This is a genomic window from Aquicoccus sp. SU-CL01552, assembly GCF_040365005.1.
Lineage (GTDB): Bacteria > Pseudomonadota > Alphaproteobacteria > Rhodobacterales > Rhodobacteraceae > Antarcticimicrobium.
On record NZ_BAABWV010000006.1, the window covers coordinates 1 to 57,671 of the forward strand.

The window sequence follows — 57,671 nt, forward strand, 5'->3', positions numbered from 1 at the left end:
GATCTCCTCCGGATCCACCCGAAGCGCGCCCACTCCCTTCTGAGCGGCCACGCGAACGACACGCTCGAGAAAGCCTCCGAGGATCATATGCACCACTGAAATGGCCTGCACCCTGGCCTTCTCCGCAGCCTTCGAGATCGGGACCAAGGCGTCATCGGCACCATCCACCTCGACCGCCTTTGCATGAAGCCTGCCGACCAGCCCGGCAAGATCTTCACGATCAACGGCTTTCTGGGTGCGCCCGCGCACGCCCGGCCTCCCGTAGTAGATGGGAGTGAGCACGCGATCGGCAAAAAGAAAATCCACCAAGGGACGGGCACAATTCAGAGCGTCCGGGACGGAATTGACATGCACGACCCGCTTTACGCGCTTCGCCACCCCCCTGCCCTGCTCTGCCGGGAAAGCAAAATGCGCGGGGGCGTTGTCAGGAACGATCCCCGCTGCGACCAGCACGCCGCGGAGGGTTCTTGAATCGAGGTCTTGTTCTTTGGCCAGCGACGCGACCGTGTGCAGTTTCCGCTCCGTGAGATCGGCACCGAGCACCTCGGACCCGGCCGGCAGCGCGATGTTCGCGACGATCGTCTCTCGAAGGATGCGAACGATATCGCCGGGATCCTTGAGCGACTTTGAGTGTGCCATGGCGTTGTAGAAGCTCCCGAAAATCTTGCGGGCGCCGGGCGTGCCGGTGGCATCGTCGTATTTCCGAAACTGCGCCTCAAATGCCTCCCGAATACCGCTCTCACCCCGAGACGTGAATTCGTAGCCGACACGACTGGCATGATCCCAATCATCCGACGTGAGCTCCGGCAGTCTCTGCGCCGCCCCGAATGCGACCAGCACACCGAGGAGTTCCGTTGCGCGGGTGGCCTGATCCAGGGTTTGTGCGTCCAGCCATTCGGGACCAGCTTTCCCATCGAGACGGCGCATGACGTAGCCCTGGAGAGGAGACACCGAGCGGCGCGTGGCTTGCGAAACCAACGCGTCGAGCCTTTCGCCGCGCTCGGGCACACGACGATCAAGCTCGTGGAGTTTGTCATCCCATGCGCCCTGCGCCTGCCGCAGAAGCGGGATCTCATGATGCGGGCATGTGCGCACAACCGACAGCGCCCACTCCCACCGCCCGCGGCGCAGGCCAGTCCGGTCATCCTCCGCCAAACAGGCCGGGCAGAAGACCGTGTACGGGTTTGCAAGGAACTCTGCGGTGACCAGCTCACCACGAAGGTCGTAAGTGCGTTTCCCGACCCGGACAGCAGCATTGGCACGCAGGACTTCGACAGCGACGCCGGAAACCTCGGCCAGACGTGTCAGCGCAGTTTCATCGTTAACCGCCATTTGCTCCGGTTTGATCCCGAAGTCCCGGAGAAAGGAAACCAGGCGATCCCCGGTGTGGAGCTGTGCAAGGCGCGCTGCGAAAGACAGCGGGCTCTCTTCAGCGTCGAAAGGAATATGGGGCGCAAGCATCATTGCCCCCTCACCCGAAGACATGGGTTTCACCCAGATCGATCTTGGCCCAATGCCGCGCGAGAAAAACATTCTGGCCCAAGCCACAGCCCTCCTGCATACCCCAACTTTCGGCGAAATGGTTGATCGTCACCTGTTCGGCGTCATCCAGCGCAGCCGCTTCGAGTGCCGCGAGAATGTTCTCGATGCAGCGACCAAAACGGTTGCGGCTGGCATGTACGAGCCGGTCCACCAAGTCCTCGTCCGCGGGCGGTCGCATGCCAGCAGCATCGCAGAAACTGGCAATGACACCTGTCAGTGCCTTGCGATCCGAATGCGGCGAGACATCCGCCAACGGCAGCCGCCAATACCGGCGCGTGACCTGGGCGTCGCAAGATGCGATCTGCCAGAGGCTTTCGATGCCGCTCAACACGACGCTGACCGCGCCGTCCCCCTGCATGAGATTGCGGACGGTCTTCAGGAACACATCGACCTTGAACTTGCTGCCCGCTCCGAACAGATCGTGCGCCTCGTCGATCCAGAGGATCGCGGTCCCCCGCAGTTTGAAATGGTGCCGAACCTTGCGCATGATGTCGTCCTCGGTCTGGGACCGGGAGACGGAAGCGTACCCGCTGGCGTTGAGTATCTCGATCGCGAGACTCTTGGCGGTGGGCGGGCTCGGGACCCGGACCCCGACCCAAGGCTGATGCGCCGCATCGCGCGGTTGCAGGGCCGGATGGGTCTTGAGGCCATGAAGGACCAGCGAGGTTTTGCCTCCGCCGGCGGGCTCCACGACCGCGATGCCGCGTGTATCGCCGGCCTTGTTGAAAAGGCGGGGCTTCGGAAGCAGGTTGCCCTGATCATCGCGCTGCAGCAGCCGGTCCAGGTAGCTCCGGAACTGAGCGTCCCGCGGGGTCGCGAGATACTTGTCTCGCAGCCGGTCCACGGCTGCGAGTTTCGCGTTGATCTTGAGATCTGATGCACTCATGGTCATTCGTCCTCCAGGGTCCAGTCGTCGCCGTCATCAGCCACATCAGCGTCATCGCCGGGCTGATGATCGGGAAATTGAAGCGGGCTGGCACTACCGGAAAAAGATTCTTCCCCCTCAGGCGGGTTTTCAGCGCTGGGTGTGCTCATCGGCGCAGTACCGGCCGTGGGAAGGCCGGTCCCCCACTCGCCCCGCTCCCCGTCATAGGGATTCTCGGGCTCCGTCTCCGAGGTCTTGAAGCCGATGAACAGGCGGTCTTCCTCGTAGTCCATGCGCTTCTCGGACCAGTCCTCCATGATGAGGCCGACCCGGGTCATGGCGGCGCTGTTGGTGCCCTTTATGTAGTCAAGCGCCTGGCGGACGACCGCGAAGTTGATCTCGGCGTTGCGGGCGTTCTGCGCCCGGATTTCCGCCGCAGCGTTCGGCCATTCCTGGGCAGAAACACCACGATACCGATCGAACACGGCGGGGATCTCGAACCAACGTCCGTTCAGCTCGGCCCAGATGGCGCCGATATCCTCAGGATACCACCGGATCGCCACCTTGCACTCGTGCGACCTTGTCATGAAGCGAGCCAGCGTTTCTGAGTGATACCGAACCCCCAGAATGGTGACGCCCTGCCTGGTCACGGTGCGTTCCCGCTCATGGCCGAAGATCAGGCGCCGACGGCTGAGATCAGGCGGGGGCTGAACACCGAATTTCTCAACGAGCCGATTCCAGCAGTCCAGTGGCGTCTCGCCGTTCAGCCCACTGTGCGGGGTGCGGTGGTAAACGTCGACGATGTAGCGAACCAGCACCGAGCAGAACTCCTCGGGGTTGAGCGCAGCACGTTTCACCGAGTCGTAGTCGCCGCGCTCAACGATGTTGCTGAAGGTCCGCCCGCTCAACCGAGGCATGAGCTGGGTCGCGAAAGTACCGAAAACGCGCTCGATTGTTCCTTTCGCCTCAGGGTTTGCAGCCGCGCAGTACTGCAACGTAATGCCGAGGTCGGACACGCGGGCCTGCACCAGGCTCGAGATGTTGTAGGCCGCGCAGTCGGTCACGATGACCGACGGCCAACCGAACTGGTTCCAGGGCGTCAGACCACCGCAGGCATCCCCCCAGACCCCCTTGTCGCGCATCATCATCTCGATGACCCGAAGCGCGCTCTGGGAGTTCGGCTGCCGGGAGATGACCATCCCGACGATGCAACGGGTCGCGCAGCAGATTGCTACCGTGACCCACCACCGCGCCTTTTTCTTGTCGAGCCCGAGCTTCTTTTTCTCTTCCTCGGTCAGATGTGCGAGCATCCCCCCTTCCGCCATCAAGGACATAACGTCGGCCTCCCATTCATCGAATTCGACACGTTGCATCGGCCGCGTGACGTCCAGCCCCATGCCGACCGGGGCGAACTGTCGGTTTGCAGCCTCGCGGCCCTTCCGGGTCAGCGTGATGCCGAAGGGGTTGAGCTTTCGGATCGCTTGCCGCACCGTCTCACGTGACGGGCAGACGATTTCCGGCTCGCCTGCTGCCCTGCGCCGTGCGTTCTCGTCAGCGAAGGCAATCCTCACCTCATTGAAGATGATGGCCTGTGACGGCTGCTGGATGTTGAGATACTTGCCCACGACCTTGCCCATGATCATGAGTTCATCGGCCGTCATCCGGCGGTTACGATTGCCGCGCTTGGAGGTCTTGTCATAAAGACCTGCCAACCCGAAACGCCGCTCCTTGCGTTCCCATTCGAGCACAGTCTTTGCGCCCAGCTCATCCGGTACAGGCAGAGGTTTGCCACGATCTTCGGGCGTTCCTTCACGCTGGATTTCCCCGGCACGCAGCTTGATGGCCCCGATATGAGGCCGTACCGACTTATCGGTCCGTGAGACCTTCTTGGAGTCGTCGTTCAGCAACTCGCGGAACGCACGGACCACGGCCAGTCGCATTGCCGCCTTTTCATGGTCTTCCGTGTTCCTCAGTGAAAGCATATCACCATCCGGCAGGACGCGCGCACGCAGATGCTCAGGCTGGTGTTCGTTCGGAGTGCATTCGAAATTGCCGACCGCCAGGTAGCGACTGATCTCGGCGTTAGTCATGACCTGGGGGACGCCCTCGCCTTTCGCCGCGACGAAAATGTGGCCATCTTCGCGCGTCTCGAAATAGCGGAAAGGCCGCCCGCCGATCACAATGCCATCGTACTCGGAGAAGGAAAACTTGGGTTGGACAGGGCTGGGTTTGGTCGCGATCATTTGGAGATCCTCCGGCGGACATAGGTTTCGTGCGTGATGCGCATGTTGAGTGTGAGTTCGAGTTCGTGAGAGCGGAGCAGGCGAACCACGGCCCGAAAACCGCGCGGGCCGAGGCCGATTGCATCGACCAGATCCTGGATCCGGACAGCCCCGACGATCTCGCCCAGGAGCCTCCGTGCGGCGGCATCTGCATCGGGATCGGGACGACGCATCTCGTGCATCATCTCGGCATTGAAGTATTCCACGGGGTCGATGTCGCGCTCGGTCATCACCACGACCTGATCCGCGAAACTCCGAGGAACCCGAGCCGCGACTTCCGCAAGCTCGGCCTGTACCTTGGGCTGGTTGCGGCGATATTCCGACTTCACCATGATCGCGACGCGTGTGCCGTCGGCCATCAGAATGCGGAAGTCGAAAAAGTGGTTGGCGATTTCCCCGTCGGCCTTGACCCACTTGAAATGCACCTGGCTTTCGATCCAGGCCACACCCGGACGGGCGAGAAGGACAAGCTTCCACTTCATTTCGGTGTTGCTGTCGTAGCCCACGGTATACCCCTCATCGGGGCCGGAAGTTATCTGTCCGGTTTGGTGCTCACGGGCACCGACAGCCGTATTCCGTGCAAGTTGCACACACTCTGGCATCGTGATCCCGCCATCTGGCATCTTCATCATGCTCAAATTCCTTTCGGCATAGGAGTACCGCTCGCCGGAATGCGCTCCGACGCTGCCCGAAGGCGGCGATACTTTTCCTTGGTTTCGTTAGGGGAGCCCCAGTGTATTCAGGCGGCTCCGGGTGCAGGCCTCATGATTGATCGGCCCACGATTTCTGGTGGTCTACCTTGGAGAAGTGACCATAGGTGTTCGTCTCCTCTGCTCGTCCTCTCAACCGTATGCCGGGTTCCGGCGCTGTCGATCGAAAGGTTGGCTGACTGCCTGTTTCACGAAGAAGAAACCGCGGCACGAGGTGTGGGATCCGCTGCTCAGCCTTCGCTTGAGCCCGAGAAACTACCCATACCGGTCCCTCCGACAACAGCTGATTTTGGCCGAAAAAAATTTTCGGATTCGATTTCCGTCGAGATCAGAACGAACCCAGAGAGTTCGCGTCAACACTTTAATATACTGTTTTTATTGTATTTTTTCAAACACCAGATCACCACTCCGGCAGATCCGCTCATGAATTTTTTTTCGCGGAGACGAAACGGGGCCTCAATCCAGGTCGAACCGGAATTGCCGACGCAACATTCTTGCAACACCGCGCACGGAAGTGTTTCGGAGGACGAAGGTTTGAATCCCTAACGACAAGACGCCGGCGATTCGGTTCGCGACGAACCGACCGCTTTTCCGAAGGGCGGTGAAGGTACGAGCGTATTCCCATGTGCCGTTCTCGGCTTCTTGGCCGCGACCGCGGGCACCCTCACGTCCCCTTTCGCCATTCCGAGGGGGGCATGCCGGCGCGGCGGCGGAATGCGGCGACGAAAGCACTGGGATTGGAATATCCCAACCGGGCCGCGAGGGCGGTGCTGCTCATCCCCTCTTGCAGTCCCTCGAGCGCCAGCATGAAGCGCATCCGGTCCCGCCACTCCTGCCAGCTCAGGCCGGTTTCCGTCCGGAACAACCGACTGAGGCTTCGCTCGCTCGTGCCGATCCGGTCCGCCAGCCGCGCAAGGCTGCGCGCCTCCTGCGGACGCGCCAACAGATGCGTCACAGCCGCCGTCACTCTTGGATCGCGGCCACCGGGAAGGCGTAGGTCGGACCGCTCCAGCCTCGCCATCTCATCCAGCGCCACCCAGGCCAGCCGGCGTCGCTCGGGCCGGCTCAATGCATCGACGGCGCTCGGGGCCAAGCGGCGGGCGATCCCGCGCATCAGCGGCGTTGCCCGCACCACTGTCGGCTGTTTCGGCATGGAGGCAAGGATGGCCTGCCGCGGGTGGATATAGAACGCCTGAAGCTCGATCGGACTGACCGTGAGGAGCAGATGCCGGTCCCCCGGCGTGATCCAGATGCCGTGCCGGTCGGGTATGAACCAGTGGTCCTCCCCAATCTCGACCCGCATCATCCCGTCGAAACTGAAGGCGAGCAGCGCCCGGTCCAGCGTGCGAGGCTCGATCTGAACATCGCGGTCGAGATGCGCAGCCCAGACCAGAAGCGGCTGGCGCGGGTCGCCACAGGCGCCGAGCATCTCGTGAGGGGTCGAGGAGACAAGCGGAACTGGCGGGAAATCGATATCAATTGGCATATTGTCGTTCTCGCACACCCCACCTTCTGCGGCTACCTCGAACAGGACGTACAAACATCGGGAGAGATCGGCATGTCTCGTTTCAAGGAAATCATCGTGATCCTGGCGGTGCTGCTCGGCCTGTGGAGCGCTCTGTCCCTGCCGATCGGAATGACGGCCGAGCAGGCGGCGATCTTCGGCATGGTGCTGGTCACGCTGAGCCTCTGGGCCACCGGGCTGACCCCGGGCTATGTCGCCTCGGCGTTCTTTTTCACCGCGCTTCTGCTGGGCAATCTCAGTACGCCGGATGTGGTCTTTTCCGGGTTTACCTCCACGGCGATGTGGCTGGTCGTAGCCGGCTTCGTCATTGGAGCGGCGATCACCACCTCGGGTCTTGGCGCGCGGATCGGCGGGCTGACTCATCGACACCTGTCGCGGTCCTACCCGATGCTGATCGGCGGGCTGATGGTGGTGTCCATGGTGCTCGGCTTCGTGATGCCCGCCTCCACCGGGCGCGCGGCGGTGATGGTGCCGATCGGAATGGCGCTGGCCGATGCGCTGGGCCTCAAGCCGGGGACCAAGGGGCGTACCGGCGTGGCGATCGTGATCGCGATCGGAACCAACATGCCCAGCTTCGCGATCCTGCCCTCGAATATCCCCAACGTGCTGATGTCCGGCCTCGCCGACCAGCTGTTCGACATCCAGTTGAGCTACCTGGACTACCTGCTGCTGCACTACCCGGTGCTGGGTCTCGCCAAATCGGCGGCGATCGTCGGGCTCGTGCTGACCTTCTTCCCCGCCCGGCTGGACACTGAGATCCGCCCGGCGAAAACGGTCGCGTCGGCATCGGGCCGGAAACAGGGGGCGCTGTTGGTCATCCTTCTGATCACGCTGGTCCTGTGGTCGACCGACCAGATCCACGGGATCAACCCGGCCTGGGTCGGGCTGGCGACGGCCGTCGTTCTGATGATCCCAAACGTCGGGTTCCTCTCGCCGCCCGCCTTCAAATCCGCGATCGATTTCGGAACACTTCTGTTCATCGCGGGCGCACTGGCGCTGGGGGTCGTGGTCAACCGGAGCGGCCTCGGCGACATCATCGCGCATGAGGCCCTGACCCGGCTGCCGATCCAACCCGGCCAGGATTTCCTGAATTTCATGTCGCTGTCGTTGCTCGGCGCCGGCACCTCGATCTTCACGACGATGCCGGGTGTTCCGGCGGTCCTTACGCCGCTGGCCTCCGAACTGGCAACCCTAACCGGGTTTTCCACCGAGGCTGTTCTGATGACGCAGGTGATCGGCTTTTCGACGGTCCTCTTTCCCTACCAGGTCGGCCCACTCATCGTCGCGATGGGGCTGGCCGGGGAATCCACCCGCCCACTGTTGAAGGTGACGGTCGCCCTGTTCCTGCTCACGGCCCTGATCCTGATCCCCGCGGACTACCTGTGGTGGAAACTGCTCGGCGTGATCTGAGCAGAGGACAGCACCGCTGGGAAAGCTGCCTTGAAACGCACACCCCGCTCGGCCGATGCCGCGCCACGGTTGAATGCTTTCCATGCGTCCCATTCCGACTTCGGGCAGGAGCACAAGCAGTTCTTCAACGACAAAAGGAATCTAAAAGGATCTCGCACTCCGTACATATGAAATTGGGGCTTCACGTTCTCGACACCGCGACCGTATGGTTGGTTTTGATCACGGGGTCGATCAATCTTCACCATTGTGGCAATTGACAGCTCACCACGGTCTGGTTACCAATCCCCTCAGCAGGCAGCAAGCAACGGCCGTTAACCCCGCCCCCAAAAGGTGAGGCTGGATTAAGAGGCCATACCGCCAGTCATCTTGCATAGATGCTCGGAAATCCGGGCAAAATCTCAGATGGGCACATTCGCCCAAAGCAAGAGGACGACCACGTCATGACCTCGATGATCTCCATCGATGCATCCGCGTTGAGCGGATACAACTCGCTGACCTTTTTCGACGATTACTTCGACGATTTTGTCGGCGCCAGCATGAGCTTTTATGGCGGCGCTGCGGATTCCGCCTATGGCGCCACCTACTACATGAATGGCTCCCAAGTCCTGGCGACACTCGAAACCGCCGGCGAGACCGAGGACGAGAACATAGAGACCGATTATGTCGTGCTCTTGGAGGGCGCCGACCTGGCTTATGATTTCATCCACTACGGTGCCAGCTACGGCCACGGCATAAGCGGCACGATCAATTCCATCACCTTCGGCACGTGGGTTGACGGCCAGACCACCGGTGATCAGGCAGCCGGTGAAGACGGCGAAATCTCGGAACTCGAGGAATTCCTCGTGATCGACGGCCTCGATTTGGACGCAGAGGCCGGAACGGCATACGGCACTGGCACCAACCTCGTCTACAACATGTACAAGGCAGTGCAAAACGCCGATGCCGCCTCGGTCGAGGACTTGCTGTCGGACTACGGTTTCGACATGACGGGCTCGGCCAGCGAAGACTACTTGGTCGGAACCGGCAACGACGATGTTCTGGCTGGTCGGCTCGGTCGTGATACCTTGGTTGGCAAGGGCGGCGACGACCTCCTCAAAGGCAACTGGAACGATGACCACCTCAAGGGGCAGGCCGGCGATGACACGCTTCGCGGTGGAAAGGGCGATGACCTGGTCAAGGGCGGGTCCGGTGACGACATGCTTTATGGTGGTGCCGGCGACGACACGCTTCATGGCGGAAAGGGCGATGACGTGCTTAAGGGCCGCTCCGGCGACGACACGCTTCGTGGCGGAAAGGGCGATGACCTGATCAAGGGGGGCATCGGTAACGACACGGTTTATGGTGGCGCCGGAGAGGACCGTTTCGTCTTCGGAAAAACTGCCGGTTCTGACGTGATCGCCGACTTCACCCCGGGCGAAGACATCATCAAGGTCACTGCCCTTGATATATCCGGTCTTGACAATTTCGCCATCTCCGATGGGGAGACCGGTGTTGTATTGACCTCCGGTTCCGTCTCCATCGAGCTGACGAACGTGGCCGAGGAAGATCTCTCAGCGGACATGTTCCTGTTCTGAGGAGCAGTCCCATGACGACGACAACCTTCATCGCCAGCTCCTGCGGAGTCGTCTACGGCCTCGCCGTGACTGCCTTGGCTTATGGCACACCGGTCTCGGCCGAGGAAACCGATGACGAGATCGAACTCGACGCCATCGTCGTCACCGCGAGCGAAGAAAGCGGCACGGCCGGGGTTTCCCATACCGGGGCGAGCCAGACGCAATACAATGCGAAAGTGCTGGAGAGAGAGTTTTCCGGCGCCCCGCTTTCCACGGTGCTCAACAGCATGGCCGGCGTGACCAGCGCGTTCACCGCTGGCGATCCGGCTATCGCGGTGAATATCCGTGGGTTGCAAGATGACGGGCGCGTTGGCGTGACCATCGACGGCGCGCGGCAGAACTTCGGTCGCAGCGGCCACACATCCAACAGCACCTTCTATGCCGATACGGAGATGCTTCGATCGGTGGAGATCGTGCGCGGCCCGGCCGGAACGGATGCCGCTGCGGGGGCGATCGGAGGCACGCTGAAACTGCGGACGGTCGAGGCCGACGATCTGATCGCGCCGGGCAACACCCAGGGCGGGGAGGCGCGGCTGCGCTTTGGCACGCTGCTGGACCGGCCGACCGTCCACAGTTCCTGGGCGACGCGGATCAATGAGAACAACGATCTCCTGCTATCCGCGACGACATCAAAGAAGGCCGATTACACCGCGCCTGGCGGAACCGAGGTCATGGCGCATGAGGAAAACCTCTCGATCCTCGGAAAATACGGGCACACCTTCGCCGGCGGTCAGCACTTGACCTTCGGCATTTCCGATCTCGGATCGGATTACGAGACCGGTCTCGGGTCCATCCCGCGAAAGAACCGGATGGACACGACATCCGGCACCATCGTTTTCGAGGGGTTCGCCGGAAACTGGCATACCTTGGACGCCACGCTCTTTCATACCGACACAAGGTTGTCCCAATGGCTGCTCGACGATGACGGCAACATCATCAGCAACAGGCGCCGATACGGGACCAAGACGACCGGGTTGCGCGCAGAGGCCGGGCGGGATCTCTACCTCGGCGATGTCCGGCACCGGCTGACCCTTGCCCTCGACGGTTACAGTGATGTCGTGACGGTAGACGATCCTGACTCCACCGTGGACGGGCTGACCGCCCCCGGTGAACGCTACGTCTGGTCGCTGATGGCCGAGGATGCGATCGAGATCGGGCTGAACACCGAGGTCGTTCCCGGCCTGCGCTTTGACACCTACCGTCTCGACAGCGACGAAGGCTCGTCGGTCGGCAGCCAGGTCTCGCCCTCGCTGGTGGTTCGCCACACTCTCGGGCCGGTGACGCTGCACGCGACCATGGCCCAAGCCTACCGACCGCCGACCCTGTCGGAGGCGCTGGTCAACGGGATGCACCCGGAACCGGCGGATTTCCTGATCCTGCCCAATCCAGATCTCGACCCGGAGAGCGCGACCACCTTCGAATTGGCCGCCACCGCCGGTTTCAACGACCTGATCGTGGATGCGGACCGGTTGGACGGGCGGCTCGCCATCTATCGCAGCGAGGTGGATGACTATATCGGGCTGGAGGAGATGGGCACGCTTTTCGACCGCTACTACCAATACCAAAATATCGACCATGTTCGACTCGAGGGCATCGAGCTTGAGCTTGGCTATGATGCCGGGCGCTATTTCGGGCGCTTCACCGGCCAGATGACCCGGGGCATCAACACCGAGACCGACGCGGATATCTCCGGGGTCGCGCCAAACCGGTTTTCGATGACGGCCGGTTGGCGCAATCCTGACCAGTCGCTGGAACTTGGCGTGCGATACACCAACGTGATGTCGCGCAACGACGGAAGCCTTTCCAGCGAGGCCTGGGATACCTGGGACCTGTTCCTCAACAAGAATATCGGGGAACGCGGCAAGCTCAATCTGCAACTCAACAACATCACCGACGAGACATACACCGCCTATCTGACCACCGAGGCAGCACCGGGTATCAACGCCCAGGTATCGCTGACCTGGCAATTCTGAGCGGCCCAAAGAGAGGATAAGAACATGCTTACCGTCCAACTCTTCGCTAACGAGACGACCGGCGCCGGCGTTGATTTCGAGGCCGATTTCGCCGCCTTCTTCGCGGATTTTGAACCCTATTCGATGCCGCTCTTCCTGGCCGAGGGTGCGGACGAGACCACGCAGATCGTGCACCTCGAAGCCCCGACGGCCGGGAAGGAGAGTACGGCACGCGCGGTGCTCGTGGAGGGGCAGGACTTCTACTACACCTTCTCCAACCACTCCGTCAGCGGCACGATCGAGACTATCCGGCTCACCCGGCTGGGCGACGCCTATGATGCCGACACAGGAGAGTTGAACTACAATGACGACGGGTTGGTTGATACGGCGTCCGAGATCATCACCATCTCCGGGCTGAGTATCTACAACGAGGCCGGCGTGATGGGGGACGTGCACGAGGTCATCAAGGGCTTCATGGGCGGCGGCCTGGAAGGCACCGCGATCGACGCCGCCGCCTTTTCGGAATTTGTCTGGGCAGAGGGACACGAGGTCATAGGTTCCACCGGAAACGATACCTACGCCGGCACAAAATACGCCGATATCGTACGGGGCGGCAAAGGTGCCGACGATCTCAAGGGCGGGAACGGGGCCGATATCCTTTCCGGCGGGAATGGGAGCGATACCCTCTCGGGCGGCAAGGGAGCCGACAGGCTCTCAGGTGGCAACGGGACAGACACGCTCTCGGGCGGCAACGGCACCGATACTCTCTTGGGCGGTAACGGCGCCGATACCCTCTCCGGCGGCAAGGGGGCCGATACGCTCTCAGGTGGCAAGGGGACAGACGCGCTCTCGGGCGGCAACGGCACCGATACTCTCTCGGGCGGTAACGGCGCCGATACCCTCTCGGGCGGCAACGGCGCCGATACCCTATCCGGCGGCAACGGCGCCGATACCCTATCCGGCGGCAAGGGGACAGACACGCTCTCGGGCGGCAATGGCGCTGATACGTTCGAGTTCAACACCAAGGCAGAAGCCAATGGGGACGTGATCACCGATTTCACGAGTACCGACATGATCGACCTGAGCGACATAGACGCCGACAGCACGACCGGCGGCAATCAGGCATTCACTTTCATTGCCGAAAGCAGTTTCAGCGGCGTGGCAGGCGAACTGCGGATCATCGAGAAATCCTCGAAGACCGTCGTTGCCGGCGACATTGACGGCGATGGCAGCGCCGATTTCCGGATCACGCTGCTGGATGCGAGCGGACTGGATTCAGGAGATTTCCTCCTCTGACAAAGCGCCGATTGCACGGAATCAATTTACTTGATTAAAATACTCGGATAATTGCTGATCACAACATACACCCCAGAACAAACCGCAAGGAGAAGACGTGGCTGGCGAGACCCGAGACCCCGCGCCGTCAGTGGCAACCGAGGCGCCGAATGCACCGCCATTGGCCAACGAGGTGGCCACCGGCACAGGACCGTCGATTTCCGGACCGGGGATGGAGACGCCCCCGTCCCCCGACGTCGTACCGGTACCGCCTGCCGATACCTCCGCGGCGGAAATGCCAGCCGGATCTGACGACATCCTGGGCATGGCGACCGACCTTTCCGGACCGGCGCTGGAATTCCTTCGGGACGGCGGCTACACGATCTGGGCCATCGCGGCGCTCTCGGTTATCACGGTCGCCCTGGTCCTTTGGAAGATATGGCGATTGGCGCTGATCGGTGCCTGGTCCCGCGGGCGCGCCCGGTTAGCGGTGGAGCAATTCGAGGCAGGCCGGGAGGCCGAGGCCAAGGCGATCGTTGCCGGGCGCCGAGGACTGCGGTCCAAGGTGATCCACGCCGCGCTGCATGCGCGCGAAACCTTTACCGAGGACGCCGCCCGGGAGGAAACCACCCGCGTTGCCAAGCGTGAGATCGGCTCGGCAAGCCGGGGCCTGCGCCCGCTGGAACTGATTGCCACCATCGCTCCGCTGCTCGGCCTTCTGGGTACGGTTCTCGGCATGATCGCCGCCTTCCAGGCGCTGCAGGACGCCGGAGCCAAGGCCGACCCGGCGGCGCTCGCCGGAGGGATCTGGGAGGCCCTCTTGACCACCGCCGCCGGCATGGCCGTGGCGATCCCTGCCTCTGCCGCGCTTGCTTGGTTCGAGGGGATCATCGACAGCATGGCCGCAGATGTCCAAGACGGCGTGACGCGCATTTTCCTCGCCGACCAGCAGCTTCCGGAGCCCGAACCCACAGCGGCCGCCCTCGCTGCGGAATAGCGCCATGGACTGCCTTCGCCCACAACGACAACGCCGCCGTCCGTCGCTCACGCCGATGATCGACGTCGTGTTCCTTTTGCTGGTGTTCTTCATGCTCGCCTCCCGCTTCGGAACCGACTTGGCCCTGCCGTTGCCTCTTGCCAGCGCCGGACAGGGGTATTCCGGTCCGCCGCGCCTGATCGAGGTCACCCCCGAGACGGTCCGGCTCAATGGGATCGTCACGGCGCTGGCCGATGTGCCGGAACAACTCTCCCGGCTCACCTCCACCCCGACCGACGCGATCATCCTGCAGGGGCGTGATGGTGCGGACTTGCAGCGGGTCATCGACGTGACCCAAGTCCTGAGCGCGGCGGGATTCGAAACGGTCGTGCTGATCGAATGAACATTCGTCGCCCCCGCCAACGCCAGGCCCGCGAGAGCATCGTTCCGATGATCAACGTGGTCTTCCTGCTTCTGATCTTTTTCATGATCTCCGCCCGGATCACCCCGCCGGAGCCTTTCGAGGTAACCCTGCCTACCGCGCGGGAGGCCGAGCCCCCGGTTTCGGAGGCCACACTCTACATCAACCGAGACGGTTTGCCTGGCTACCAGGGGCTGACCGGGGTGCCGGCGATGGAACTGCTGGTCGAGCTGCGCGACAAGCGCGATCCCCTTCAGGTCCGCGGCGATGCCCATCTTGAGGCGGCGAAGCTTGCCGCGCTCCTCAAGGAATTGGCCAGGGCCGGGTTCGTCCGGGTCGAACTGATGGTAAGCGAGTAATGGTCCGGTACGTCGAAACGGCGGTTTTTCTCGGCCTCGCGGTGGGCTTGCATCTGGTGCTGTTCGCGGGTGTGCCGCCGCGCGGGACCGAAGCCGGAGGCGCGGGCGGGGAGGAGACGATCACCATCCTCGCCGCGAGCGACCGGGTCGAGACCATGGTGGAGGCGTGGAAACGCCCGCCTGAGATCGAGATCGAAAACGTAGAGAAACAGCTTGCCCCCACCCCGGATGTCGCGCCGCCGCGTCCGATGGAAATGACGGCCCTGCCACCGCAGCCGGACCAGCCCATCCCGCTGCAACACCCTGGGGCGGAGCAAATGCCGATGCTGATGGCGCTGCCGCAACGGATCGAGACCCGGGATGTGACCCTGCCGATGCCGGTTCCGCAGAAGATGAAGCCGGTCGAGAAGCCGAAGGAAAAGGAGAGCCGAAAGCCACCCGTGCGCTTGACCGCCCCCACTCCACCGAAGCAGGACGAAGCCCCGCCAGAGATCGCCCCCCCGGCACCACCGGAACCGGCCCCTGAAGCCCTGCCGCAGGATCCCTCGCTCGCGGGAAAACGCCCGGTCAGCCGCCCCGAACGCCCGAAGAAAAGGAAGGAACTCGCGAAGGAGCCTTCAAAAACCGCCAAGAAGGCAGCGAAGGCCCAGTCCGCGGCGCGGGGTACTGCCGGACAGCGGGCCGCCGGGACCGGCGGCGGCGCAGTGGCCGGGAGCGGCAAGGCCAAGGTCACCTCCGGGGCAACCAAAGCCAAGGTGGCGGCTCTGCAGCAGGTCTGGGGTGCGAAGATCCGCAACCGGGTGGAACGCGCCAAGCGCCATCCGGGTGGCCGGAAGGCCGGGCGGGTGACGGTGGCGCTGAACGTGACCCGTGGCGGCAAGCTTGCCGGGGTATCAGTACGCAAGAGCTCCGGGAATGCGTCCCTGGACAAGGCGGCGGTGAGCGCCGTGCGCCGGGCCGGACGCTTTCCCAAGGCACCGGACGGCCTGACCAAGGCAGCCTACACGTTCACCATCACGATGGCGTTCAACTGACGCGTTCCGGGAAGGAGGTAATACATCGCCTGTCGCCAGTGACATTCCAGGCAGGGTCCACAGTTTCAACCGACAGTTCTTGCGTGCGCCTATGAATCTGAGTAAAAAACTCGGGATAATTGACGAATCCCACGTCTACCAAGCCAAAGCAACGCGTCAAGCGGGTGCTGTCGAGCCAGGTTTCCCCGAAAACGAAAAAACGCGTGAAAGATCCATGACGAATCAGGCTCAGCTTTTGCCTGCCGACATCCGGCAGGCCCGTATCGAAAATGACCTCCGGGACCGCGACCTTGCGGAGAGCTTCGGCATCTCCGAGGGCCAGCTCGTCGCCGCCCATGTCGGGCACGGCGCAACGCGCATCGCCTCCCACCCCGATGCGTTGATCCCCGAGATCACCGGGCTTGGCGAGGTCATGGCGCTGACCCGCAACAACAGCTGCGTGATCGAAAAGGTCGGGATCTACGAAAATTATCACCCCGGCAAGCATGCCGCCATGACGCTGACGCCCGAAATTGACCTCAGAATATTCCCCGGCCAATGGGTGTCGGCATTTGCCGTCGAGCGCGAGACCAAGACCGGACTCCGCCGGTCGATCCAGGTCTTCGACGCCGCCGGTGACGCGATCCACAAGATCCACCTCCGGGACGGCTCCCACCTGGATCACTTCGAGGCGCTGAAAAAGAAACTGGCCCATGAAGACCAGTCCGAACGCCTTTCCGTGGAGCCGCGGAAACCTGTCGAGCAGGCAAAATCGAACCCGGACCGGCTGGAGGAATTGCGTACCGAATGGGCCAAGCTCACCGACACGCACCAGTTCCTGCGCCTTGTCTCGCGGCTGAAGATGAACCGCCTGGGCGCCTATCGCATTGCCGGTGAGCCGCTGGCACGCAAGCTGTCCGTCGACGCGGTGAACCAGATGCTCGAAGCGGTGAAGGACCGGGAACTGGAGATCATGCTCTTTGTCGGGAACCGCGGCTGCATCGAGATCCATGGCGGGCCGATCCAGTCGCTCAAGCCTATGGGGCCCTGGCAGAACATCCTCGACGAAGGGTTCAACCTCCACCTGCGCGCCGATCACATCGCCGAAGTCTGGGCGGTGAACAAGCCCACGGCGCGCGGCCCGGCGGTTTCCGTCGAGGTCTTCGACTCCCAGGAGGGGCTCATCTTCCAGATCTTCGGTCGTCACAACAACGGGCGCGATTTCCGCCCCGAGTGGGACGCGCTCGTGGCCTCCCTTCCCTCCGCCTGAGGATCCCAAGTCATGACCGGTCTTTCCCCGTGCCGCCGCGGCCTCTTTGCCCTGACCGCCGTGTTCGTTTCCTGTTTCGCCGCCTCTGTCGTCGTTGGTGACGGCAGGGGAGAACGAATCGTCTCTGTCGGCGGATCGGTGACCGAGATCATCTACGCCCTCGGCCAGCAGGATCGGCTGGTTGGACGGGACACGACCTCAGTGTACCCAGTGCAGGTCAATACTCTGCCCGATGTGGGCTACATGCGACGTCTCTCACCGGAGGGATTGCTCTCGGTGAACCCGGACATGATCATCGCCATAGAGGGCGCAGGGCCGGACGAGACGATTGACGTGCTGGATGCTGCGCAGATTCGCTTCGAGACCATACCGGAAGGCTACACCCGCGCGGCAGTGGGCGAGAAAATCCGCGCCGTGGGCGCAGCGCTGGGCGAGGACGAGGCCGCCGATACCCTCGCCGAAAAAGTCGATGCGGAGATCGCATCGGCTGTGGACGCTGCGCAGGCCACGGCGGGCAATCAGCGCGTTCTCTTCGTGCTCTCGGCCAAGGGCAGCAAGATCATGGCCGGGGGCACCGGCACCGCCGCAGACGGAATCATCTCGATGGCAGGCGGGGTGAACGCCATCGACCAGTTCGAGGGCTACAAAACGCTCACCGACGAGGCCGTGACGCGCGCCGCGCCGGACGTCATCCTGATGATGAAGTCCCGTGGAGCACCGACAGGCTCCGATAGAGACCTGTATGCCCATCCCGCCATTTCCACCACGCCCGCAGGCCGGAACAAGGCGCTGGTCCGTATCGACGGTGTCCATCTGCTCGGCTTCGGTCCGCGGACCGGCTCGGCCGTCACTGAACTGGCCGCGGCGATCAAGGCGGCAGGCAACTCGTGACCGATACCGCCACGGTACAAGCGGTCGAGCCGGCGCCTGTCGACCGCCACCAGCAGGCGCGCCGCACGACGCTCCGGCTCACGCTCCTGCTCATTGCCACATCGGTCCTCAGCCTTGCGTCGGGCGCGTCGGGCACCTCGCTCTGGAGCGCATTGGGCGACCTAATCGCCGGGCGTGAGCTGGCACTGGTGGACAAGGTCATCCTCTTCGACATCCGCCTGCCACGGTTGATCGAGGGTATCCTCGTCGGCGCCGCACTGGCGGTCTCCGGCGCGGTGATGCAGGGGCTGTTCCGCAATCCGCTGGCCGATCCCGGCATCGTCGGCGTCTCTGCGGGCGCGGGGCTTGGCGCGATCAGTGCGATCGTGCTCGCCGGCCTGCTGCCGTTCGCCTTGCGCGACCTCATGGGATCCCACCTCGTCTCCCTGGCCGCTTTCCTCGGAGGTTGGGGCACGACGCTGCTTCTCTACCGGGTCTCCACCCGCAACCGGCAGACCTCCGTGGCCACCATGCTGCTCGCCGGGATCGCCCTCGGCGCGCTTTCCGGGGCGTTGTCGGGGATCCTCGTTTACATGGCCGACGATGACCAGCTCCGCGATCTCACCTTCTGGGGCATGGGTTCGCTGGCTGGCGCCACATGGAGCAAGGTTTTTGCCGCCGGGCCGATTATCCTGCTTGCGCTGACCGTCACCCCATTCCTTGCCCGTGGCCTCAACGGTCTCGCGCTCGGCGAGGCCGCGGCGGCCCACATCGGCATCCCGGTCCAGAGGATGAAGAACACGGCCATCCTCTCCGTCGCCGCCGCGACCGGCGCCGCCGTCGCCATTTCAGGGGGGATTGGCTTCGTCGGTATCGTCGTGCCGCACCTGCTGCGACTTGCCAACGGGCCGGACCACCGCACGCTGCTGCCCAACGCCGCGCTTCTGGGCGCTACGCTTTTGCTGGGCGCGGACATGCTCAGCCGCTCCATCATCGCCCCCGCCGAACTTCCCATCGGCATCGTTACCGCCACTTTGGGTGCGCCCGTCTTCCTCTGGATATTGATGCGCCGCATGCCCGGGATGAGGCTCTGAGATATGCAGGCCACCGACATCACCGTCCGCCTCAGTCGTCGCAAGATTCTTCACGGGGTCGATTTCGTGGCGGAGCCGGGCGCGCTCACGGCCATCGTCGGGCCGAACGGCTCTGGCAAGACCACCTTCCTGCGCGCGCTGGCCGGCGAGGTGCCCCATGGCGGCCGCGTCACCCTGAACGGGCACGACACGGCGCACCTCAAGCCGTGGCAGGTGGCTGCCCTGCGTGGGGTTCTACCGCAGTTCACCCCGGTCGCTTTTCCTTTCACCGTCATAGAGATCGTCCGCCTCGGCCTGACTGCAGGCACCGCAGCCGAAGATGACAGCTTACCCGTCCAGGCGCTCGCCCGTGTTGGCCTTTCCGGTTTCGCCAATCAGTTCTATTCGGAGCTTTCCGGAGGCGAGCAGCAGCGGGTGCAACTCGCCCGCGTGCTGACCCAGGTCTGGGCACCGGTGGAGGACGGCCAGCCGCGCTGGCTGCTGCTCGACGAGCCGGTGTCCAGCCTTGATATCGGCCACCAGTTGCAGGTTATGGAACTCGCCCGAGACTATACCCGCGCCGGGGGCGGGGTCATCGCGGTGATGCATGACCTGAACCTGACCGCGATGTTTGCGGATCACATCGTGCTCTTCCAGTCGGGCCGAATTTTGGCCAGCGGGTCGCCTGCCGAGGTGTTGACAGACGAAACCCTTTCTACCGCCTATGGCTGCAACCTGCGGGTCAATACGCCCCCGCCCGGCAGCATTCCCTTCCTGTTGCCGCAGGTCGCAACCGCCTGACCTCTCAGCGCCCAACTTGACCGGGGTTTCCGCCCGGGGACTGGAATCCTCTTTCCATGCCCGCTGGGAACGGTGCCCTGAAACGCAGAGCCCTGTTCAGCCGATACCGTGCTATGCAAGACTGAGTGCCATGCATCTCTTTGTGCTTCCGGCGCCGGGAAAACGGGTCAGCCGGCTGATCGGGAAATGCCCACGGGTTCATCACCGACCCCCTGTCCCGGTTGATTCGCGCGGTTGGGTCATTGTCCCGGATGGCCTGTCGCAGTAAAATCCCCCTTAACGTGGACAGGTTGACATGCACAAACAGACCTTGGCAATTGCAGGTGTGATCGGCCTCGGCGTGATCGGCACCGCGGGTTTGCTGCTCTGGCCGGATCGACCGGATCCGCAGCTTCTGGCCTGGAATGATGCGGCGACGGTGGCCCGCGGGCATGTGGTTTACACGCGTGCGTGTTCCACCTGCCATGGTCCACTCGACGGTGGTGCCTCAGGAAGTGCTCCGCCCCCGCAGGAGCGAACGGCCCCTCCCCATGATGCTGGCGGCCACACTTGGCAGCATCCGGATTACGCACTGTTTCAACTCACCAAGTCCGGCGAAGTCGCGGACCTGTGCCGAACGCTCGACGCCTCGGGGATGCCGCAGTTTGGCGACGATCTCAGCGATCACCAGATCATCGACGTTCTGTCCTACATAAAATCGACATGGCCGGTGCATATCCGCGTCGAACAGGACGCCGTCAACGCCCTCTATGCCGCGCAGAACGCCGCATTTCGGGCGCTGCTCTACCCATCGGATTTCTGACCGCGCCGACAATCCGGCAAGATCAGCCACCTGACGGATGCGTTCAGCCCATGCCTTCCTCTTTCTGGGCAGGCTCCCGCCCCTTGTCTGGCATGCGTTCGCGCAGCATGTCGAGGCTGCGTTGGAGCTCGGGCCGGGAGATGTCACGGGCAATGACCACGATCCGCGAGCGGCGATCTCCACCCGGCCAGTCGCGCATGGGCACCGGCGGGTCGAAAACCTGCTGCACGCCGTGAAAGACGAAGGGCATCTCGATATCTTCAAGGAACACGATGCCCTTCACGCGTAGGATATCCGGGCCACGCAGCGCGATCAGCGTGTCGAGCCAGAGATCAAAGACCACGTCCGGGATCGGGTCGTCGAGGATGATGGAGGCAGTGCTGATACGGGTGTCGTGCGGCGCAAGTTCGACCGGCGCAGGCACCGGCCGCGACAGCCCAGACAGGTTCGCCAGCGGATTAACCGACGGGGCGGGGCCGCCGGTCCAGATCAGGACATCGGCTGGGCTGGCCCCCTCACGAAGACCGCTCAGTCCCCAGATGTGCCCCGGCACCCCCTGTCCCCGGATCGCATGAAGAATGCGGGCGCCGGGGGAGATCATCCGAAGGCGCGTCTCAAAGGCCTGCACCTGCGCCGACGACACGAGGTCGGTCTTGCTCAGCACGACCAGATCGGCCATCGCCACCTGCGACACGGCCTCGAACTGCGCATCCAGCGTATCAGGCCCATGTGCGGCATCGACGACGGTGACGACCCCGTCCATGCGCGCCGTACGGACAAGGTAGGGGTCGGTGACCAAGGTTTGCAGGATCGGCCCCGGGTCGGCAAGACCGGTGGTCTCGATCACCACCCGGTCAAAATCCAGTTCCCCCCGGTCGCGGCGCGCCGAAAGGCTGATCATGGTGCGGGCGAGATCCCCCCGCACCGTGCAGCACAGGCAGCCCGACCGCATCAGGACGATCTCTTCGCTGCTGCGCTCGATCAGGTCATGGTCCAGTCCGGCCTCACCGAACTCGTTGACGATGACGGCAATACGCCCCGACGCTGCATCCGACAGGACCGCGTTGAGAAGCGTCGTTTTTCCTGCACCGAGAAAGCCGGTCAGCAGGGTAATAGGCAGGCGCGTATCCGTCACCCGCGTCCCTCAAGGTGGACCGCCAGGGCGCGGATCGCGTCAAGCAGCCCCTTGTGGTGCTCCGAACTTGCCTCATGCGCCTTCAGCAAACGGTCATGCGCCTCTGCCTGAGGCGCGTCGGCATTTGCATCGCCATGGGCAATCTGTTCCTCGTGGCGTGCGATCTCAACATCATGGGCCAGGATTCGGGCCTCATGCGTGAAGATCGCGGCCTCCACGCGCTTCAGGACTGCGAGCGCCTCCATATGCTCCTGACGCCAGCGGTCGTGATCCCGTCCCTCGCGAAGGTGCACGGAGTGGGCAATTTCATTGGTAGATGTCATGACTTGGGTCTCCTTGTCAGTGTAGTGTCAAACAGAGGTTTCGACAGCGGCCTCCTGCCGAGACAAATGCGCTACCCGTTGCGGCACAAGGGCGGAGCGAACAAGCATCGAAAAGGCAAACACGCTGGCCGCAGCAAGGATCATCGTCGGACCTGCGGGCCAGTCAAGCCAGATCGCCACGGCCATGCCGACTCCAACCGAAACTAAGGATGCCACCGTCGCAACCGCCACCATCCACGCCATGGACCGCGCCCAATGGGCCGCGACCGCGGCCGGAAGCGTCAACAGCGCAAGCACGAGGATCAGCCCGACCACCTTGATCAGCAGCACCACGGCAATGGCGATTAGTACCAGCAGCAACCGGTCGAGCCATGCCACCGGCAACCCGCGCAACTGGGCGAATTCCCGGTCGAGTGCCACCGCCACCATGGGCCGCCAGAGTACCACCAGCGTACCGGAGACAACCGCAAGACCAGCGCCCATGAGCCACAGCCGTTCCGGTCCCGCTGTGAGGATCGAGCCGAAAAGATAGCTGAGCAATTGCACGTTGTAGCCCGGCGTGCGCGAGATGAAGAGGATACCGATCGCCATGCCGACGGCCCAGATCGCGCCGATCAGCGCGTCCTCATGGCCTTGGCCCTGCCCGCGTCCGCGGTCGTCGAGCCAGCCGATCAGGAGCGCCGAGAGGATCGCCGCCGGAAGTGCCCCCAGATCAGGTGAGACACCGAAATACTGCGCAGCACCCAGCCCAGCGAGCGCCGAATGCGCGACAGCGCCCACGAGAAAGGCCAGACGGCGCACCCTGACGAATGGGCCGATCAACCCGCAGGCCAGCGCCGAGAGAGCGCCTGCGGCGATAGCCCACCGCATGAAGGCAAAAGCGAGCAAGGTCATGCTGCCACCTCACGTCGATCGCAATGCACCGAGCGGGTGAATATCTCGGAAGCCAGGTCAGCCGCCGTTGCATGTTGCGAGGCCTCCCACAGGTGACGGTTGACGCAGAACACCCGCTCGCAATGGGCCGCCACATGGGCCAGATCATGCGATACAACAAGCACGGGGATCGTCTGGCCCAGATCGCAGAGCATCTCGAACAGCCGGTCGGCATGATCCTGATCAACGCTGGCGGTCGGTTCGTCCAGAAGCAGCAATTCGGGCGCCACGGCCAGCGCGCGCGCAATCAAACCGCGCTGCAACTCCCCCCCCCGACAGCGCCGAAAGCGGGCGGTCGGCCAAATCCGAGATCCCGGTCTTGGCCATCGCGTCGGCAATACGTTTGCCAGCCCCGGCCATAGGCCGCGAGAACAGGCGGGGGCCGAGCAAGGCGGTCTCGACCAACCCCTGCAGGGTGACCGGAAAGGCGCGATCGAACGTGGCAGCCTGCGGCACCAGCGCAAGGCGCGGCGCCGCCCGGCGCGGCGTCTCCTCCAGAACTTCCACCCGGCCGGCGCTGGCCGGCAAGAGTCCGCAGATCACCGACAGAAGCGTACTCTTGCCACCTCCGTTGGGGCCGATCAGCCCGTAAAGACCGGGCCTTTCCAAGCGAAGCGTCACGTTCTGCAACACCGCCTGCTGTCCGCGGTGGACGACAAGTCTTTCTATCTCCAGCACGCTCATCTGAACGAAGCCTCGATCAGCGTTGTCAAAAAGGTCAAGTTCCCGATCAGCTCTTCGGGCAGAGTGGGGAGCGGGACCACATCTGCGCCGATCTCGGCGGCGATGGTCCTTGCCTCGTCCTCGCTATAGCCGCCCTGGACGAAAATCGTCCCGATCTCTTGATCCCGCGCCGCTTCGATCGTCGCCGCGATCCTGCGCGGACCGGGTTCCATGCCCTGTTCCTCGATCGCCATCTGGCGCAACCCGTAGGCATCGCCGAGATAGCCAAAGGCAGGATGGTAAACCAAGAAGGCACGGCCTTTGTAGGGTGCCAGCCGAGCCTTTGCATCGGCGTCAGCCGCATCAAGTCGGGCAAGCCATGCCGCTGTATTGGCCTTGAAATCATCGGTACTTTCGGGCCGGAGCTCAATCAACGCATCGCGCAGCACCGCGGCCATGGTTCGCAGCTGTTTCGGCCCCATCCAGATATGCGGATCGGGCATTTCGCCCCCGGCATTCGCGCCGCTGCGCCCCGTGATAGTGCGCGTTTGGACGTGTTCGATGAAATTCAGCACCGGCATATCCGGCCGCGCGGCCTTGACCTGCGGCATCCAGTTCCGCTCGTGCGGGACGCCCATGGCGATGTAGATATCCGAAGACTCAAGCGCAGCCATCTGCATCGGGGACGGTTCGAACGTGCGGGGATGCACGTTGGGCGGCACCATGACCGTGGCGGTGACATGCGGCCCCCCGATCGCCTCGACCATCGCCTGCATCGGCAAGAGGGAAACCGTAACGCGCAGCGGCGCGGTCTCGTCGGCCCGAACAGACAAGGGCATCGACAGGGCCAAAGTAACGGCCGCGGCGGTTTTGGTGAGAAGGTCTCTACGAGAGATCATTGGACGGGCCTTTCATTCTGGTATCTTTGAGCGATATACGGCGCCTCTCAATCCGGGCTGGCCTTGGACTGCTGCTGAGCCTCGTACTTGCAGCGAAGGGTGCCCCGCGGTTCGGGTGCGGCGCGGGGAATGAACATCCCGGCTTGGGATCGGAGCATCTTTACGGTCTTAGACCGGCGCAGATGCCCATCCTTCTCCGACGCAGCAATCGCGCGGTAAGCTCGGGGAAGGGTGATTGTCAGGCTGGCCTCGTCCCTTCTTCCGGAAAGATCAGACGCCCAGAGTTCATGAGGCAACTGACGCGGCACGGCTTTCTTGCCAGCTTGCATCTTCTCCAATCTCCTGCTCACGCGATGCCTGAAAATGATCTCTGAAAATTGAATATATTATGTAATAACATAACACAATAGGCAGCGAGGCATTCTGATTGCAGAACTGAAAACGACAGTCCAATGCAGGCCGCAAAGACCTTGTGGCACACGCAGCGCGTCAAGCGAGTGGTCAGGGAATGTCTCGGCAATGGTGCAACCTACCTTGTTTCGGTTCGCGAGACGATTTGCTCCGATCCGGACTGTGCTGGACCGGCGACAGAGATCCGGATACCCGAACCGTGATCCTCGCGGGGTTCTGGAGGACCTGATCGCGCGGCATGGCGGCAAGGGGAAATGGTTCGCCGCGGCCAAGACCGCCGGATATCTCGACATCGCGCTGGACTGCGCTTCGGATCCCGAGGCGGTCTCGGCAACCCTGACCCCGGCCGCACCGGATTTCCCCGACAGGGATCCCGCCTTCGCAGCCCAGGTGGCGCTCCACGCCATCTCGCACCCACTCTACGGTCGCGGTTTCGGCGCCAATCCGCTCCATATCGACGAAGTGATCGACCACGTCATGGCTTCCAGCCGGCAGATTAACAGAACCACATGGGCCATGGCTGAGATAAAACAAATGGCCGACCGGCTTGCAGGTGATGATTTCATGTCCAGACGCCGTCGGATCATGCTTTCGGAAATCGAAGCGACAGCCAGAGGCGACTGCGCCTGAGGGAAGAAACGGCATGAAACGGATCGAAATCACTCGGGCAGCCAGCCGTCGCGGCATATGCAGATCGGGCGGGAAACGGGCGTTCGCTGCACGCGCATGATTCCCTATACCATGGGTGTGAAGCGGACGTTGGTTCTGGTCGCATCTAATTTGGGCCTGTCCGTCGCCAGATTATGGGCCAGTCCGGGAACTCGCATGTGGTCCCGAGCAATCGGGCGGCGGACGATATCTAATCTTCCTCGAGTTGTTTGTCAGAGCACCTTGACATCGCCGTAAATCTTGCGGAGGTGCTCGTCCGACATGTCGAGGATAGGCTCATACATGAAGGAGTTCAGGTGGATATTCTCCGGGGTCATGAGGACCACTCGATCCATGGTCGGGATTGCGGCGTCACTGGGAAAATCCTTGCGGAAGCGTTTCAGAAGCTCCGTCGTCTGATTTCCGGTTATCTCACCCGGCAGCTTGGGGTCGTTGATACGTCCGAGCATGTACTGCTCTGCACGTAGACGCGTAGCGACCGAGAGGACGATTTTGTTCTCGAAGTTGGCGGCATCGCCGTCTTGCAGGCAGCCGTCGGCCTCCTGATAGACCAGGTCGAGCACGGTGTCCGCCGAGGGAGCAGCATTCGCTGGCGGCGCGCCAAAAATCCTCTGATAGATGTCGAAGAGGTCTCTGTCCTGAATGGCCGCTGTGCCATCCTTGATATGGAGCAGAGAGGTCAGCGTCGCGTAATCAGGATCGTCTTCGCCCTTCGTGAACTCCACCAGATTTCTCATGAAAGGTATTGAGGCAATCCGCTTTCTCGGTTCGCTCCCAAAATGAACCTTCCAGTCGTTGACGAAAATATTCTTGATCCCGACGGCCTTGTTGATCTCGATGCCTCCTTCTTTCCTCGCGACCATGAAGCACGACTTGTAGTTGACGAAGCGGCTCTGAATTGTCCTGAAGAAATCGAAGTTGTGGGTGAGGATGACCTGCCGGAATTTATCGTCCTCCGCGATGTCCTTGAGATACTGGATGATCGCATACTTGTTCTTGTAGTCGAACGAGTCCGCAACGTCGTCGACGATGATCAATGTTCGCTGCCCCGCCTTCCGCCGCGCCTCAATCTCGAAGATAATGTTTAGGATGTAGAACGCTCTGCGCTCTCCGGTGCTGAGGACATCAAGTAGCGCGTCCCTTTCGACATCCTTCCGGTCACCTCCTTCCTTAAAAGTAAAGCCCAGCTTCGGGATCTTGTCCTCGTTGAGCACCATGGAGACGAAATTCTTCACCTTGAGCTCGAATGGGACGAAGAAGCGTTCATTGAAGATCTCGATGACCTCTTGCCATGCCGTCCGCTCATTTCGGGCAGCTTCCTCGATCTCCTTTCTCCTTTCCGCCGCGGCACGAATCTCCTTCACCAGTTGATCGAAGGCGTCTCGATGCTTCACGAAGTAGCTCTTCCAGACCTGCTCCTTGAAGTCTGCGACGTTCGCCAAGGCGGGGAGGATATCTTCATGGTCAGTTACGAATGAGTTGAACTCCCTGACATTGGCGTTCTTGTGAAGAAGTTTCTCGACCGCGTCGAACTTTTTGCGCAGATCGGCATCTGACGTGATGCCCTCTTTCTCGCTCTTGACCAGCTCCTCCAACTGCTTTTTCGCCGTGATTTCGATCTTCTCTCCGGCGTTTAGGCTCACGCTGTGTGCCGCATCGAAGAAACCGTTGTCAGAGAGGGCTTTCGCGATCACGCCGGCGTTGTAGTAGGTGAACGTCCCGCGCTTGAAATACTGCGACTGGTCGATCAGTTCGTTGAAGCGCTTGATGTAATCCTCGAGCGCCTCCCGCACCTGCTCCTTCTGGAGCATCTCGACGACCTTTGGGTCGAAAACGAGATCGTATGGGATTTCGGCAAAGGGAGCCTCCGACTGCTCGGCTACTTCCCCGGCGACGCGATTGATCGCCAGGAGGAACTGTTCGGGGGTCTTGGTGAAGGTTGACGAGATCTCGGCGGCGAGGTCCTTCTTTGACCCTGACTGATCCTTCAGCGCAGAGAGAAGCGTTTTCTTCGCAGCCTCGATGCCTTCGTTGAGTTTCTCATGCTCTTTTCGAAGAGCTGCGTTCACGAGGAGGGTGGAGGTCTTTTCGCTGCTTCCGAAATCCTCATCGTAGGGCCGAATAATTAGCACAGATTCCGGATCAAGTTCGGCGTCATTCTCATCGAGCACCGATCGTTTCGTAGGACGGTGCGGGAACATCCGATCAGACGACTTTTTCTTGTCGGCGATGTCTTGGAAAGTTCTCGCAAGCGACGATTTCATGGCGCCGTTTGGCGCGTATAGAGCTACGGCGTTGCATTTCCTGAAGTCGAAGGAGTGCTCCAGCTTCCGAATTCCGTAGCAATACTCGAGATCAAGCTTGAGCGCTTGCATGAATAGTTCCATCCCTGTTTTTGAGGATGTTGTAGCGCGCGCCTTGGCGATCAGCAAATGGTTCGGTCCTGCTGTGTGTGGATTAGACCCATACAGGGCGCCTTCTTGGGAGAGTGGCATCATGGGGAATCAGCAGATCTACTGCCTTTCGGGTCCCTACATGTAGTGGCAGCAATGGCCGCCCCGCTGGTTTTTGGGTTAAAAAATCTCATCCAGCGCATATATTGTGGTGGATTTCATCAGTTTTGGTGTCGAGGGAGATCACATGCGCATTCTCCATACGGCCGATCTTCACCTCGGGCATAGCTTGAACGGTTGGGATCGGGAGGATGAACACAGGTCCTGGTTTGACGCGCTCGCCGACATCGTCGATCGGGAAGAGGTCGACCTCGTACTCATCGCAGGCGATATCTATGACAACACGAACCCGTCGGGCGAAATTCAGGCGCTCTTCTATCAAGGCCTTATGGCGCTGCGCGCGCGCCGGCCCGGCATTTGCATCGTGGTAAGCGGCGGCAACCACGATCCGGTCCGCCGCCTCGAGGCCCCGTCCGTCCTTATGAAAGTGCACGACATTCGTGTAATCGGCGCAGTGCGCCGCAGGGCCGGCACGCCCTGCGCGGAAACGGGGCAAACCCTGCCAGGCGAAATCGACCTTGATCACCACCTCGTTGCCGTTCGGGGCGCGGATGGAGAGGTCGCCCTTTACGTGCTTGCGGTGCCCTTTCTGAGGGCGTCGGACCTGCCGGGGCTTTCCTTCGACGATACCGTGTCCTCATCCGAAAGCCCGATCGTGGCTGCCGCCCGCCGTTTCTTCGAGGAAATTTCCGCGTCGGCCGTCGCGCGCATGGACGCGCTCGGGCATTCCAAGCTGCCGCTCGTTATGACTGCGCATCTGCACTGCGCAGGTGGGCTCGAGAGCGAAGGCGCGGAACGTCGGATTATGATCGGCGGCAGCCACGCCCTGCCGCCCGACGTCTTTCCCCAAGAGATCTCCTATGTCGCCTTGGGGCACCTGCACCGGCCGCAGACCTTGTCCGGCGACCGCGTGCGATACAGCGGATCCTGCTTTCCGCTCTCCGCTTCCGAGATCGGATATGACCACGGCGTAACGATCCTTGATCTCGCAGAAGGCGCCCTGAGCCACCGCCATCTCTCCGTTCCTCGGCCCGTTCCGATCCTCCGCATTCCGGCCACAGGCAGCAGTGCGACGGCTATAGGCATCGAGGATCTCGACGACGAGCTCGACGAGGTATTGGAGAAGAACCCATTCGAGGCCGACACGCCCATCGGTCTGAGACCCTTGATCTATCTTGAAATGAAAGCCACGGATGCAGCGTCTGTCATCATGACCGAGGCCACGGGCCTCGTGAAAGCCCGGGGCCTGAGGCTCGCGGGCATCCGCGTGCGCAGAGAGACGGATGCCGCGAATCCGACCGCGGGAAAGGCGGTCGCTTTCACCCAGAGCCTTCGAGAGACGACGCCCGAGGCCCTCTTTGCCCCGGCTTTCCGAAAGAAGCACGGAATCGACCCGGAAGACCGCCACCTGGCCGTCTTTCGCGAGTCAGTGGTAGACCAGGAAACTTGAGCAGCAGGCCCCAGGACATGGATATTCTCTCGATCAAGGGCGAGAACATCGCGAGCTTGGCAAAGCCGTTCGAGATCGATCTCGAACAGGGCGACCTCGCAGGCTGCGGCCTCTTTGCGATCACCGGTAACACCGGTGCCGGGAAATCGAGCCTACTCGATGCCATTTGTCTCGCGCTCTATGGGAACTGCCCGCGCCTTGGTGCTTCCGGCGTCCGGGACACGGTGCCGGATGCATCCGGCGATGCGATCCAGTCCGACGATCCGCGGACCCTTCTTCGGCGGGGCGCGGCGGCAGGCCATGCCATTGTCCGGTTCCGTGGCAAGGACGGCGTCGACTACGAAGCGAGCTGGTCGGTGCGTCGCGCCTATGGAAGACCCACGGGTAACCTTCAGGCCGTAGACAGGTCGATCACGCGCCTATCGGACGGGCAGGTGCTGGAAAACCAACTCCGTCGCGTGAATGAGCGCGTAGTCGAACTCACCGGCCTCACCTACGAGGAGTTTCGCCGATCCGTGCTGTTGGCCCAGGGCGACTTCGACAGCTTCCTGAGCGCCAGGACAAGCGAGCGCGCCGCGATCCTCGAAAAGGTCACCGGGACGGGCCTCTATCGGGAAATCTCTCGCCGCGTCTATGCCGGCTCCCAGGCTGCAGAGCGGGCCGTGGAAGACCTCGCGATCAAGTTCGGCGAACACACTGTCTTGGGAGAGGAGCGGAAGGCAGAGATAGCCGAACGGCAGGGAATTCTCGCCACGCTTCGCAAGGATACGAGGGCGGCTCTCAAGAGGATCCAGGCCGATCTCGACCACTACGCGAAGCTCGATTCGGCGAAACAGAAGCTCTCCGAAGCAATGGGCGAGAAGGAGCAGGCCCAGAAAGCTTGGCAGCACGCTGAGGCAGATCGTGCTCACCTCGCACGGTTGCGCAAGGCAGCCAGCATTCGCGCGGAGTTCACCGAGGAGCGCGATGCGCGCGCCACGCAGAAGCAGGCCCAGGAGGCGCTCGACTCACTCAAGGAGCACCTGAACACGGCAAACGAGGCCGAAGCGCAATTGCGACAGGCCCGAACGGACGCGCAGACCGAGGTTGACAGGCTCGAGAACCGGTTCAAAGAGTTCGGTCCGATCTGGTCCGAAGCCGAACGTCTCGATGCCAACATCACGACCGAAGAAGAAGAGCACAAGAGAGCCATAGCTGATGTCGAGACGTGCCGGGGTCAACTGAACACGGCCGAGCAGGCGGCTGCGGAGAAGCGCGCCACACGCGACCGGATCCTCGAAGTTATCGAGACCCGCCAGGCGACGATCGACGCGGAAACGGCCGGCCAGGTATTCGAGACGCTATGGGACGTGCTACATGACCGGCTCGGACGGCGGATCAAATGTGCAGCGACCGCGGTGCAAACAGCGACACGGATCTCGGGCATCGAGAAGGACATCGAGAGCAAGCAGAAGCGGCTGCTCGAAATCGATAAGCTGCTCTCCGAGCATGGAGCGAAGAAAACCGGTTTCGAGGCGACTCGCACCGAAAAGGAAAGAGCGCGTAGCGCGCTTGCTGCACGCGATCCGGCGGGCCGCCTGACCCGGCTCATAACCTCCGAGGCCGGCATCCGGAACCTGCAGCAGACGGCCCAGTCGCATGCCACAGAAAGCGCGAAACTGAAGACGCATGACGACGGAAGGAAGAGAGCCGAAGAGGACTTAGCCCAAGCCGAGCTGGACCGGAAGATAGCGCAGGCCGCCCATGCAGATGCGGAAACCCGCATCCGGACCTTGGAGGTGCCCGTGGAGATGGCCGAGGCGGCGATCTCGACCGAGGCCCGCAGCCTGCGCCGGCATCTCGTTGACGGAGAGCCCTGTCCCGTGTGCCAGTCGACGCACCACCCCGTGCATGACGACGAACTAACGGCCGAGCTTGCACGCAGTCTGCGGGAGGATCTCGAACAGGCACGTCGCGACCGAAACATGCATTCCGGGATCGTAGTCACGAAAACGGCCTTCATCGAGGAGATGAAAGCGCGCCTCGAGGCCATTACCGGCGAGCGCGAGGCGCTCGAGGGGCGCATCGCGGGCCTCGTCAGCGACTACGCGGAGACGGCGCGCATGGAGGCGGACGGGCCGGTCGCGGAGCATGTGCCGCAGGTCATCGACGGCGATGTTTCACCGGTCGTGGCCTCTCTGGTCGCACTGCGCGAAAGGATGGGGCAGTGGAGGGCAGCGCTCGAGGGCGAGCGTGATCGCCTGAGCGGCCTCGAGCGCGAGATCGAGGAGCTTCGCATTCAGATCCAAGCTGAGGAGACCAGGATCGGCGAGCTGCGCGAGGAGCGCGCCCAGGTGTCCAACGGTATAGCGCCGCAGGAGAAGATCCTGGCAAAGCTGAACGGGGATCGCGAGACCGCAGAGAGCGATCTTCGCGGAATCGATGCAGAGCTCGACAGTCGCATCGGCGATCCGGCAGAGCGCGGCCTGCCGAGCTGGGACGCGTTCGGCACGGCAGGCGCGGAAATGCTGACACAGCTCGAAGTGCGCCGCGCGACCCACATGGCGAATACCGATACGATCCGGAATGCAGAGATCCGCCTCGCAGATCTTCGCGCCAAGATCGGGGTTGATGAGGCCGCCGAGAAAGCCGCCCGGGAGACCCTCCGCAATGCGGAGAAAAAGGAGCGCGACCGCAGGAAGCGGCTCGAAGAAATGCGTCGGGATCGCGGAAGGCTCCTCGACGGCCAGCCGACGGGCACCCACCGGACTGCGTTCAACGCCAGCCGTCGGGCGGCGATCGCGGAACGCGATCGGATCGCGGGCGAATACACCGAGGCGGCGCAGAAGAAGTCGGGACTCGAGGCCCGAAAGCAGTCCGCCCAGACTGCGCTCGAAACGGCCGGAACCCGGCTTGGAAAGGCCACGGATGCGCTGCGCGCGGCCAGCGCCCAGATCGAGATCCCCGTCGAAGAACTGGCATCCCTGCTTTCGTATGGGGACACCGACATCGCGGCCCTGGCCGAAATCCTGCGGGACGTTGAGACACGCATGATCCAAGCGGAAAAGGCTGCGGAAACCCGCGCCCGGGATCTCGAGGAGCTCGACGAGAGCCACAGCCCTGAAGAACCTCACGAGACGCTCGAAGAGCGCAAGGCGCAGTTCTCCGCGCAGGACGAAACCCATGCGCAGGAGGAAGCTTCCCTATCGACTGAACTCGCGCTCGATGCAGAGGCACACCGAAAGCAGGCCGAGATCGTCGCGGAACTCGAGAAAGCCAAGCAAATCCATGAGACCTGGGCAGCCGTGAACGACGCTGTGGGCTCGTCGAGCGGTGACCGGTTCAGCCAGATCGCACAGGAAGTGACGCTCGCGATCCTCGTCGAGCAGGCCAACCATCACCTTGCGGAGATCAAGCCGCGCTATCGCTTGGCCCTGGGCGAAGGGAACCTTTCGATCCACGTCGTGGACGAGGACATGGCCGGCGAGATCCGCTCGACGAGAAGCCTCTCGGGCGGCGAACGCTTCCTCGTTTCCCTTGCGCTCGCGCTGGCCCTGTCCTCGGTCGGCGGCGCCGGCACGATCTCCGGCACGCTATTCATCGACGAAGGGTTCGGGACGCTCGACACCGACAGCCTGGAACTTGCCATCGACGCGCTGGAGGCGCTTCAGGCGCAAGGCCGCACCGTAGGTGTGATCAGCCACGTGCAGGCCATGAAGGACCGTATCCCCATTCAGATTCAGATCCTCGCACAAGGCGACGGGTCGAGCGAGGTCGTCATCGCCGCGGCTTAATCCCGCGTGACACGGTCGGCATGGCGTATCCAATCCAATCCCCGTTTCGAAACGGGGATGGAACCGCAGCGCCGCCGACGGAGCGCTACGCCTCCGCATAGAGCGATCCCTGCGTGCTGTTGACCTTGGCGGGCACCTCCGTGCCGCGTTCACGACGAATGGCAGTTTCGGGAAGCCGCGCCGCTGCAACCAGCTTTGTCACGAGTGGCTGGTTTGGGCCGGTCGCGACGGTTGAACGTGCCAGGCATCCGCGGCTTTGCGAAACCCCTCCATGCGCATCGCGCCCCTTGGCCCCCTGCGCCGCGAACGGCCACTCAAGCCCCCTCGCCGACATCCCGAAGCATATCCAGGTGAGCTGCGCATTTCGGTGCTGATCCCACAAAAAACATGAATCTGTTTCGCCTCCGCGCCAGTCGGCCAATGTCAGTCGTGAACACCAGCGCACCAGCCATATCCAACTGAAGAAAGGAACCACTCCCACTCCTCTGCAAGTCTCCGCTCGCCTCCATGATGTGCAAAACCCGGCGGCTGAAGATGACATGACCCTCCGATCTCTTCCTGACCCTTCGGGACGAAACCCGAAGTTTCTCATCAATCAGGAGGCAACATGTTTCACGCAACGATCATCCCCAGCCCCGAAGCCGGCAACAGGCCCGTCGGAGAGATCGCGCTTCGGTCTTTCTGGGAAACCCACAACGAGGCGCTCGGCCATGCCGCGGCCCTGATCGCCGGGCAGCGCGGCACTCGGCTTGTCGGCGAGATCCGCGAGGCGCTGGCCCAACCCGGGCCCGCCACGCGCCGTCTGTGCCGGCATCTTGTCGAACTCCGGGACCTGCTGTTTCTCGAAAATTTGCAGGACGAGCCCTTTGAAGAAACCGCCTTGTTCGATCGGCTTAGCCCCAGCGACCCGATCGTCCCCGAGATCTGCCTTCTCGCAGATGGCCTCAACGCGGTGCTGCAAGAGGCCGACCTGAGGGGTGCGGCAGACCTCCATCTGGCGTGAGGCCTGGTCCGCGCCGTTCAGATGCAACGGCGCGGGTATACGCCTGGTCTCAAGATTTTTTTCAGGCAATCAGATTTTCTTCTTCGTCTGCACGGGATCGAGCCCATGTAGAAATCACCAGCACAAGCCAGCACGACACAGACCAGAGAAACAGACAGAGGAGCTTGCCAGACCCAGAATCACGCCCCCCGCACTCCCGGCACCGCCCCCCATTTGACACCAGCGAGAAACGTGCGGCCACCGCCGCAGGCTGGATGTCGGGAGATCCCAAAATGCTCATCACCACGACACCCGTCACCGAAGAGGCCGATGCGGGTTGCGAGGCGGCCTTCACCGCCCTCGACTTCTACCGCCGGCACGGCGCCGGGCTCTGCGATCTTCTCGGCCTGCTGGCCGACGAGATCGCCTTCGACTCGCTCTGCGACCTGCACGGCCAGTTCGACTCCGCGCTTCCCAACGTATCCCTTGTCTTGGGGGCGTTTCAGACCATCCACGCCGCCCTTGCGGCCCGGACCACCATGGACTTCCAGGAGCTGAGCATCCGAAAGGGGTATTGCGTCGATGCCGCCGTAAGGTGGTATGGCGCGCGCATCAGCGAGCTTCTTGCCGCGTTCAGATAAAGCCTTCGATATCCTTGCATGAGCCGCGGTCAGCCCGACCGCGGCTTTTTTGTGCTCTACACCGACCCTCATGCATCGGGCAAACGGACGGGCCCCTACACAGGTATCGGACATCGTCCTCCCGTGTTCCCGTTCCACCTGGTGCCAGAATTGCGCCAGCCCCGGCGGATCGGCGAGCATGGCGCGTGCCACTGATGCCGGATCATGGATTCGACGCCATTCGATCCCGTCTGCAAGGCTGCTTGCCGCAATCAGTCGTTCCGCCGAGAAATCCGACAAAAATCCTGATGCCGTTTTGCGCGCAACGCCAACAGACCTACTTCTCTGGTAGAGATTCAAACCGCCCGGACATCGGCTCGGAAAAAACCGCCGAAATCCGGGCTAATTCGATCAATGGGCTTCATTTGATTGCGAAATGGCCATTTCAACCCCGCCGATGGCCATTAATTGGTAGTCAGAACAATAACATAATAGAACACCCACGGATCAACCGCATTTCGAATACCCGCAGCTGGCGCAGGTCATGCAGCCTTCGATCATCCGCATCTCGTACTGGCCGCAAGACGGACAGGCCTTGCCGCGCGGGGTGTCGAGGTTGACGACCTCTGCCTGAGGGTCGGTTTTCAGGCCCATGCCCTCGCCCTCGATGAAGCCGATGGCGATCATGTGGCGCTCGATCACGCCACCGATGGCGGCCAGGATCGAGGGGATGTACTTGCCCTGCACCCAGGCACCGCCGCGCGGGTCGAACACGGCCTTGAGCTCCTCGACCACGAAACTCACGTCGCCGCCGCGCCGGAACACCGCCGAGATCATCCGGGTCAGCGCCAGCGTCCAGGCGTAATGCTCCATGTTCTTGGAGTTGATGAACACCTCGAACGGGCGGCGGTGGCCGTTGAAGACGATATCGTTGATGGTCAGGTAGATGGCGTGTTCGCTGTCGGGCCATTTCAGCTTGTAGGTATTGCCCTCCAGCGCCTGCGGCCGGTCCAGCGGCTCGGACATATAGACCACCTCGGCGCCCGGCTCGGTCTCGCCCGCGCCTTGGGCGGCGGCTTCTCCGGGGGCGGCGTCGGTCGTTTCGCTCACGCTCAACACGCTGCCCGTCACATCATTGGGCCGGTAGGTGGTGCAGCCTTTGCAGCCGGTCTCATAGGCCTGCATGTAGACATCCTTGAAGGCGTCAAAGGAAATGTCCTCGGGGCAGTTGATGGTCTTGGAGATCGAGCTGTCGATCCATTTCTGCGCCGCCGCCTGCATCCGCACGTGATCCTGCGGCGCCAGTGTCTGGGCGTTGACGAAATAATCCGGCAGTTCCCTGTCCCCGAACTTGTCGCGCCACATCTGCACCGCGTAATCGACCACCTCTTCCTCGGTGCGCGAGCCGTCCTTTTGCAGCACCTTGCGGGTGTAGGCATAGGCGAACACCGGCTCGATCCCGCTGGAGACATTGCCCGCGTACAGGCTGATGGTGCCGGTCGGCGCGATCGAGGTCAGCAGCGCGTTGCGGATGCCATGTTCGGCAATCGCCGCGCGCACGTCCTCGTCCATCTGCTGCAGCGCGCCGGAGGCAAGGTATTTCTCGGCGTCGAACAGCGGAAAGGCGCCCTTTTCCTTGGCCAGCTCGACCGAGGACAGATAGGAGGCCCGCGCGATGGCGTGCAGCCAATCCTCGGTCTGCCGTGCGGCCTCTTCGCTGCCATAGCGCAGCCCCAGCATCAACAGGGCGTCGGCCAGCCCGGTCACCCCCAGCCCGATGCGCCGCTTGGCCTGCGCCTCGGCGGCCTGTTCGGGCAGCGGGAATTTCGAGGCATCGACCACGTTGTCCATCATCCGCACCGCGGTGGCGACCAACTCTGACAGGGCCTCTTGATCCAGAGCGGCGCCGTCCCCGAACGGGTCGGTGACCAGCCGGGCGAGGTTGATCGAGCCCAGCAGGCAGGCGCCATAGGGCGGCAGGGGCTGTTCGCCACAGGGGTTGGTGGCGGCGATCTGCTCGCAATAGGCGAGGTTGTTCATCTTGTTGATGCGGTCGATAAAGATCACGCCCGGCTCGGCGTAATCATAGGTGGCGCGCATGATCTTGTTCCACAGGTCGCGCGCCTGCACCGTGTGATAGACCTTGTCGCCGAACTTCAACTCCCACGGGCCGTCGGCCTTGACCGCCTCCATGAAGGGATCGGTGACCAGGACCGACATGTTGAAATTGCGCAACCGCGCCGGATCCGACTTGGCCGAGATGAACTGTTCCACGTCCGGGTGATCGCATCGCATCGTCGCCATCATCGCCCCCCGGCGCGACCCGGCCGACATGATGGTGCGGCACATCGCATCCCAGACATCCATGAACGACAGCGGTCCCGAGGCATCGGCGGCCACCCCGGCAACGGCGGCACCACGGGGCCGGATGGTCGAGAAATCATAGCCGATTCCCCCCCCCTGCTGCATGGTCAGCGCGGCCTCTTTCAGCATGTCGAAGATGCCGCCCATGGTATCGGGAACCGTGCCCATGACGAAACAGTTGAACAGCGTCACCTCGCGCGCTGTGCCGGCGCCGGCGGTGATGCGCCCGGCGGGCAGGTACTTGAAATCCTCCAGCGCGTTGAAGAATCGCTCTTCCCACAGTTCCGGCTCCTTCTCGACCCGGGCCAGGTCGCGGGCGATGCGCCGCCAGCTGTCCTCGACAGTCTGGTCGATCGGCGTGCCGTCTGCGGACTTGAAGCGGTACTTCATATCCCAGATCTGCTCGGCAATGGGGGCGGCGAAACGGGTCATCTTGGCGATCCTTGGCAGAGGATTGGTGTTGCGGAATGGACATCCTAGATACACCACAACCTCGGCCGACCACAACAAGTCACAGCCACCGATCCCGACAAAATAGCACAAGAGTTTGCAGTCCCTGTCGCAAGCCCTACAATATGAGCTTCTGAGCAAGGGGGCGACTCGGGTGGGTGCGACCGTGAATCTGATCAAGCTGTGCGTCGGCGCCGAGGGGGTGCAGGACCTTGTCGACTGGCAACGCAACCCTCGCGCGCACGGACCCGACGGGCTACCGCGGCATGTCACCCGGATGTGGCCCAAGCGCGCCGATGAATTGCTCGATGGCGGCTCGCTCTACTGGGTGTTCAAGGGACAGGTTCTGGCCCGGCAACGCATTTTACGGTTGGACGAGGTCGACAACGGCGACGGCATCAAACGCTGCGGCATCGTGCTCGATCCCGAGGTGGTGATGACCCGCGCCGCGACCCGGCGTCCGTTCCAGGGCTGGCGCTATCTCAAGCCCGAGGATGCCCCCGCCGACCTGCCGGCCGGCCGCGCGCAGGAAGATGCCCTGCCCGAGGATCTGGATCGCGCCTTGGCCGAAATCGGGGTGCTCTGAGCCGCGCACCATCTCTGCACCGGCATGAAGACCCCGGCACCGAGGCCGGGGGGACAGGACAATGGCATCCTCTCGGTTATCATCCCGGACTTGATCCGGGATCGTTCGACCAGACTTAACCGTCGATTCGCTCCAGCAGCGCCTTCAGCGCCGCCTTCTCCGCTGCGTCGCACTGGGCCACCCGGCTGCGCCACAGCGTCGCCTGGCTGCGCAGCACCAGGCCGTCGCCGAGGATCTTCAGGTGATTGGCCCGCAGCGTCTCGCCGGTCGAGGTGATGTCGGCGATCGCCTCGGCGGTCTCGTTCTTGACGGTGCCCTCGGTGGCGCCCTGGCTGTCGACCAGCTGGTAATCGGCGACACCGGCATCGGTCAGGAAATCGCGCACCAGCCGGTGATACTTGGTCGCGATCCGCAACCGGAACCCGTGGCGCGCGCGGAACCCCGCCGCCGCCGCGTCCAGATCGTCCAAAGTGTCCACATCGACCCAACATGCGGGCACCGCGAGGATCAGGTCGGCCTGGCCAAAGCCCAGCGGCGCGACCTCTTCGACCTGCTGTTCCCAGCGTGGCAGCTTTTCGTGCACCAGGTCGGTGCCGGTAACGCCCAGGTGAATCCGCCCGGCAGCCAGTTCCCGCGGGATCTCTCCCGCCGACAGCAGCACCAGCGACACCCCTTCGATCCCCTCGACCGCGCCGGAATACTCCCGGTCGGACCCGGTCCGGCTCAACCGGATGCCGTGCTTCTCGAACCAGTCAAAGGTCTTTTCCATCAGCCGCCCCTTAGAGGGCACGCCCAGCTTCACAGTCATTGCGCCGCCTCCTCGAGCGTCAGCATCAGGCCGGGGCGCAACACGCCGCCCACCGCCGGGATCTCGGCGCCGTCGCCCAGCGCCCGGGTCAGCGCGTCATAACGCCCGCCGGTCGCCACCGGCGGCAGGTCGGCGCGCGTCGCGGCGTTGAACCCGAAGACGAACCCGTCGTAATACTCCATCGAGGTGCGGCCATAGCTGGCCTCGAACTCCAGCGTCTCGACCTCGACCCCGCGCGCGGCCAGTGCGGCGATCCGCGCCTCCAACTGGTCCAGCGCCGGGGTGATCTGCGGCAGGTCCACCGCCACGTCCCGCAACCGTTCCAACGCAAAGGGCAGCGTCTCGCGCACCGCCAGCAGGCTTTCCAGCGCGGTCATCTCGCGTTCCGAGATCTTCGGCGCGGCGGCATCGAACCGCAGCGCCTCGATCCGCGCCTCGATATCGGCACGGCTGCGCAGCCCGATCTGCGGCCCGGCCTCGGCCATCGGGTCGGCAGCCGCCAGCAGCGCGGTCCGGGTCGCGGGCATCCGCGCGCGCCCCGAATAGCGATCCAGCAACACGCGGAACCGGCGCGGGCGCCAGATATGCCGCATCAGTGCCGCCTTGCGCGCCTCGGTGGTCTCCAGCCCGGCCACCGCCGCCATAAGGATACCGATATCGCCGGTGGCCGCGCGCAACGGCAACCCCGACAGCGCCCCGGCGATCCGGGTGAACACCTCGGCATCCGCCGCCGCCGGATCGGTGCGGTCGAATACCTCGTATCCCACCTGGATATACTCATTGTCGCGGTCCGGGTCGTGCTCTTGGCGGCGGAACACCTCGCCGGAATAGGTATAGCGCGCCGGCTCGGCGCCATGGTGCATGTGCATCTGCACCACCGGCACGGTAAAGTCGGGGCGCAGCATCAGCTCGCCCCGCAGCGCGTCCGAGGTCATGTAGGCCCGGCCGCGGATATCCTCGCCGTAAAGATCCAGCAGCGTCTCGGCCGGTTGCAGCACCGGGGTCTCGACCGGGCGTGCCCCCGCCTGCTCGAAATAGCTGCGCAGCCCGGCGGCGCGGGCCAGGATGCGGGCGCGGCGGGGCATCAGCCCTGCCCGCCGTCTTGACTGCCCCGGATCTCGCGCACCTTGGCGACCAGATCGCCGCGCGGCACCTCGAACTGGCTCGGGCGTTCCTTCCATTCCTCCAGCGTCGCGTTCTCGGCAATCTTGGCGCCCAGGATCAAATCCTTGATCTGGACCACGCCGCGCTCCTTCTCGTCGCCGCCCTCGATCACCGCGACCGGGGAGTGGCGGCGGTCGGCGTATTTCAGCTGGTTGCCGAAGTTCTTGGGGTTACCCAGATAGACCTCGGCGCGGATACCGGCGTTGCGCAGCTCGGCCACCATCGCCTGGTAATCCGCCATCCGGTCGCGGTCCATCACGGTGACCACCACCGGGCCCTGTTCGTGGGCGGTGATCCGACCCTTTTCCCGCAGCGCTGCCAGCAGCCGGTCCACCCCGATGGAGACACCCGTCGCCGGAACCGCCTGCCCGGTGAAACGCTTGACCAAGTCGTCATAGCGCCCGCCACCGGCGACCGATCCGAACTGCCGCTTGCGGCCCTTCTCGTCGAAGATCTCGAAGGTCAACTCGGCCTCGTAGACCGGCCCGGTATAGTACCCCAGCCCGCGCACGACCGAGGGGTCGATCACGATCCGGTCGGGGCCATAGCCCTGCGCAGCGAGCAGATCTGCGATCTGCTCCAACTCGCCCACGCCCTCGGCGCCCATCGCGCTCTCGCCCACGGCGGCGCGCAGGTTGGCCAGCGTCTCGGCCGCATCGGCGCCCTTGGAGGTAAGAAAGGCGACCACCGGCTCGGCCTGCGCCTCGGTCAGCCCGACCCCGTCGATATAGGCACCAGAGGCATCCAGCCGCCCCTTGCCCAGCAATTCGCGCACACCAGCCTCGCCGACCTTGTCGAATTTGTCGATGGTGCGCAGCACGTCGGCCGCCTGCCCCTCGTTGGCCACGCCCATCGCCTCCAGCACGCCGTTCAGAACCTTGCGGTTGTTGATCCGGATCAGGTAATCGCCGCGCGGCATCCCGACCGCCTCCAGCGTGTCGGCGAGCATGGCGCAGATCTCGGCATCGGCGGCCATCGCGCCGCTGCCGACGGTATCGGCGTCGCATTGATAGAACTGGCGATAGCGCCCCGGCCCCGGCTTCTCGTTGCGCCAGACCGGCCCCATCGCATAGCGGCGATAGGGCGTCGGCAGATCGTTGCGGTGCTGGGCATAGACCCGCGCCAGCGGGGCGGTCAGGTCATAGCGCAGCGCCAGCCAGTCGCCCTTGTCCTCTTCGCCGCCCTCCTGCCAGGCGAAGACACCCTCGTTGGGGCGGTCGACATCGGGCAGGAACTTGCCCAGCGCCTCGACCGTCTCCACCGCGCTGCTTTCCAGCGCGTCAAAGCCGTAGCGATGGTAAACCCCGGCGATCTGGCGCAGCATCTCGCTGCGCTGGGTCACCTCGGCGCCGAAATAGTCGCGGAAGCCCTTTGGCGTCTCGGCCTTGGGGCGGGGCTGTTTCTTGGGCTTGGCCATCGCGGGGCTCCTGCTCGCTCACGTGTCGCGGCGCGGTCTATCCCATGCCCCCCCGGGGGGCAAGGCGCGCGCCGCCCACGGCTTCTTCTCTTCGAAAAATACTCCCGCCGGAGGCTGCGGATTTTCACCGAAAATCCGCAATGCGGCGCGCCAACTGGGCGGCAGGCTCAAAGCGACGAGAAATCCCCGCCGCGCCCCTTGCCGCCGGCAAACCGCGCCGCGCCGGCCCGCCCCTCTTCGACGAACAGCGCCGCCGAGGCCCATTCGCGGCGCAGCGCGGCGGCCAGATCGGCGGGCGGCATCCGGGCCGAGAGGTGGTCGGCGCGCAGGCATCCCTGCGGGAACCGGGTCAGATCGCGGGCCAACGCCTGTGCCGCGGCCAGCGCCCCGTCCTGCGGCACCACCCGGTCGGCAAAGCCCATCGCCTGCGCCTCCTGCGCGCCCATCGGTCGCCCGGTCAGGATCAGGTCGTTGGCCCGCCCCTGCCCCAGCAGGCGCGGCAGGCGAACGGTACCGCCGTCGATCAGCGGCACGCCCCAGCGGCGGCAGAACACGCCGGTGTTCGCCCCCTCGGCCATCACCCGCAAGTCGCACCACGCCGCCAGTTCCATGCCACCCGCCACCGCGTGCCCCTCGATCGCCGCGATCACCGGCTTGCCCAGCATCAACCGCGACGGCCCCATCGGCCCCGGGCGCGGATCGCCCATCGGATCGGACCACTCGCCCGGGATGTCGAGACGCGCGATCCAATCATCGGCGGCACCGGACCCCGCCGCCTTGAGGTCGAACCCGGCACAGAACGCCCCGCCCGTGCCGGTCAGCACCGCGACCGCAAGATCGGGGTCGGCATCAAAGTCCAGGAACGCCGCGTAAAGCGCCTGCGCGGTCTCCGGGTTCACCGCGTTGCGCGCGGCGGGTCGGTCGATGGCGATGGTGCGCACCGCCCCCTCGGTTTCGATCCGGATGGTCATGGTCTCACTCCTCCCTCTTGCCCGTCAGCCTGACGCGCCGCCGGCTCGGCTGACAAGGTCGCGCGCCGCGTGACGTTGCGCCGCGCGCCGCGTGGGCCTATCTGGTCGGGAAAGGAGAACGCGATGCAGCAGATCGAAGAACGGCTGGCCCACCTGACCCGCACCGTCGAGGACCTGAGCGATGTCGTCGCCCGCCAGCAGGATGAGATTGACCGGCTGACCCGCCGGGTCGAGATGTTGATGCAGCGCGAAGCCAGCCGCGAGGCCGAGGGCACCGGCGGCGTGGTGCTGGGCGACGAACGCCCCCCGCATTACTGAGCGAGGGCTGCCTTCCTTGGCAAGCGCCCTCCCCTGTCATCCCCGCGAAAGCGGGGAGCTGATCACTTGGACACAGCGACGAAAAAGATCCCCGTTTTCGCTGGGATGACAGGCATTCTTTCGCAGGGATGACAGGCCGTCAAACCTGCGCGGCCTACATCTCTTCCACGTCGAGCACGCCATCCAGGCTCTTCAACGCGCCCTTGATCTGCGGGTTGATCGCGAACTCGGCGCCCAGGTCCATCTCCACCTCGCCCGGCAGCGCGGGATCCAGCAGGCACAGTTGCACCGGTCCCTTGGCCGCCCCGCGCGCCGCCTTGGCGGCCTCCTCCAGGATCGTCGCCACGGTGGTCACGGCGCTCGAGTTCTCCACGAAGATCTTGAGCCCCGCCGTCCCCGCCTGCGCCACCGCCGCATCGACCGGCGCGACGCCCCGGCCCAACAGCTTGAGCTGGTCGCTCTCCATCGTCGCCTCGACCGTCATCACCACCTTTGATCCGGTCTCCAGCGAGTCGCGCGATTTCTCCAGCGCCTCGGAGAACAGCGTCACCTCATAGGCGCCGGTGGGATCGCTCAATTGCACGAAGGCAAAGCGGTTGCCGCGCGCCGACTTGCGCTCCTGCCGGGAGGACACCACGCCGGCAAGCTTGGCCACCAGCGGCCCGTTGCCGGCCTTGGCCGTCACCTCGTCCAGCGTCAGCACACCCCGGCGCTTGAGCGGCACCATGTAATCGTCCAGCGGGTGCCCCGACAGGTAGAACCCCACCGCCTTGAACTCCTCGGCCAGCCGCTCGGCGGGCAGCCAGTCGGGCACCGGGCTCAGGCGCGGCTCGGGCAGGTCCTCGCCCGCCTCGCCGAACAGGGAGACCTGCGCGCTGGCCTTCTGCTCGTGGATCGCCGCCGAATAGGCGACCAGCGCATCAAGGCTGTCGAACACCCGGCGCCGGTTGCGGTCAAGCTGGTCGAATGCACCGGCCCGCGCCAGCATCTCCATTGGGCGCTTGCCGATCTTCTTCAGGTCCACCCGTCGGGCGAAGTCGTAAAGCGTGGCAAAGGGCCGGTCCTGACCGTCGGCGCGGCGGCCCTCGACCACCAGCCGCATCGCCTCGACGCCAACGTTCTTGAGCGCACCGAGCCCATAGACCAGCTCGCCATTCACCACGTTGAAGGTGGCCTCCGAGCGGTTCACGCAGGGCGGCACCCAGGGCAGCTTGAGTCCCTTGCGCACCTCTTCGAAATAGACCGCCAGCTTGTCGGTGAGGTGGATATCGCAGTTCATCACCCCGGCCATGAACTCGACCGGGTGGTTCGCCTTCAACCAGGCGGTCTGGTACGAGACCACCGCATAGGCCGCCGCGTGCGACTTGTTGAACCCATAGTTGGCGAATTTCTCCAACAGGTCGAAGACCTCGGTCGCCTTCTTGTTGTCGACGCCGTTCTTCTTGGCACCTTCGACGAACTTGGGGCGTTCCGCATCCATCGCCTCCTTGATCTTCTTGCCCATCGCCCGGCGCAGCAGGTCGGCGCCGCCCAGCGAATAGCCCGCCATCACCTGGGCGATCTGCATCACCTGTTCCTGGTAGACGATGATGCCCTGCGTCTCTTCCAGGATATGGTCGATCGTGGGATGCACGGATTCGATCTCGCGCTGGCCGTTCTTGACCTCGCAATAGGTCGGGATGTTCTCCATCGGGCCGGGCCGGTAGAGCGCGACCAGCGCCACGATATCCTCGATGCAGTTGGGCTTCATGCGCTTGAGCGCATCCATCATCCCCGAACTTTCCACCTGGAACACCGCCACCGTCTTGGCGCGGGCGTAGAGGCTGTAGGTCTTCTCGTCGTCCAGCGGGATGGCGTTGATCTGGTTCTCGGCCCCCTTGGCGGGCTCGTAAAGCTGGGTGCCGTCAGCCGCCACATGCAGCGGCCGGCCCGATTTCAGGATCTGGTCCAGCGCGTTCTGGATCACCGTGAGGGTCTTCAGCCCGAGAAAGTCGAACTTCACCAAGCCGGCCTGTTCCACCCATTTCATGTTGAACTGGGTCGCCGGCATGTCCGAGCGCGGGTCCTGGTACAGCGGCACCAGCTCGTCCAGCGGCCGGTCACCGATCACCACCCCGGCGGCGTGGGTCGAGGCGTTGCGCAACAGCCCCTCGACCTGCTGCCCATAATCCAGCAGGCGGGCGACCACCTCTTCCTCGTCCGCCGCCTCGCGCAGGCGCGGCTCGTCCTGCAGCGCCTTCTCGATGCTGACCGGCTTGACCCCCTCGACCGGGATCATCTTCGACAGCCGGTCGACCTGGCCGTAGGGCATCTGCAGCACCCGGCCGATATCGCGCACCGCCGCCTTGGACAGAAGCGCGCCGAAGGTGATGATCTGGCCGACCTTGTCGCGGCCGTATTTCTGCTGAACGTAGTGGATCGTCTCTTCGCGCCGGTCCATGCAGAAGTCGATGTCGAAGTCGGGCATCGAGACCCGCTCGGGGTTCAGGAACCGTTCGAACAGCAGGCTGTAGCGCAGAGGGTCGAGGTCGGTGATGGTCAGCGCATAGGCGACAAGGCTGCCCGCGCCCGACCCCCGCCCCGGCCCGACGGGAATGTTGTTGTCCTTGGACCACTTGATGAAATCGGCCACGATCAGGAAGTAGCCGGGAAACCCCATCCCTTCGATGATCTCCATCTCGAAGGCGAGGCGCTTTTCATATTCCTCGACCGGGGCCGCGTGCGGGATCACCGCCAGCCGGGCCGCCAGCCCCTCCTTGGCCTGGCGGCGCAGCTCCTCGACCTCGTCATCGGCGAACTTGGGCAGGATCGGCGCCCGCTTGTAGGTCATGAAGGCACAGCGCCGGGCGATCTCGACGGTGTTCTCCACCGCCTCGGGCAGGTCAGCGAAGAGCGTGATCATCTCTTGCGGCGACTTGAAGTAATGCTGCGGCGTCAGGCGGCGACGCGGGTCGGCCTGGTCAACATAGGCGCCCTCACTGATGCAGAGCAGCGCGTCATGCGCCTCGTACATTTCGGGGTTCGGAAAGTACACATCGTTGGTCGCCACCAGCGGGATGTTCATCTCATAGGCCATCTCGACGAAGCCGCGCTCGGTCAGCCGCTCGGCCTTGGGCGCACCATCCTCGCCGGGGTGGCGTTGCAGCTCGACATACAGCCGGTCGCCGTAAAGGCGGTGCAGACGGGTCATCAGCGCCAGGGCCTCGTCGCCACGCCCCTGTTGCAGCAATTGCCCTACCGGCCCCTCCGGCCCGCCGGACAGACAGATCAACCCCTCGCCGTGGCGCTCCAATTCCTCCACCAGCACATGCGGGTCCTGACCGTCGCCGCGCAGGTAGAGGCAGGAGTTCAGCTTCATCAGGTTCTCGTAGCCGCGCTCGCTCTGCGCCAGCAGCACCAGCGCCCCCGTCGCCAGCGCCTGCACCCGAGCACTGGGCTGCGCCACGTCGCCGTCATAGGCCAGATCGACCTGGCACCCGACGATGGGCTGGATGCCCGCGCCCGAGAGCGTAACGGAAAACTCCAGCGCCGCGAACATGTTGTTGGTGTCGGTCAGGGCGACGGCCGGCATCTCGTGGGTCTGGCACAGACCCGAAAGCTTTTTCAGCCGCACGGCCCCCTCCAGAAGAGAGTACTCGGTATGGGTGCGGAGATGGATGAATCGGGGGGTGCTGCTCATGCCGGCAGGCTATCTTGCCGGCGCGGGCAGGGAAAGACGCCGGCGACAACGATCTGGCCGGAACCGGTATTCGCTGAGAAAATGGGCGCGATTAATCGGAAAATATTGAAAGAGCTTCAGGCGCCCAATGCGCCGAAATTCACATCAACTTATTGAAATCATTGCAATATTAGATAGCGAACACCGATCGCAACAAAATGCCGCAGCCAAACCGCGCCCCCGGCGCGCCATGGTTTCCCTTGCGTCGAAGCCGGGCCTCTCCCTAACCTTGGTCAACAAGGACAAGGCCCGCCTGTTTTTTACGTCGCATCGAAGACAGGCACATCAGGGCTCAACGGGGTAAGGCGACCGGTTTCAAGATGGAAATCAGGTTTCTTCTGAACGGAGAGGCTGTTGCGCTGTCGGATGTCACGCCGACGCGGACGCTTCTGGATTGGCTGCGCGAGAAGCGCGGGCTGACAGGTACCAAGGAGGGCTGCAACGAGGGCGACTGCGGCGCCTGCACGGTGATGGTGACCGACGGATCAGGGGCGCGGGCACTGAACGCCTGCATCCTGCTGCTGCCGCAACTGCACGGGCGCGCGGTGCGCACCATCGAGGGGATCTCCGGCCCCAAGGGGCAACTGCACCCGGTGCAGCGGGCGATGATCGACCACCACGGCAGCCAGTGCGGCTTCTGCACGCCGGGCTTCGTGGTGTCGATGGCGGTGGCGCATCTGAACGGCAACACCGACCACGCGACCGCGCTGGCCGGCAACCTGTGCCGCTGCACCGGCTACGCGCCGATCCTGCGCGCCGCCGAAGCTGCCGCAGAGCAGCCGGTGCCGGAATGGATGGTAAGCGACGCCGCCTGGCTGACGGAAAACGGGATCCCCCGCCTGTCCGTCGCGCCACAAAGCGCCGACGAGCTGGCCACGCTCTACGCCGAACACCCCGAGGCCACGCTGGTGGCCGGGGCCACCGACGTCGGGCTCTGGGTGACCAAGTCGCTACGTGACCTCGACCCGGTGATCTTTCTCAACCGCTGCGCCGACCTCAAGGGCGTGGAGATCGGCGAACACGAGGTGCGCGTCGGCGCGATGACCGACATGAACAGCTTTGGCGCGGCGATCGCGCCGCTGCACCCCTCCTATGCCGAGATGATCCGCCGCTATGGCTCGGCCCAGGTGCGCGGGGCGGCGACGGTGGGCGGCAATATCGCCAATGGCTCGCCGATCGGGGACAACCCGCCGGCGCTGATCGCGCTGGACGCGGTGGTGCACCTGCGGCGCGCCGATACGCGACGGGCGATGCTGCTGGAAAAATTCTTTCTCGATTATGGCATGCAGGATCGCGAGCCCGGCGAATTCGTCGAGGCGGTCAGCTTTCCGCGCCAGGACGACCGGCTGAAATGCTACAAGCTTTCCAAGCGGTTCGACCAGGACATCTCGGCGGTCTGCGGCTGTTTCAACATCCGGGTCGAGGACGGGATCGTCACCGCGGCCCGCATCGCCTTTGGCGGCATGGCGGGGGTGCCCAAGCGCGCCGCGCAGGTGGAAAGCGCGCTTGTCGGTCAGCCGTGGGAAATCGACACGATCCGCATGGCGCAGCAAGGGTTCGACGCGGACTTTGCCCCGATGAGCGACATGCGCGCCAGCGCGACCTACCGGCTGGAAACCGCGCGGGCGATGCTGGAGCGGTATTTCGCGCAAGACATGGATGACACCACCTCGGTGCAGGAGGTCCCGGCATGAGCGTGACCAAACCCCTGCCCCATGACGCCGCGCGGCTGCATGTGACCGGCACCGCGCGCTATATCGACGACGTGCCGATGCCGCGCGACACGCTGCACCTGGCCTTTGGCCTTAGCCCGGTCGCGCGCGGGCAGATCACGGTGATGGACCTGGCCGCGGTGCGCGCCGCCCCCGGCGTGGTGGCGGTGATGACAGCGGCGGATCTGCCCTTTGCCAACGATGTCTCTCCCTCGATCCATGACGAACCACTGTTGGCGGTGGATCAGGTGAACTATGTCGGTCAGCCGCTGTTCCTGGTGGTGGCCGAAACCCACTTGGCCGCGCGCAAGGCGGCCCGGCTCGGTAACGTGAAGATCATCGAGGAAGAGCCGATCCTGACCATCGACCAGGCGCTCGCGGCCGACAGCCGGTTCGAGGGCGGGCCGGTGATCTGGGAAAAGGGCGATGCGGCCACGGCGATCGACGGCGCGGCGCATGTGGTCGAGGGCCATTTCGAGATGGGCGGGCAGGAGCATTTCTATCTTGAGGGACAGGCGGCGCTGGCGCTGCCGCAGGAGGGCGGCGACATGATCGTCCAGTCCTCGACCCAGCACCCGACCGAGATCCAACACAAGGTGGCCGAGGCGCTCGGCGTGCCGATGCACGCAGTCCGGGTCGAGATTCGCCGCATGGGCGGCGGCTTCGGCGGCAAGGAAAGCCAGGGCAACGCGCTGGCGGTGTCCTGCGCGGTGGCGGCACGGGCGACCGGGCTGCCCTGCAAGATGCGCTATGACCGCGACGACGACATGACGATCACCGGCAAACGGCACGATTTCCGCATCGCCTATCGCGCCGGCTTCGACGCCGACGGGCGGATCAGGGGCGTCGAGTTCGTGCAATACGCCCGCTGCGGCTGGGCGATGGACCTGTCACTCCCGGTGGCCGACCGCGCCATGCTGCACGCCGACAATGCCTATCTGCTGCCTCATGCACGGATCGAGAGCCACCGGCTGAAGACCAACACCCAGAGCGCCACCGCCTACCGCGGTTTCGGCGGGCCGCAGGGCATGCTGGGGATGGAACGGCTGATGGATCATGCCGCGCATCAACTCGGGATCGAGCCGGTCGAGTTGCGGCGGCGCAATTACTACGCCGAGGCCGGGGGGGGCGCTGCCCCCGCTCCTTCGGAGCCCCCCCGGGATATTTCTGGTGAAAGGAAGGGCGGGCACCCCCTGACCACGCCCTATGGGCAGGAGGTCGAGGATTTCGAACTGCACGGGATCACCGAGGTGCTGCTGGAGCGTTCGGATTACACCGCGCGCAAGCAGGCCGTCGCGGCGTGGAACGCGGAGCACGTCGCGATCAAGAAGGGGATCGCCTTCTCGCCGGTGAAGTTCGGCATCTCCTTCACGCTGACTCATCTGAACCAGGCCGGTGCCCTGGTGCATGTCTACCAGGACGGCTCGGTGCATCTGAACCACGGCGGCACCGAGATGGGACAGGGGCTGTTCCAGAAGGTGGCGCAGGTGGCGGCCAGCCGGTTCGGGATTGATCTGGCTGCGGTCAAGATCACCGCGACCGATACCGCCAAGGTGCCCAACACCTCGGCGACGGCGGCCTCCTCCGGGTCGGACCTGAACGGAATGGCGGTGAAGGCGGCCTGCGACACCATCCGGGCGCGGATGGCCGAGCATCTGGCGGCCGAACACCAGGCCCGGCCGGAGGATGTCCATTTCGAGGGCGGAAACGTACAGGTCGGCGCCGCGGTGATGACGTTTTCCGACGCAGCGCAGCGCTGTTACGAGGGGCGGGTCAGCCTGTCGTCCACCGGGTTCTACAAGACGCCCAAGGTTGCATGGGACCGTATCCGGGGCACCGGGCGGCCGTTCTATTACTTTGCCTATGGCGCGGCGGTGAGCGAGGTGGCGGTGGATATCCGCACTGGCGAGTACCGCCTGTTGCGGGTCGACATCCTGCATGACACCGGCGCCAGTCTGAACCCGGCGCTGGACATCGGCCAGGTCGAGGGCGGCTATGTGCAGGGCGCCGGTTGGCTGACCACCGAGGAACTGGTCTGGGACGACAAGGGGCGGCTGCGAACCCATGCGCCCAGCACCTACAAGATCCCGGCGTTCTCCGATCAGCCGGACGTGTTCAACGTCGCGCTCTGGGATGGCAAGAACCGCGAGGACACCATCTATCGCTCCAAGGCGGTGGGCGAGCCGCCGTTCATGCTGGGCATTTCGGCCTTCCTGGCGCTCAGCGATGCGGTCGCGGCCTGCGGTGACGCCTATCCCGATCTGGATGCGCCGGCGACGCCGGAGCGGGTCTGGGCGGCGATCCGGAGGATGCGCGATGAGCTTTGATCGCGACGCGCTGAAGGCCGCCGTGGCGGAACATGGCCGCGTCACCCGGGTGGTGATCGCGGATCTGCGCGGCTCCTCTCCGCGCGAGGTCGGGGCGGCGATGCTGGTCTGGAACACAGGGCAGTCGGGCACCATCGGCGGCGGCGCGCTGGAATTCGAGGCGGCCAAGGCAGCGCGGGATCAACGCGAGGCCAACCGGCTGACGCGCCACGCGCTGGGACCGGAGCTGGGCCAATGCTGCGGTGGCGCGGTGAGCCTGCTGAGCGAGGTTTATGATGCACAGGCCCTTGCCGCGCTTGAGGGCGCGGTGATCGCCCGGCCGGTATCCGGGGCGGCAGAGATGCCGCTGGCAGTGCGGCGGTTGCAGGATGCGGCGCGGGCGCAGGGGGTGCGACCCGCTCCTGCACTGATCGACGGCTGGATGGTGGAACCGGTGACGCGGCCCGCTCGCGATCTGTGGATCTGGGGCGCGGGGCACGTGGGGCGGGCGCTGGTCGATGTTCTGTCCCCGCTGCCCGATCTGGCGATCACCTGGGTCGATACCGGGCCGGAGCGGTTCCCTGAAAACGTGCCGACGACGGTGACGGTGCTGCCGGCGGTCAACCCGGCCGACCTGGTGCGCCATGCGCCGGCGCAGGCCGCGCATCTGATCGTGACCTATTCGCATGCGCTCGACCTGGAATTGTGCCACCGGCTGCTTTCCCTCGGGTTCGACTTTGCGGGGCTGATCGGATCGGCTACGAAATGGGCGCGGTTCCGGTCGCGGCTGCGCGCGCTGGGCCATGCACCGGAAACCATCGCGCGGATCACCTGCCCGATCGGCGACCCGGCGCTGGGCAAACATCCGCAGCAGATCGCCATCGGCGTCGCGGCGCAATTGATGCGCCCGGGCGCAACAAGGACAAGACCCATGGCAGAAACCGAGGAGCGACGCGCGTGAGCCAAACCTTGCTGAACCTGAACGGGCTGACCAAAGCCTATCCCGGCGTGATCGCCAATGACGACATCTCGTTCCGGATCGGCGAGGGCGAGGTGCATGCGCTGCTGGGCGAGAACGGCGCCGGCAAATCGACGCTGGTCAAGATGATCTACGGGCTGGTCAAGCCCGACAGCGGCACGATGGAGCTACGCGGGGGGCCTTACGCGCCGGGCGAGCCGCGCGCGGCGCGGGCCGACGGCATCGCCATGGTGTTCCAGCATTTCTCGCTGTTCGATGCGCTGAACGTGGCCGAGAACATCGCGCTGGGGATGGAGAACCCGCCGCCGATGCGGGACCTCGCCGCGCGTATCCGCGAGGTGTCCGAGACCTATGGTCTGCCGCTGGACCCGTTCCGCACGGTCGGGGATCTTTCGGCCGGGGAACGCCAGCGGGTCGAGATCATCCGCTGCCTGCTGCAGGACCCCAAGCTGCTGATCATGGACGAGCCGACCAGCGTGCTGACTCCGCAGGAGGTCGACATCCTGTTCGAGACCCTGCGCAAGCTGCGCGACGAGGGCACGGCGATCCTGTACATCTCGCACAAGCTGGAAGAGATCCGCACCCTGTGTGACACCGCGACGATCCTGCGGCTGGGCAAGGTGGTGGGCAGTTGCACCCCGCGCGAGACCACGGCGCGCGACATGGCCGAGATGATGGTGGGCAGCACGCTGCAGACACCCGAGCGCGCCGGGCGTCCGCTGGGCGAGGTGGCGCTGGACATCTCGGGGCTGTCGGCACCCGCGCCCTCGGCCTTCGGCACCGCGCTGAAGAACGTCCACCTGTCGGTACAACAGGGCGAGATCGTCGGCATCGGCGGCGTTGCCGGCAACGGGCAGGAGGAACTGCTGGCCGTGTTGTCGGGCGAGGTCCTGACCGAGGCGGGCGCGGTCAAGCTGTTGGGCCAGCCGATCGGGCGGCTGGGGCCGACCGCGCGGCGTACGCTGGGCCTGTTGACCGCGCCGGAAGAGCGGCTGGGCCATGCCGCCGCGCCGGACATGAGCCTGACGGAAAACGCCCTGTTGACCGGGTCGGTACGGGAAAAACTGGCGCGCAACGGCTTTCTCAGGTGGGGCGCGACGCGGACCTTTGCCGAGCAGATCATCGCCGATTTCGACGTGCGCACGCCGGGGCCGGAGACCGCCGCGCGGGCGCTGTCGGGCGGCAACCTGCAGAAATTCGTGATCGGACGCGAGGTGTTGCAGAACCCGCAGGTGCTGGTGGTGAACCAGCCCACCTGGGGCGTCGACGCCGCCGCCGCGGCCTCGATCCGGCAGGCACTGCTGGACTTGGCCGCTGGCGGTGCGGCGGTGATCTGCATCAGCCAGGACCTCGACGAGCTGATGGAGATCGCCGACCGGTTCGCGGCCCTGAACGAGGGTCGGCTGAGCACGCCGCGCCCGACCGCCGGGCTGAGCGTCGAGGAGATCGGCCTGATGATGGGCGGGGCGCATGGCATGGAGGTTGCGCATGTGTGATCGCCCGGCACCGGTCCCGCCCTTCGCAAGACCATTCCAACACGACAGAACAACAGGGGGCCGCGCATGATCCGGCTGGAAAAAAGGCCGCAGCCGTCGCAGGCTTGGTCGATGGCGACGCCGCTGGCGGCGGTGCTGGCGACGATGCTGTTCGGCGGGCTGCTGTTCGGGCTGCTGGGCACCAACCCGTTTCTGGCCATCGAGACGATCTTCTGGGAGCCGCTGTTCGGCGAGTTCGCCTTTTACTATCGCCCGCAATTGCTGGTGAAGGGGGCGCCGCTGGTGCTGATCGCGATCGGGCTGAGCCTGGGCTTTCGCGCCGGAATCTGGAACATCGGGGCCGAGGGGCAATACATCATCGGATCCCTGACCGGCGCCGGCGTGGGCCTGGCGTTCTATCCAATCGAGGCCTGGTACATCTTTCCGCTGATGGTGATCGCCGGCGCCCTGGGGGGCTGGGCCTGGGCGACGATCCCGGCGATCCTCAAGGTGCGGTTCGGCACCAACGAGATCCTGGTCTCGCTGATGCTGGTCTATGTGGCCGAGCAATTCCTCGCCTCGATGTCGCTGGGGCTGCTCAAGAACCCCGAGGGGTTCGGCTTTCCGGGCAGTCGCAACCTGAACGAATACGCCTCGGGGAACAGCTGGATCAGCCAGGACATCGGCATGCATTGGGGCGTGGTGGCAGCGCTGATCGCGGTGATCTTCGCCTATGTGCTGCTGAACCGGCACATGCTGGGGTTCCAGATCCGGCTGACCGGCGCGGCCCCCCGCGCGGCGCGGTTTTCCGGCGTGCGCCCGGCGCGGCTGATCCTGATGTGCCTTGGCATCTCGGGGGCGCTGGCCGGCATGGCGGGGCTGTTCGAAGTCGCCGGTCCGGCCGGACAGGTCAGCATCGATTTCAACGTCGGTTACGGCTTCACCGCGATCATCGTGGCCTTTCTCGGGCGGCTGCACCCGGTGGGCATTCTGCTGGCTGGCGGACTGATGGCGCTGACCTATATCGGCGGCGAGATCGCGCAAGGGCAGCTGGGCCTGCCCGCCGCCGCGATCCAGGTGTTCCAGGGGATGCTGCTGTTCTTCCTGCTGGCGCTGGATCTTCTGACCAATTTCCGCGTCGCCTGGCGCAAGCCGGAGGTGGCGTGACATGGACCTGAGTGCAATCAATCCCGTTCTGCTGATCGCCTCGCTGATGGTGGCGGCGACGCCGCTTTTGCTGGCGGCGATCGGTGAACTGGTGGTGGAAAAATCCGGCGTGCTGAACCTCGGTGTCGAGGGGATGATGATCGTCGGTGCGATCAGCGGGTTCGCCATCGCGGTCGAGACCGGGTCGCCCTGGCTGGGGTTCCTGGCGGCGGCGGTGGGCGGTGCGCTGTTGTCGCTGCTGTTCGTCATCCTGACGCAGGTGGCGCTGGCCAACCAGGTGGCGAGCGGTCTGTCGCTGACCCTGTTCGGGCTGGGGCTGAGTTCGCTGATGGGGCAACGCTATGTCGGAGTCAAACCGCCACAGATGGCCGAGCTGCATATCCCCGGCCTCAGCGACATGCCGGTTCTGGGGCCGATCCTGTTCTCGCACGACCTGGTTCTGTACCTCGGCGTGGCGATCATCGCGGCGGTCTGGGCGGTGCTGAAATTCACCCGCGTCGGCCTGATCCTGCGGGCGGTGGGCGAAAACCACGATGCCGCCCATGCCCTGGGTTACAAGGTGGTGCGCATCCGCATCGCCGCGATCCTGTTTGGCGGCGCCTGTGCCGGACTTGGCGGCGCCTATATCAGCCTGATCCGGGTGCCGCAGTGGACCGAGGGCATGACCGCCGGTGTCGGCTGGATCGCGCTGGCGCTGGTGGTCTTCGCCAGCTGGAAGCCCTGGCGCGTGCTGCTGGGCGCCTATCTTTTCGGCGGCGTCACCGTCGTGCAGCTCAATCTGCAGGCGGCCGGCGTTGCCATTCCGGTCGAGTATCTGGCAATGTCGCCCTATCTGGTGACGATCCTCGTGCTCGTGATCCTGTCGGCCGACAAGAGCAGCGCGCCTGCCTCTTTGGGCCGTATTTTCCATGCCTCGCACTAGGGGCAAATGACATCAACCAGGGGGACCCTGAATGAAACTGACATCTCTTCTCGCCAGTGCCGCGATGGTGCTGGGCCTGGCCACCGGAGCGGTGGCCCAGGACAAAACCAAGGTCGGCTTTGTCTATGTCGGGCCGGTCGGTGACGGCGGCTGGACCTATGAGCACAACCAGGGCCGCCTGGCGGTCGAGGCCGAGTTCGGCGACAAGGTCGAGACCGTCTATGTCGAGAACGTGGCCGAGGGCCCGGACTCGGAGCGGGTGATGACGCAGATGGCGCTGAACGGCGCCGACCTGATCTTTACCACCTCGTTCGGCTACATGGACCCGACCATCAACGTCGCCAAGAAGTTCCCGAACGTGAAGTTCGAGCACGCCACCGGCTACAAGACCGCGCCGAACGTCTCGGTCTATTCCGCCCGCTTCTATGAAGGCCGCGCGGTGCAGGGCACCATCGCCGGGCGCATGACCAAGTCCAACGTGGTGGGCTATATCGGCTCCTACCCGATCCCCGAGGTGATCCGCGGCATCAACTCCGCCTATATCCACGCCAAGAAGGTCAACCCGGACGTCGAGTTCAAGATCGTCTGGGCGTTCACCTGGTTCGATCCGGCGAAAGAGGCCGACGCGGCCAAGGTGCTGATCGAACAGGGCGCCGACGTAATCCTGCAGCACACCGATTCCACCGCGCCGCAGGCGGCGGCCAAGGCGGCCGGCAACGTGATCACCTTTGGCCAGGCCTCGGACATGGGCGAATACGCCCCGTCGCCACGCGTCAGCTCGATCATCGACAACTGGGCGCCCTATTACATCGCCCGCACCAAGGCGGTGATGGACGGTACTTGGGAAACCGTGAACACCTGGGACGGGATCGGCGCCGGCATGGTCAAGATCGGCGAGATCTCGGACGCGGTTCCGGCCGAGGTCAAGGAAGAGGCGCTGGCGCTGAAGGCGTCGATCGCCGACGGCTCCTACCACCCGTTCACCGGCCCGCTGAACAAGCAGGACGGCAGCGCATGGCTGGCCGAGGGCGAGGTTGCCGACGACGGCACGCTGGCCGGCATGAACTTCTTCGTCGAGGGGATCACCGGCGAGATCCCGCAGTAAGCCCCGGCACACGACGGGAACTGACTGTACCGAAACCCGGACGGCCGCGACACTCCAGTCGCGGCCGTTTTCCTTTTGCCCTACTGGTCTCGTGGCGGGGCCGACGAAAGAAGAGGCCAAGGGAAACGGCCGAAAAGGTCTGGACTCCGCGAACCGCGCAATAATGCGCCGCATGCGGCATATTTCGACTATTTTTTAATCAAATCTCGCGATCCCCCTGCGGTTTCGGTGAAACAGAATGCAGATACCGGGCCTTCGCGCGAAAATGCGGCGACATGCGGCTTCCCGGGGGACGGTCCCATCACCTGCCAGACACACCGACCTGAGCTGTTTCAGCCCGCCGCGCAACCGCGCGCGATCGGTCGGGTCGGCATCGGCTCGAAACAGGGCGGCGCGCGCTCGGCGCTGGCCACGCTGCATCAAAGCGGTGCGTTCAAGGCGCTGTTTCCCCGCCCCGTCGGTCCGACCCTCGAAGCGATCCTGATCAACACGGCGGGCGGGATCACCGGCGGCGATCGGTTTTCCACGTCGCTCGAGGTCGGCGCGGACTCTCGCCTTTCGGTGACGACGCAGGCCGCCGAGCGCGCCTATCGCGCCCAGCCCGGAGAGATTGCCCAGGTTCGCACCCGCGCACAGGTGGCAGCGGGGGCGCGACTCGACTGGTTGCCGCAGGAGACCATCCTTTACAACGGCGCATCGCTGCACCGGAAACTGTGCGTCGATCTGGCCCCCTCTGCCCGGCTGCTGCTGCTGGAACCGCTGGTTTTTGGCCGCGCCGCGATGGGCGAGACCCTGACCGACATCCGCTTTCGCGACCGGATCGAGATCACGCGAGAGGGCGTGCCGATCTATACCGATGCGCTGGCGTTCTCGGGCGACGCGACCGCCCATCTTGCCCGTCCCGCTGTGGCCGACGGCGCCGGCGCGATGGCCAGCCTGGTCCTGGTCGCGCCCGAAGCCGAAGCGCATCTTGACGCCCTGCGGGCGCTGATGCCTGCCTCCGGCGGCGTCAGCCTGATCCGCCCCGACCTGCTGGCCATGCGCCTGCTGGCCCCTGACAGCCACGCCCTGCGGCAGGT

The 57,671-nt window shown here is 64.2% G+C and carries 46 protein-coding genes (1 of these 46 running past the window's edge); 28 read left to right on the plus strand and 18 right to left on the minus strand.

Annotation, left to right across the window (positions count from 1 at the left end; translation table 11 throughout):
• The 5 genes from ABWV23_RS08325 to ABWV23_RS08345 form a co-directional block, all read right to left on the minus strand.
• A partial coding sequence (locus tag ABWV23_RS08325; protein WP_353346886.1) for a TniQ family protein occupies nt 1–1,464 on the minus strand: 1,464 nt, incomplete at its 3' end.
• Between the two features lie 7 nt (nt 1,465–1,471).
• Nucleotides 1,472–2,434 carry a TniB family NTP-binding protein gene (locus ABWV23_RS08330; protein WP_353346888.1) on the minus strand — a complete coding sequence of 321 codons (963 nt, stop codon included), beginning with the start codon at nt 2,432–2,434 and terminating at the stop codon, nt 1,472–1,474.
• A complete protein-coding gene (locus ABWV23_RS08335; protein ID WP_353346890.1) occupies nt 2,431–4,650 on the minus strand; it encodes a TnsB C-terminal domain-containing protein in 2,220 nt (739 codons plus the stop codon). The genes ABWV23_RS08330 and ABWV23_RS08335 overlap by 4 nt, the downstream gene beginning before the upstream one ends.
• Entirely contained in the window at nt 4,647–5,321 is a 675-nt protein-coding gene (locus ABWV23_RS08340; protein WP_353346892.1) for a hypothetical protein, read from the minus strand. Before ABWV23_RS08340 ends, ABWV23_RS08335 begins: the two co-directional genes overlap by 4 nt.
• A 742-nt stretch (nt 5,322–6,063) precedes the next feature.
• Complete coding sequence (locus ABWV23_RS08345; protein ID WP_353346894.1) at nt 6,064–6,885, minus strand: helix-turn-helix domain-containing protein; 822 nt, start codon at nt 6,883–6,885, stop codon at nt 6,064–6,066.
• Nucleotides 6,886–6,957: 72 nt separating this feature from the next.
• On the opposite strand from ABWV23_RS08345, the gene ABWV23_RS08350 reads away from it, so the two are divergent.
• The 13 genes from ABWV23_RS08350 (at nt 6,958) to ABWV23_RS08410 (ending at nt 20,759) form a co-directional block, all read left to right on the plus strand.
• A complete protein-coding gene (locus tag ABWV23_RS08350) occupies nt 6,958–8,334 on the plus strand; it encodes an SLC13 family permease (RefSeq protein WP_353346896.1) in 1,377 nt (458 codons plus the stop codon).
• Nucleotides 8,335–8,774: 440 nt separating this feature from the next.
• Complete coding sequence (locus ABWV23_RS08355) at nt 8,775–9,908, plus strand: calcium-binding protein (protein WP_353346898.1); 1,134 nt, start codon at nt 8,775–8,777, stop codon at nt 9,906–9,908.
• Nucleotides 9,909–9,919: 11 nt separating this feature from the next.
• Nucleotides 9,920–11,920, plus strand: coding sequence for a TonB-dependent receptor domain-containing protein (locus ABWV23_RS08360; RefSeq protein WP_353346900.1), 2,001 nt, complete (start codon nt 9,920–9,922; stop codon nt 11,918–11,920).
• Between the two features lie 24 nt (nt 11,921–11,944).
• Nucleotides 11,945–13,195 carry a calcium-binding protein gene (locus ABWV23_RS08365; protein WP_353346902.1) on the plus strand — a complete coding sequence of 417 codons (1,251 nt, stop codon included), beginning with the start codon at nt 11,945–11,947 and terminating at the stop codon, nt 13,193–13,195.
• Between the two features lie 97 nt (nt 13,196–13,292).
• Complete coding sequence (locus ABWV23_RS08370; RefSeq protein WP_353346904.1) at nt 13,293–14,171, plus strand: MotA/TolQ/ExbB proton channel family protein; 879 nt, start codon at nt 13,293–13,295, stop codon at nt 14,169–14,171.
• A 4-nt stretch (nt 14,172–14,175) separates the two neighbouring features.
• Nucleotides 14,176–14,553, plus strand: a complete 378-nt coding sequence (locus ABWV23_RS08375; protein ID WP_353346906.1) for an ExbD/TolR family protein — start codon at nt 14,176–14,178, stop codon at nt 14,551–14,553.
• On the plus strand, nt 14,550–14,930 hold the full coding sequence (locus tag ABWV23_RS08380; RefSeq protein ID WP_353346908.1) for an ExbD/TolR family protein: 381 nt from the start codon (nt 14,550–14,552) through the stop codon (nt 14,928–14,930). Before ABWV23_RS08375 ends, ABWV23_RS08380 begins: the two co-directional genes overlap by 4 nt.
• Entirely contained in the window at nt 14,930–15,964 is a 1,035-nt protein-coding gene (locus tag ABWV23_RS08385) for an energy transducer TonB family protein (protein ID WP_353346910.1), read from the plus strand. The genes ABWV23_RS08380 and ABWV23_RS08385 overlap by 1 nt, the downstream gene beginning before the upstream one ends.
• A gap of 214 nt (nt 15,965–16,178) precedes the next feature.
• Entirely contained in the window at nt 16,179–17,213 is a 1,035-nt protein-coding gene (locus ABWV23_RS08390; RefSeq protein WP_353347214.1) for a hemin-degrading factor, read from the plus strand.
• A gap of 12 nt (nt 17,214–17,225) precedes the next feature.
• Nucleotides 17,226–18,104 carry a heme/hemin ABC transporter substrate-binding protein gene (locus ABWV23_RS08395; protein ID WP_353346912.1) on the plus strand — a complete coding sequence of 293 codons (879 nt, stop codon included), beginning with the start codon at nt 17,226–17,228 and terminating at the stop codon, nt 18,102–18,104.
• Nucleotides 18,101–19,177: a FecCD family ABC transporter permease gene (locus ABWV23_RS08400; protein WP_353346914.1), complete on the plus strand. Its 1,077-nt coding sequence runs from the start codon at nt 18,101–18,103 to the stop codon at nt 19,175–19,177. The genes ABWV23_RS08395 and ABWV23_RS08400 overlap by 4 nt, the downstream gene beginning before the upstream one ends.
• Before the next feature lie 3 nt (nt 19,178–19,180).
• On the plus strand, nt 19,181–19,957 hold the full coding sequence (locus tag ABWV23_RS08405; RefSeq protein WP_353346916.1) for a heme ABC transporter ATP-binding protein: 777 nt from the start codon (nt 19,181–19,183) through the stop codon (nt 19,955–19,957).
• A gap of 295 nt (nt 19,958–20,252) precedes the next feature.
• Nucleotides 20,253–20,759: a c-type cytochrome gene (locus ABWV23_RS08410; protein ID WP_353346918.1), complete on the plus strand. Its 507-nt coding sequence runs from the start codon at nt 20,253–20,255 to the stop codon at nt 20,757–20,759.
• 43 nt (nt 20,760–20,802) lie between these two features.
• Here ABWV23_RS08410 and ABWV23_RS08415 read toward each other — a convergent pair whose 3' ends face one another.
• From ABWV23_RS08415 to ABWV23_RS08440, 6 genes are read right to left on the minus strand one after another with little or no spacing between them, the layout of a single operon-like run.
• The gene (locus ABWV23_RS08415; protein WP_353346920.1) at nt 20,803–21,894 is read right to left on the minus strand and encodes a CobW family GTP-binding protein; all 1,092 of its coding nucleotides are present in this window, start codon (nt 21,892–21,894) and stop codon (nt 20,803–20,805) included.
• Nucleotides 21,891–22,217, minus strand: a complete 327-nt coding sequence (locus ABWV23_RS08420) for a hypothetical protein (protein WP_353346922.1) — start codon at nt 22,215–22,217, stop codon at nt 21,891–21,893. The genes ABWV23_RS08415 and ABWV23_RS08420 overlap by 4 nt, the downstream gene beginning before the upstream one ends.
• Nucleotides 22,218–22,244: 27 nt before the next feature.
• Entirely contained in the window at nt 22,245–23,111 is an 867-nt protein-coding gene (locus tag ABWV23_RS08425; RefSeq protein WP_353346924.1) for a metal ABC transporter permease, read from the minus strand.
• Nucleotides 23,108–23,368, minus strand: a complete 261-nt coding sequence (locus ABWV23_RS08430; RefSeq protein WP_353346926.1) for a hypothetical protein — start codon at nt 23,366–23,368, stop codon at nt 23,108–23,110. The genes ABWV23_RS08425 and ABWV23_RS08430 overlap by 4 nt, the downstream gene beginning before the upstream one ends.
• Nucleotides 23,334–23,834: an ATP-binding cassette domain-containing protein gene (locus tag ABWV23_RS08435; RefSeq protein WP_353346928.1), complete on the minus strand. Its 501-nt coding sequence runs from the start codon at nt 23,832–23,834 to the stop codon at nt 23,334–23,336. The genes ABWV23_RS08430 and ABWV23_RS08435 overlap by 35 nt, the downstream gene beginning before the upstream one ends.
• Nucleotides 23,831–24,664, minus strand: a complete 834-nt coding sequence (locus tag ABWV23_RS08440) for a metal ABC transporter substrate-binding protein (RefSeq protein ID WP_353346930.1) — start codon at nt 24,662–24,664, stop codon at nt 23,831–23,833. The genes ABWV23_RS08435 and ABWV23_RS08440 overlap by 4 nt, the downstream gene beginning before the upstream one ends.
• Before the next feature lie 567 nt (nt 24,665–25,231).
• On the opposite strand from ABWV23_RS08440, the gene ABWV23_RS08445 reads away from it, so the two are divergent.
• The gene (locus ABWV23_RS08445; RefSeq protein ID WP_353346932.1) at nt 25,232–25,753 is read left to right on the plus strand and encodes a hypothetical protein; all 522 of its coding nucleotides are present in this window, start codon (nt 25,232–25,234) and stop codon (nt 25,751–25,753) included.
• 251 nt (nt 25,754–26,004) lie between these two features.
• Here ABWV23_RS08445 and ABWV23_RS08450 read toward each other — a convergent pair whose 3' ends face one another.
• Nucleotides 26,005–28,167: an AAA family ATPase gene (locus ABWV23_RS08450; RefSeq protein ID WP_353346934.1), complete on the minus strand. Its 2,163-nt coding sequence runs from the start codon at nt 28,165–28,167 to the stop codon at nt 26,005–26,007.
• A 226-nt stretch (nt 28,168–28,393) separates the two neighbouring features.
• Here ABWV23_RS08450 and ABWV23_RS08455 point away from each other — a divergent pair, with 226 nt between their 5' ends.
• From ABWV23_RS08455 to ABWV23_RS08470, 4 genes are all read left to right on the plus strand, one after another.
• On the plus strand, nt 28,394–29,755 hold the full coding sequence (locus ABWV23_RS08455; RefSeq protein ID WP_353346936.1) for a metallophosphoesterase family protein: 1,362 nt from the start codon (nt 28,394–28,396) through the stop codon (nt 29,753–29,755).
• A 17-nt stretch (nt 29,756–29,772) separates the two neighbouring features.
• Nucleotides 29,773–33,528 (plus strand): AAA family ATPase, encoded by a 3,756-nt coding sequence (locus ABWV23_RS08460; RefSeq protein WP_353346938.1) that lies wholly within the window; start codon nt 29,773–29,775, stop codon nt 33,526–33,528.
• 607 nt (nt 33,529–34,135) lie between these two features.
• A complete protein-coding gene (locus ABWV23_RS08465; RefSeq protein ID WP_353346940.1) occupies nt 34,136–34,531 on the plus strand; it encodes a hypothetical protein in 396 nt (131 codons plus the stop codon).
• Between the two features lie 272 nt (nt 34,532–34,803).
• The gene (locus tag ABWV23_RS08470; RefSeq protein WP_353346942.1) at nt 34,804–35,151 is read left to right on the plus strand and encodes a hypothetical protein; all 348 of its coding nucleotides are present in this window, start codon (nt 34,804–34,806) and stop codon (nt 35,149–35,151) included.
• Between the two features lie 486 nt (nt 35,152–35,637).
• Here the strand turns inward: ABWV23_RS08470 and ABWV23_RS08475 are convergent, their stop codons facing one another.
• Nucleotides 35,638–37,926, minus strand: coding sequence for an adenosylcobalamin-dependent ribonucleoside-diphosphate reductase (locus ABWV23_RS08475; protein ID WP_353346944.1), 2,289 nt, complete (start codon nt 37,924–37,926; stop codon nt 35,638–35,640).
• Nucleotides 37,927–38,098: 172 nt separating this feature from the next.
• Here ABWV23_RS08475 and ABWV23_RS08480 point away from each other — a divergent pair, with 172 nt between their 5' ends.
• Entirely contained in the window at nt 38,099–38,530 is a 432-nt protein-coding gene (locus ABWV23_RS08480) for a DUF1489 family protein (protein WP_353346946.1), read from the plus strand.
• A gap of 115 nt (nt 38,531–38,645) precedes the next feature.
• Here the strand turns inward: ABWV23_RS08480 and hisG are convergent, their stop codons facing one another.
• From hisG to ABWV23_RS08500, 4 genes are all read right to left on the minus strand, one after another.
• Nucleotides 38,646–39,338: an ATP phosphoribosyltransferase gene (gene hisG / locus ABWV23_RS08485; protein ID WP_353346948.1), complete on the minus strand. Its 693-nt coding sequence runs from the start codon at nt 39,336–39,338 to the stop codon at nt 38,646–38,648.
• Complete coding sequence (locus ABWV23_RS08490; protein ID WP_353346950.1) at nt 39,335–40,423, minus strand: ATP phosphoribosyltransferase regulatory subunit; 1,089 nt, start codon at nt 40,421–40,423, stop codon at nt 39,335–39,337. The genes hisG and ABWV23_RS08490 overlap by 4 nt, the downstream gene beginning before the upstream one ends.
• Nucleotides 40,423–41,919 (minus strand): histidine--tRNA ligase, encoded by a 1,497-nt coding sequence (hisS, locus tag ABWV23_RS08495; protein ID WP_353346952.1) that lies wholly within the window; start codon nt 41,917–41,919, stop codon nt 40,423–40,425. Before hisS ends, ABWV23_RS08490 begins: the two co-directional genes overlap by 1 nt.
• 167 nt (nt 41,920–42,086) lie before the next feature.
• Entirely contained in the window at nt 42,087–42,890 is an 804-nt protein-coding gene (locus ABWV23_RS08500) for a crotonase/enoyl-CoA hydratase family protein (protein ID WP_353346954.1), read from the minus strand.
• 123 nt (nt 42,891–43,013) lie between these two features.
• On the opposite strand from ABWV23_RS08500, the gene ABWV23_RS08505 reads away from it, so the two are divergent.
• Nucleotides 43,014–43,208 carry a SlyX family protein gene (locus ABWV23_RS08505; RefSeq protein WP_353346956.1) on the plus strand — a complete coding sequence of 65 codons (195 nt, stop codon included), beginning with the start codon at nt 43,014–43,016 and terminating at the stop codon, nt 43,206–43,208.
• 154 nt (nt 43,209–43,362) lie between these two features.
• Here the strand turns inward: ABWV23_RS08505 and dnaE are convergent, their stop codons facing one another.
• Nucleotides 43,363–46,887 (minus strand): DNA polymerase III subunit alpha, encoded by a 3,525-nt coding sequence (dnaE, locus tag ABWV23_RS08510; RefSeq protein WP_353346958.1) that lies wholly within the window; start codon nt 46,885–46,887, stop codon nt 43,363–43,365.
• Between the two features lie 359 nt (nt 46,888–47,246).
• Between dnaE and xdhA the strand changes: the two genes are divergently transcribed.
• The 8 genes from xdhA to ABWV23_RS08550 form a co-directional block, all read left to right on the plus strand.
• On the plus strand, nt 47,247–48,620 hold the full coding sequence (gene xdhA / locus ABWV23_RS08515; RefSeq protein ID WP_353346960.1) for a xanthine dehydrogenase small subunit: 1,374 nt from the start codon (nt 47,247–47,249) through the stop codon (nt 48,618–48,620).
• Nucleotides 48,617–50,965 (plus strand): xanthine dehydrogenase molybdopterin binding subunit, encoded by a 2,349-nt coding sequence (gene xdhB, locus ABWV23_RS08520; protein WP_353346961.1) that lies wholly within the window; start codon nt 48,617–48,619, stop codon nt 50,963–50,965. Before xdhA ends, xdhB begins: the two co-directional genes overlap by 4 nt.
• Nucleotides 50,955–51,905: a xanthine dehydrogenase accessory protein XdhC gene (gene xdhC / locus ABWV23_RS08525; protein WP_353346963.1), complete on the plus strand. Its 951-nt coding sequence runs from the start codon at nt 50,955–50,957 to the stop codon at nt 51,903–51,905. The genes xdhB and xdhC overlap by 11 nt, the downstream gene beginning before the upstream one ends.
• Nucleotides 51,902–53,419: an ABC transporter ATP-binding protein gene (locus ABWV23_RS08530; RefSeq protein WP_353346965.1), complete on the plus strand. Its 1,518-nt coding sequence runs from the start codon at nt 51,902–51,904 to the stop codon at nt 53,417–53,419. Before xdhC ends, ABWV23_RS08530 begins: the two co-directional genes overlap by 4 nt.
• A 66-nt stretch (nt 53,420–53,485) precedes the next feature.
• Nucleotides 53,486–54,565 carry an ABC transporter permease gene (locus ABWV23_RS08535; RefSeq protein ID WP_353346966.1) on the plus strand — a complete coding sequence of 360 codons (1,080 nt, stop codon included), beginning with the start codon at nt 53,486–53,488 and terminating at the stop codon, nt 54,563–54,565.
• A 1-nt stretch (nt 54,566) separates the two neighbouring features.
• Complete coding sequence (locus tag ABWV23_RS08540) at nt 54,567–55,487, plus strand: ABC transporter permease (protein ID WP_353346968.1); 921 nt, start codon at nt 54,567–54,569, stop codon at nt 55,485–55,487.
• 31 nt (nt 55,488–55,518) lie between these two features.
• Complete coding sequence (locus ABWV23_RS08545) at nt 55,519–56,592, plus strand: BMP family ABC transporter substrate-binding protein (protein ID WP_353346970.1); 1,074 nt, start codon at nt 55,519–55,521, stop codon at nt 56,590–56,592.
• A gap of 228 nt (nt 56,593–56,820) precedes the next feature.
• Nucleotides 56,821–57,671: the 5' portion of an urease accessory protein UreD gene (locus ABWV23_RS08550; protein WP_353346972.1), read on the plus strand. 61 nt of this gene lie beyond the right edge of the window; the window shows 851 of its 912 coding nt (coding positions 1–851); it begins with the start codon at nt 56,821–56,823; its stop codon lies beyond the right edge, outside the window.

Excerpts from the sequence above, each read along its gene's own strand:
- ABWV23_RS08330 (WP_353346888.1), bottom strand. The coding sequence starts at position 2,434 with ATGACCATGAGTGCATCAGATCTCAAGATCAACGCGAAACTCGCAGCC.
- ABWV23_RS08335 (WP_353346890.1), bottom strand. The coding sequence starts at position 4,650 with ATGATCGCGACCAAACCCAGCCCTGTCCAACCCAAGTTTTCCTTCTCC.
- ABWV23_RS08340 (WP_353346892.1), bottom strand. The coding sequence starts at position 5,321 with ATGATGAAGATGCCAGATGGCGGGATCACGATGCCAGAGTGTGTGCAA.
- ABWV23_RS08345 (WP_353346894.1), bottom strand. The coding sequence starts at position 6,885 with ATGCCAATTGATATCGATTTCCCGCCAGTTCCGCTTGTCTCCTCGACC.
- ABWV23_RS08350 (WP_353346896.1), top strand. The coding sequence starts at position 6,958 with ATGTCTCGTTTCAAGGAAATCATCGTGATCCTGGCGGTGCTGCTCGGC.
- ABWV23_RS08355 (WP_353346898.1), top strand. The coding sequence starts at position 8,775 with ATGACCTCGATGATCTCCATCGATGCATCCGCGTTGAGCGGATACAAC.
- ABWV23_RS08360 (WP_353346900.1), top strand. The coding sequence starts at position 9,920 with ATGACGACGACAACCTTCATCGCCAGCTCCTGCGGAGTCGTCTACGGC.
- ABWV23_RS08365 (WP_353346902.1), top strand. The coding sequence starts at position 11,945 with ATGCTTACCGTCCAACTCTTCGCTAACGAGACGACCGGCGCCGGCGTT.
- ABWV23_RS08375 (WP_353346906.1), top strand. The coding sequence starts at position 14,176 with ATGGACTGCCTTCGCCCACAACGACAACGCCGCCGTCCGTCGCTCACG.
- ABWV23_RS08380 (WP_353346908.1), top strand. The coding sequence starts at position 14,550 with ATGAACATTCGTCGCCCCCGCCAACGCCAGGCCCGCGAGAGCATCGTT.
- ABWV23_RS08385 (WP_353346910.1), top strand. The coding sequence starts at position 14,930 with ATGGTCCGGTACGTCGAAACGGCGGTTTTTCTCGGCCTCGCGGTGGGC.
- ABWV23_RS08390 (WP_353347214.1), top strand. The coding sequence starts at position 16,179 with ATGACGAATCAGGCTCAGCTTTTGCCTGCCGACATCCGGCAGGCCCGT.
- ABWV23_RS08395 (WP_353346912.1), top strand. The coding sequence starts at position 17,226 with ATGACCGGTCTTTCCCCGTGCCGCCGCGGCCTCTTTGCCCTGACCGCC.
- ABWV23_RS08405 (WP_353346916.1), top strand. The coding sequence starts at position 19,181 with ATGCAGGCCACCGACATCACCGTCCGCCTCAGTCGTCGCAAGATTCTT.
- ABWV23_RS08410 (WP_353346918.1), top strand. The coding sequence starts at position 20,253 with ATGCACAAACAGACCTTGGCAATTGCAGGTGTGATCGGCCTCGGCGTG.
- ABWV23_RS08420 (WP_353346922.1), bottom strand. The coding sequence starts at position 22,217 with ATGACATCTACCAATGAAATTGCCCACTCCGTGCACCTTCGCGAGGGA.
- ABWV23_RS08425 (WP_353346924.1), bottom strand. The coding sequence starts at position 23,111 with ATGACCTTGCTCGCTTTTGCCTTCATGCGGTGGGCTATCGCCGCAGGC.
- ABWV23_RS08435 (WP_353346928.1), bottom strand. The coding sequence starts at position 23,834 with ATGAGCGTGCTGGAGATAGAAAGACTTGTCGTCCACCGCGGACAGCAG.
- ABWV23_RS08445 (WP_353346932.1), top strand. The coding sequence starts at position 25,232 with ATGGTGCAACCTACCTTGTTTCGGTTCGCGAGACGATTTGCTCCGATC.
- ABWV23_RS08450 (WP_353346934.1), bottom strand. The coding sequence starts at position 28,167 with ATGCAAGCGCTCAAGCTTGATCTCGAGTATTGCTACGGAATTCGGAAG.
- ABWV23_RS08460 (WP_353346938.1), top strand. The coding sequence starts at position 29,773 with ATGGATATTCTCTCGATCAAGGGCGAGAACATCGCGAGCTTGGCAAAG.
- ABWV23_RS08465 (WP_353346940.1), top strand. The coding sequence starts at position 34,136 with ATGTTTCACGCAACGATCATCCCCAGCCCCGAAGCCGGCAACAGGCCC.
- ABWV23_RS08470 (WP_353346942.1), top strand. The coding sequence starts at position 34,804 with ATGCTCATCACCACGACACCCGTCACCGAAGAGGCCGATGCGGGTTGC.
- ABWV23_RS08475 (WP_353346944.1), bottom strand. The coding sequence starts at position 37,926 with ATGACCCGTTTCGCCGCCCCCATTGCCGAGCAGATCTGGGATATGAAG.
- hisG (WP_353346948.1), bottom strand. The coding sequence starts at position 39,338 with ATGACTGTGAAGCTGGGCGTGCCCTCTAAGGGGCGGCTGATGGAAAAG.
- ABWV23_RS08490 (WP_353346950.1), bottom strand. The coding sequence starts at position 40,423 with ATGCCCCGCCGCGCCCGCATCCTGGCCCGCGCCGCCGGGCTGCGCAGC.
- hisS (WP_353346952.1), bottom strand. The coding sequence starts at position 41,919 with ATGGCCAAGCCCAAGAAACAGCCCCGCCCCAAGGCCGAGACGCCAAAG.
- ABWV23_RS08500 (WP_353346954.1), bottom strand. The coding sequence starts at position 42,890 with ATGACCATCCGGATCGAAACCGAGGGGGCGGTGCGCACCATCGCCATC.
- ABWV23_RS08505 (WP_353346956.1), top strand. The coding sequence starts at position 43,014 with ATGCAGCAGATCGAAGAACGGCTGGCCCACCTGACCCGCACCGTCGAG.
- dnaE (WP_353346958.1), bottom strand. The coding sequence starts at position 46,887 with ATGAGCAGCACCCCCCGATTCATCCATCTCCGCACCCATACCGAGTAC.
- xdhA (WP_353346960.1), top strand. The coding sequence starts at position 47,247 with ATGGAAATCAGGTTTCTTCTGAACGGAGAGGCTGTTGCGCTGTCGGAT.
- xdhB (WP_353346961.1), top strand. The coding sequence starts at position 48,617 with ATGAGCGTGACCAAACCCCTGCCCCATGACGCCGCGCGGCTGCATGTG.
- xdhC (WP_353346963.1), top strand. The coding sequence starts at position 50,955 with ATGAGCTTTGATCGCGACGCGCTGAAGGCCGCCGTGGCGGAACATGGC.
- ABWV23_RS08535 (WP_353346966.1), top strand. The coding sequence starts at position 53,486 with ATGATCCGGCTGGAAAAAAGGCCGCAGCCGTCGCAGGCTTGGTCGATG.
- ABWV23_RS08540 (WP_353346968.1), top strand. The coding sequence starts at position 54,567 with ATGGACCTGAGTGCAATCAATCCCGTTCTGCTGATCGCCTCGCTGATG.
- ABWV23_RS08545 (WP_353346970.1), top strand. The coding sequence starts at position 55,519 with ATGAAACTGACATCTCTTCTCGCCAGTGCCGCGATGGTGCTGGGCCTG.